This is a genomic window from Bradyrhizobium sp. UFLA05-109 (assembly GCF_054185165.1).
This window is the reverse complement of the sequence record NZ_JBBIAR010000073.1, coordinates 1-45,890: the sequence shown is the minus strand read 5'-3', so window position 1 is coordinate 45,890 and position 45,890 is coordinate 1. Positions and strand designations below refer to the sequence as shown.

General features: G+C 60.9%; 40 protein-coding genes and 1 pseudogene. 7 read left to right on the top strand and 34 right to left on the bottom strand.

All coding sequences use genetic code 11. The features are described 5' to 3' along the window. Together Q3C01_RS36840 and Q3C01_RS36835 are read left to right on the top strand one after the other, a co-directional pair. The coding region (locus tag Q3C01_RS36840; RefSeq protein ID WP_458150191.1) for a helix-turn-helix transcriptional regulator at positions 1–1,947 on the top strand (1,947 nt) is incomplete at its 5' end. A 99-nt stretch (positions 1,948–2,046) separates the two neighbouring features. After that, on the top strand, positions 2,047–3,090 hold the full coding sequence (locus Q3C01_RS36835; RefSeq protein WP_458150190.1) for an alpha/beta hydrolase: 1,044 nt from the start codon (positions 2,047–2,049) through the stop codon (positions 3,088–3,090). Positions 3,091–3,788: 698 nt separating this feature from the next. Here Q3C01_RS36835 and Q3C01_RS36830 read toward each other — a convergent pair. From Q3C01_RS36830 to Q3C01_RS36820, 3 genes are all read right to left on the bottom strand, one after another. Further along, positions 3,789–3,968, bottom strand: a complete 180-nt coding sequence (locus tag Q3C01_RS36830) for a hypothetical protein (protein WP_458150189.1) — start codon at positions 3,966–3,968, stop codon at positions 3,789–3,791. Positions 3,969–4,051: 83 nt separating this feature from the next. Next, complete coding sequence (locus Q3C01_RS36825) at positions 4,052–4,291, bottom strand: hypothetical protein (RefSeq protein WP_458150188.1); 240 nt, start codon at positions 4,289–4,291, stop codon at positions 4,052–4,054. A gap of 183 nt (positions 4,292–4,474) precedes the next feature. Beyond that, the gene (locus tag Q3C01_RS36820; RefSeq protein WP_458150187.1) at positions 4,475–5,011 is read right to left on the bottom strand and encodes a hypothetical protein; all 537 of its coding nucleotides are present in this window, start codon (positions 5,009–5,011) and stop codon (positions 4,475–4,477) included. Positions 5,012–5,951: 940 nt separating this feature from the next. Between Q3C01_RS36820 and Q3C01_RS36815 the strand changes: the two genes are divergently transcribed. Further along, positions 5,952–6,929, top strand: a complete 978-nt coding sequence (locus Q3C01_RS36815; protein ID WP_458150186.1) for a helix-turn-helix transcriptional regulator — start codon at positions 5,952–5,954, stop codon at positions 6,927–6,929. Positions 6,930–7,250: 321 nt separating this feature from the next. On the opposite strand, the gene benD is transcribed toward Q3C01_RS36815, so the two are convergent. The 7 genes from benD to Q3C01_RS36780 are packed head-to-tail and all read right to left on the bottom strand — an operon-like array spanning position 7,251 to position 13,432. Next, entirely contained in the window at positions 7,251–8,027 is a 777-nt protein-coding gene (gene benD / locus Q3C01_RS36810; protein WP_458150185.1) for a benzoate diol dehydrogenase BenD, read from the bottom strand. Then, entirely contained in the window at positions 8,024–9,046 is a 1,023-nt protein-coding gene (gene benC / locus Q3C01_RS36805; protein WP_458150184.1) for a benzoate 1,2-dioxygenase electron transfer component BenC, read from the bottom strand. The genes benD and benC overlap by 4 nt, the downstream gene beginning before the upstream one ends. A gap of 32 nt (positions 9,047–9,078) precedes the next feature. Then, entirely contained in the window at positions 9,079–9,603 is a 525-nt protein-coding gene (benB, locus tag Q3C01_RS36800; RefSeq protein ID WP_458150183.1) for a benzoate 1,2-dioxygenase small subunit, read from the bottom strand. Continuing rightward, complete coding sequence (locus tag Q3C01_RS36795) at positions 9,600–10,973, bottom strand: Rieske 2Fe-2S domain-containing protein (RefSeq protein WP_458150182.1); 1,374 nt, start codon at positions 10,971–10,973, stop codon at positions 9,600–9,602. Before Q3C01_RS36795 ends, benB begins: the two co-directional genes overlap by 4 nt. Positions 10,974–11,024: 51 nt before the next feature. Beyond that, positions 11,025–11,918 carry a dioxygenase family protein gene (locus Q3C01_RS36790; RefSeq protein ID WP_458150181.1) on the bottom strand — a complete coding sequence of 298 codons (894 nt, stop codon included), beginning with the start codon at positions 11,916–11,918 and terminating at the stop codon, positions 11,025–11,027. A gap of 56 nt (positions 11,919–11,974) precedes the next feature. Then, entirely contained in the window at positions 11,975–12,265 is a 291-nt protein-coding gene (catC, locus tag Q3C01_RS36785; protein WP_458150180.1) for a muconolactone Delta-isomerase, read from the bottom strand. Between the two features lie 3 nt (positions 12,266–12,268). Further along, positions 12,269–13,432, bottom strand: coding sequence for a muconate/chloromuconate family cycloisomerase (locus tag Q3C01_RS36780; RefSeq protein WP_458150179.1), 1,164 nt, complete (start codon positions 13,430–13,432; stop codon positions 12,269–12,271). Positions 13,433–14,598: 1,166 nt separating this feature from the next. On the opposite strand from Q3C01_RS36780, the gene Q3C01_RS36775 reads away from it, so the two are divergent. Together Q3C01_RS36775 and Q3C01_RS36770 are read left to right on the top strand one after the other, a co-directional pair. After that, a complete protein-coding gene (locus Q3C01_RS36775) occupies positions 14,599–15,543 on the top strand; it encodes a LysR family transcriptional regulator (protein ID WP_458150178.1) in 945 nt (314 codons plus the stop codon). A 457-nt stretch (positions 15,544–16,000) separates the two neighbouring features. Beyond that, on the top strand, positions 16,001–16,174 hold the full coding sequence (locus tag Q3C01_RS36770; protein WP_458150177.1) for a hypothetical protein: 174 nt from the start codon (positions 16,001–16,003) through the stop codon (positions 16,172–16,174). Between the two features lie 276 nt (positions 16,175–16,450). Here Q3C01_RS36770 and Q3C01_RS36765 read toward each other — a convergent pair whose 3' ends face one another. The 12 genes from Q3C01_RS36765 to Q3C01_RS36710 all read right to left on the bottom strand — a co-directional run bounded on the left by Q3C01_RS36765 (position 16,451) and on the right by Q3C01_RS36710 (position 30,658). Further along, positions 16,451–16,621, bottom strand: coding sequence for a hypothetical protein (locus tag Q3C01_RS36765; RefSeq protein ID WP_458150176.1), 171 nt, complete (start codon positions 16,619–16,621; stop codon positions 16,451–16,453). Between the two features lie 520 nt (positions 16,622–17,141). Continuing rightward, positions 17,142–18,572, bottom strand: coding sequence for an FAD-binding oxidoreductase (locus tag Q3C01_RS36760; protein WP_458150175.1), 1,431 nt, complete (start codon positions 18,570–18,572; stop codon positions 17,142–17,144). Between the two features lie 4 nt (positions 18,573–18,576). Continuing rightward, the gene (locus Q3C01_RS36755) at positions 18,577–19,659 is read right to left on the bottom strand and encodes an ABC transporter ATP-binding protein (RefSeq protein WP_458150174.1); all 1,083 of its coding nucleotides are present in this window, start codon (positions 19,657–19,659) and stop codon (positions 18,577–18,579) included. 29 nt (positions 19,660–19,688) lie between these two features. After that, positions 19,689–20,459: an SDR family NAD(P)-dependent oxidoreductase gene (locus Q3C01_RS36750; protein WP_458150173.1), complete on the bottom strand. Its 771-nt coding sequence runs from the start codon at positions 20,457–20,459 to the stop codon at positions 19,689–19,691. Between the two features lie 13 nt (positions 20,460–20,472). After that, positions 20,473–22,053 carry an AMP-binding protein gene (locus tag Q3C01_RS36745; RefSeq protein WP_458150172.1) on the bottom strand — a complete coding sequence of 527 codons (1,581 nt, stop codon included), beginning with the start codon at positions 22,051–22,053 and terminating at the stop codon, positions 20,473–20,475. A gap of 10 nt (positions 22,054–22,063) precedes the next feature. Further along, positions 22,064–23,137, bottom strand: a complete 1,074-nt coding sequence (locus Q3C01_RS36740; protein ID WP_458150171.1) for a hypothetical protein — start codon at positions 23,135–23,137, stop codon at positions 22,064–22,066. Positions 23,138–23,174: 37 nt separating this feature from the next. Further along, positions 23,175–23,993, bottom strand: coding sequence for an ABC transporter permease (locus Q3C01_RS36735; protein WP_458150170.1), 819 nt, complete (start codon positions 23,991–23,993; stop codon positions 23,175–23,177). Further along, positions 23,993–24,829 (bottom strand): ABC transporter permease, encoded by an 837-nt coding sequence (locus Q3C01_RS36730; protein WP_458150169.1) that lies wholly within the window; start codon positions 24,827–24,829, stop codon positions 23,993–23,995. Before Q3C01_RS36730 ends, Q3C01_RS36735 begins: the two co-directional genes overlap by 1 nt. A gap of 37 nt (positions 24,830–24,866) precedes the next feature. After that, positions 24,867–25,862 (bottom strand): ABC transporter substrate-binding protein, encoded by a 996-nt coding sequence (locus Q3C01_RS36725; RefSeq protein WP_458150168.1) that lies wholly within the window; start codon positions 25,860–25,862, stop codon positions 24,867–24,869. A gap of 121 nt (positions 25,863–25,983) precedes the next feature. Beyond that, positions 25,984–26,913, bottom strand: coding sequence for a 4-hydroxy-tetrahydrodipicolinate synthase (gene dapA, locus Q3C01_RS36720; protein WP_458150167.1), 930 nt, complete (start codon positions 26,911–26,913; stop codon positions 25,984–25,986). Beyond that, positions 26,910–28,646 (bottom strand): hydantoinase B/oxoprolinase family protein, encoded by a 1,737-nt coding sequence (locus Q3C01_RS36715; protein ID WP_458150166.1) that lies wholly within the window; start codon positions 28,644–28,646, stop codon positions 26,910–26,912. The genes dapA and Q3C01_RS36715 overlap by 4 nt, the downstream gene beginning before the upstream one ends. Then, positions 28,643–30,658 (bottom strand): hydantoinase/oxoprolinase family protein, encoded by a 2,016-nt coding sequence (locus tag Q3C01_RS36710; protein ID WP_458150165.1) that lies wholly within the window; start codon positions 30,656–30,658, stop codon positions 28,643–28,645. The genes Q3C01_RS36715 and Q3C01_RS36710 overlap by 4 nt, the downstream gene beginning before the upstream one ends. A 103-nt stretch (positions 30,659–30,761) precedes the next feature. Between Q3C01_RS36710 and Q3C01_RS36705 the strand changes: the two genes are divergently transcribed. Further along, positions 30,762–31,484, top strand: coding sequence for a GntR family transcriptional regulator (locus Q3C01_RS36705; RefSeq protein WP_458150164.1), 723 nt, complete (start codon positions 30,762–30,764; stop codon positions 31,482–31,484). Between the two features lie 41 nt (positions 31,485–31,525). Here Q3C01_RS36705 and purU read toward each other — a convergent pair whose 3' ends face one another. The 5 genes from purU to Q3C01_RS36680 form a co-directional block, all read right to left on the bottom strand. Continuing rightward, positions 31,526–32,389 (bottom strand): formyltetrahydrofolate deformylase, encoded by an 864-nt coding sequence (gene purU / locus Q3C01_RS36700; protein WP_458150163.1) that lies wholly within the window; start codon positions 32,387–32,389, stop codon positions 31,526–31,528. A gap of 77 nt (positions 32,390–32,466) precedes the next feature. Continuing rightward, the gene (locus Q3C01_RS36695; RefSeq protein ID WP_458150162.1) at positions 32,467–33,087 is read right to left on the bottom strand and encodes a sarcosine oxidase subunit gamma; all 621 of its coding nucleotides are present in this window, start codon (positions 33,085–33,087) and stop codon (positions 32,467–32,469) included. Further along, positions 33,080–36,064, bottom strand: a complete 2,985-nt coding sequence (locus Q3C01_RS36690; protein ID WP_458150161.1) for a sarcosine oxidase subunit alpha family protein — start codon at positions 36,062–36,064, stop codon at positions 33,080–33,082. Before Q3C01_RS36690 ends, Q3C01_RS36695 begins: the two co-directional genes overlap by 8 nt. Beyond that, positions 36,061–36,336, bottom strand: a complete 276-nt coding sequence (locus tag Q3C01_RS36685; protein ID WP_458150160.1) for a sarcosine oxidase subunit delta — start codon at positions 36,334–36,336, stop codon at positions 36,061–36,063. The genes Q3C01_RS36690 and Q3C01_RS36685 overlap by 4 nt, the downstream gene beginning before the upstream one ends. A 20-nt stretch (positions 36,337–36,356) precedes the next feature. Further along, entirely contained in the window at positions 36,357–37,607 is a 1,251-nt protein-coding gene (locus Q3C01_RS36680; RefSeq protein WP_458150158.1) for a sarcosine oxidase subunit beta family protein, read from the bottom strand. A 76-nt stretch (positions 37,608–37,683) separates the two neighbouring features. Here Q3C01_RS36680 and Q3C01_RS36675 point away from each other — a divergent pair, with 76 nt between their 5' ends. Next, a complete protein-coding gene (locus Q3C01_RS36675; RefSeq protein ID WP_458150157.1) occupies positions 37,684–38,691 on the top strand; it encodes a GlxA family transcriptional regulator in 1,008 nt (335 codons plus the stop codon). Here the strand turns inward: Q3C01_RS36675 and Q3C01_RS36670 are convergent. The 7 genes and pseudogenes from Q3C01_RS36670 to Q3C01_RS36640 form a co-directional block, all read right to left on the bottom strand. Continuing rightward, positions 38,678–38,941, bottom strand: a pseudogene (locus Q3C01_RS36670) (hypothetical protein); the annotation flags it as partial. The gene Q3C01_RS36675 and the pseudogene Q3C01_RS36670 sit on opposite strands and share 14 nt — an antisense overlap. A gap of 36 nt (positions 38,942–38,977) precedes the next feature. Then, positions 38,978–39,946: a bifunctional Delta(1)-pyrroline-2-carboxylate/Delta(1)-piperideine-2-carboxylate reductase gene (gene lhpI, locus Q3C01_RS36665; RefSeq protein ID WP_458150156.1), complete on the bottom strand. Its 969-nt coding sequence runs from the start codon at positions 39,944–39,946 to the stop codon at positions 38,978–38,980. A 111-nt stretch (positions 39,947–40,057) separates the two neighbouring features. Beyond that, a complete protein-coding gene (leuB, locus tag Q3C01_RS36660; RefSeq protein WP_458150155.1) occupies positions 40,058–41,137 on the bottom strand; it encodes a 3-isopropylmalate dehydrogenase in 1,080 nt (359 codons plus the stop codon). Positions 41,138–41,184: 47 nt separating this feature from the next. Then, positions 41,185–41,769, bottom strand: coding sequence for a 3-isopropylmalate dehydratase small subunit (gene leuD, locus Q3C01_RS36655; RefSeq protein WP_458150154.1), 585 nt, complete (start codon positions 41,767–41,769; stop codon positions 41,185–41,187). 2 nt (positions 41,770–41,771) lie between these two features. Continuing rightward, on the bottom strand, positions 41,772–43,163 hold the full coding sequence (leuC, locus tag Q3C01_RS36650; protein WP_458150192.1) for a 3-isopropylmalate dehydratase large subunit: 1,392 nt from the start codon (positions 43,161–43,163) through the stop codon (positions 41,772–41,774). A gap of 165 nt (positions 43,164–43,328) precedes the next feature. Beyond that, positions 43,329–44,000 (bottom strand): LysR family transcriptional regulator, encoded by a 672-nt coding sequence (locus Q3C01_RS36645; protein ID WP_458150152.1) that lies wholly within the window; start codon positions 43,998–44,000, stop codon positions 43,329–43,331. A 23-nt stretch (positions 44,001–44,023) separates the two neighbouring features. After that, complete coding sequence (locus Q3C01_RS36640) at positions 44,024–45,769, bottom strand: putative 2-aminoethylphosphonate ABC transporter permease subunit (RefSeq protein ID WP_458150151.1); 1,746 nt, start codon at positions 45,767–45,769, stop codon at positions 44,024–44,026. Positions 45,770–45,890 lie beyond the last annotated feature (121 nt).

Below are 45,890 nucleotides of genomic sequence, written 5' to 3'. Positions count from 1 at the left end.
CTATTGTTCGTGGCGGCGGAAAACGATGGAACGTCACTCCACGAAACCCTGCACGCCGGTGAAGCGGTACTGGGTGAGCGGATCGGCGTCGATGCCTTAGCGCCGGCGATCGCCGCCAAGCTGATCGAGATTGACCAAGCGGAAGTGCGGTTTCGGCATCCGCTCGTTCGTTCCGCGGTGCACCAGACCGCCGATCTGGCTCTGCGCCAAAGGATTCACGCGGCGCTTGCGGCTGTTATTCAGGATCAGCTGGACCGCCAGTTGTGGCATCGGGCAGCAGCGACCATCGGACCGGATGAAGAACTCGCGAGCGAACACGATCAAATGGCAACGCGAGCGCTTCGAAAGGGCGCCGTCGCCATGGCGATCGAGGTGCTTGAGAATGCCGCGCGATTGAGCAGCACGGCAAAGACCAGGAGCGAGCGGCTGTTGCGTGCGTCCGAACTTACCGCCGATCTCGGCAAGCCGGACTTGCTGGAACATCTGCTACGTCAGATCGATGTCGACGAAACTGATCAGCTCATGGCTATGCGGATTGGCTGGTGTCGCGAGATTGGCCAGCCGCTGGCCGTCTACGATGCCGCCAAAATCCCCGCTTTGCTTGGTTTCGCCAACAAGGCCAATGCTGCCGGGGCGAAGGGGCTGGCAAGCAATTTCCTGTGGCGTGCCGCCCAACGCTGCTGGTGGACCAATGCAAGTGACGACATCCGTGCCAAGGTTCTGGTTGCGGCAAACAGCCTGGAGTTGGCGGACACCGACCCCCGCCTGATCGCAACACTCGCCTATGTCGAGCCGCTTCGACGCGGACACGACGTGCGCAGCAGGCTCCAGAGTCTTTTTGAACGGGGAAGCGACGATCCCGCCATCGCGAGAATACTCGGAACGACCGCCAATTGCATTGGGGCTTTCGACCTCAATGTAGGCTATCTCGCTGGCGTCAATGCCGCGCTGCGTGCGCAAGGGCGGCTCGGCGATCTCGCGCGCGTTCTTTGCACGCAAGCGCATGCCGAAATGGAGGTCGGCAATTGGACCGGCGCGATGAGAGAGGCCGAGGAAGCCGTCCGCTTTGGCGAAGAGACGAACGAACCTCTCTGGATCGCCGGTGCCACGATTCTGAAAGCCAGGCTTGCCGGAATGCAAGGTCATCTGGAGCAATCGGAAGCATATGCGGCGCAGGCAGAGCGCTTGCTGCTGTCCATCGGCGCCGGTTTCTTGCAGGCATTACTGCAAGTCGCACGAGGCGTGTCCGCCATCGGAGCCGGGCAGCATTGGTTGGCTTACGAACATTTGCGACGCATTTTCGCACCTGGCGATCCAGCTTTTAATTCCGGCATTGAGTTCTATGGGCTCGCGGATTTTGTGGAAGCGGCCGTTTATTCCGGTAACGCCGACACGGCTCGTGGTGCGGTCGATGAGGTGGAGCGCGTCACGGCACCAACGCCGGTGCCGTGGATCGCGACTATGCTGCACTACGGCAGGGCGCTACTTGCCGCACCCGAAGATGCTGAGCAGTTTTTCTTGCGAGGTCTTGGGCCGGCGGCAGAGAAGTGGCCGTTTCTGCGGGGGCGTCTACTCCTCGCTTATGGCGGGTGGCTGCGCCGCCAACGCAGATCAGCCGACGCGAGGACTCCACTCCGTGAGGCCCGTAACATCTTTGATGCGCTCGGTGCTTCGCCCTGGAGCGACCGCGCTCGGGAGGAATTGCGTGCTTCGGGTGAATCCAGCCGCCGACGGACCGAACAGGTCTGGGAAACGCTTACTCCGCAAGAGCTTCACGTCGCACAGCTCGCCGCCGAGGGCCTATCGAACAAGGAGATCGGCGCGAGACTTTATCTGTCTCACAGAACGGTCGGTTACCACCTACACCGGATCTTCTCCAAAACTGGCATCACGTCGCGATCGGGATTGCGACCCATTATCGCCAGCTTCGTCCAACCGGAAAACTGACGACCAATCTGTCATCGGACTGGTCATTTGACAGATGCCCCCGGCCCCGCCGGCGGACTATCTGGGCGGTTGCGTGTAACCCACTCGCAGAGATTGACCATGAAACCCCTCTCCTTACTTGCAACGCTCAGCCTCGGAGCCATCCTGATGACTCAAACAGCCCACGCGGCCCCAGATGCCGCCACCGATCCTCGGATCGATTCACAAGTTCGCTCGTTTCTTACCAAGATTAACAAGGACTCCAGTCCATTCTGGGAGCTGCCCCAGCCAAAGCCGCAACAGATCCTCACCGAGCTGCAGCGCCAGACAGCCATCGATATGTCTGGAGTTACGACGACCGAGCAAACTATTAGTCAGGATGGCCGCCCGGTGAAGCTGTACATCATGAAGCCGGCCCAGATCAGCGGCACGCCGGGCGTGCTACTATTCATCCATGGTGGTGTCTGGATCGTCGGCAATTTCGAGAATCATCAGCGTCTACTGCGCGATCTCGTCGTCGGCTCAGGACAGATCGGCGTATTCGTCGAATATACGTCCCTTCCCGAGGCAAAATTTCCCACTCAACTCGATCAATGCTACACGGCACTGCAATGGGTCGCTCAGCATGCCCAAGAATTCGGTGCCGATGGCAGCCGCATCGCCGTGGCTGGCAATTCTGTCGGCGGTAATATGGCGGCGGCGCTTGCTCTGATGAGCAAGGACCGCGGCGGAGCCAAGATCAGTTATCAGGCTCTCCTGATCCCAGCGACCGACGCCAGTGTTGATACCGGCTCGTATCGCGAGTATGGAACAGGCCGCTTCCTGGCGCGGGCCTTCATGAAATATGGTTGGGATCTCTATGCTCCCGACGCCAAGACCCGCGATAATCCCTATGTGTCGCCACTGCGCGCCAGTATCGACCAGCTCAAGGGCCTGCCGCCAGCACTGGTCATCACTGCGGAAAACGATCCTCTCCGAGACGAAGGCGAGGCTTACGCAAGGAAGTTGAAGGATGCAGGCGTGAGCGTCACCGCTGTTCGCTACAACGGGACGATTCATGATTTCGTGCTGCTGAATGCGATCCGTAAGGTACCCTCGACCGAGGCGGCTATCGGCCAGATTAACGACGACTTGCGCCGGCATCTCGAACCGGCAACGCACTAACAATACGAATTAGGGGCGGGCGCCAGCACCGCCCCTAATTCCAAATGTTCGCGCGACGTTGTGATGCGGTTCTATCCCAAGTCGCCGCGGCCGAGCTACGCGGATCAAAAGTGCAAGACCGAAGCCTGTGCCCTAGTCCCCATCTGACGGGGCGAACCACGCGATGCACAGTTTGCTGAGGGAGGCCCTGTCGCAAGCCTGCGGCATGAGCATTGCTATTTCAAAATCAACTGGGATTTCCGGGCCCAGTTTTGAGACAGATCGCAGCGGACATCGGGTGCCGCTACAGGCAAAGGGATTCAGCGATGTGGCCGCAGCTCTCGTTAAGGTCGGCTCAGTGGCGCATAGCGGCCTAGACTTGCTCAGGTTGAGTTCTTCGCCTGCTTACCCAGAGCCGACTTCGCTCCCTCTCCGGCCGCTGTACACCCGTAAATAAATAACTGTAGGATAACTCAGCCGGTCGGCGCGTTCGCGATCGACCGCCGCGCGACGAGAATATTGTCAATACACTGTTGCCGGCTACCTACGGCCAAGCCAAGCGAGCGGCGAACGCCGGAAGCCGACCTAGGGCACGTTAACGGGTGGCATGAATGCGGTCGGGCGCGGCACGAAATCTGTTTGATGTTGGCCGCGTGCGGCCAACATGAGCGAAAACGCAACAAAGAGAATGAGAAGCCCTCGCATCATTCGCCATCAAATTATGGCATAGCTAACATACTGGCGAGCGCAACCTCGCCGTTTCCCGGACCGCCCGACGCAAAATAGATCGCAGCAAGCGCGACTAACCCTAGGATGCCATAACCAGCAGCGATCCATCCGTCGTAGTCTCGTGTCGCCTGAATTGGTGGCGCGGAATGAGCATATTCTGTGGTTGCCATGACCTAACTCCTTCGAGTTTGGCGTGCGATGCGCGCGCCGAGATGACGGCGAATACAGCCTCACTTGCAAAATGCATCAGGCCTTACTGGTTGGATCGAATGTCTTCGTGCAAGGTGGCATGCTGTTCTATGCCGCCTGACGTGCGTATGCCCTTGTGGACGCCAACCACGGTCGCGCCAACCAGGAACAAACAGGCATAGAAGACCAGCACGGCCTTCACCCAACGCTTCTGAGTGATCCTGTCTTCGTGGCTGCTCGCAGCTGGTTCGTTCAGCAAAAAGCCATTGGTAACGTGTGCGGAGTCCTCACTGAAATAATCCATAGGAAAAGCTCCTTGGAATTTGTTCGGAGGTCTACTTCCAAAAGACGTCTTGCTCCAAATTTCTGGCACTCGGAAACGCAATTTCACCTGCAGGACTTCTGCTTCACGCAAATTTCCGTGCTCAGACTAGCCCCGGCTCCGGAAGCACTATGTGAAGCTGTGCACTGTAGGGCATTGCAAACCCTACAAAGGTTCATCGGATGCCCTGTATTTCTGGCGCAGTCGCGCTGCGGCTGCCTTGAGCGAATCGGCTCCATCAGGCCGCACGAATAGAAAATGGGACGCCGCCCAGATCTGTGTATTAGCGCGGCCATCTTGGCCGATGAGGATGAGTCCTGCCCCGCCATTGGCTACCGTTAGAATGACAGGCTCGCCCTTCCATGTCTTGATTGGCTCCATTCCGATGATGAGAAATTCACCAATCGGCTGATCAAAATATTGAAGCCTTAGTTGTGGCGCGATCTCTGCGACCGCGAGTCCAAAACCCACCTGTTGAGCGCGGGCATAAATTTCGGCAAGCGGTACAGTATCGGTCCGAAAGCCGAGATCAGCCGCCGATATTGCAACGAGATTCACATTTCTTTTAGTGTCGCTGAGAGCAAAAGCTGGTCGGGCAAGAATTTCGCCGGCCGCTTCTCCGATCCCACAACCGGCTGCATGCAACGCGCTAGTGAGGGCTACGGTATCCGCGAAGGTACCTACCTTGATTGTCTTCCACACCGAGGCATCGGCGGCAGATCTGATTGGACTTTTTGGCGTACTCGCTAATGGAGTCTCGGACCTCAGTCGGTTCGATAGGACGTCCCGCGCCGAGCATTGCGCGCGAGCTTCGCCTGCAAACCAAACTATCCACGCGATGAAGAGCGTCGCAATAATGACAGCGCTACGGCGCCATCCTATCGAACAATGCGCCAGGGCATATTTGCACGGTGTGTTCGGCCTCATGGCAATCTAACCTCTCGAAAGGTTAAATTGAAAACAAGACGTGCAGTCACGCTGCGGCCACACGGCCTCACCAGATGTGAAGCCGCTCACATCCGCCGTCGCTTACCGGCCCTTAGCGAACCTGCACAACAACAGTTCTGACTAGAAAGAAGACCCGCCTCCGAGTCATTGGAAAGAACGGAGGGTAGTGCGTCAACTCAATCATGCCCGCTGTAATTTGGATGTATCCGTGGGCGGGGCACTGGCGCTCGAGCATTCCAATTCCAGTATTCCAATCTTCAAATCAACGGGCGGAAGTCCGTAAGCCCACTATCCGTTCACGTCGGATCCCCAACGGGATCTAACGCAGCTCTACTCTAGCATCATTAAAACCAAAGCACCAGAGATCGGGAAAAAGTGGTAAAGAGATCTGGCACGTGCGATAAGCGGTGTGAGTTCGATCGAGAGATAGAGCCATCACGACCGTCTTCTCCTGAAGGAGATTTTGCATCACGACTTTCGCAGTCACTATAGGCGTAATTTTCCGGCCACCGCGTGAACCCGTTCGCATCAGCATCGATCACAGGTGAATGAGACTAGCAGGTCAATAGTGCAACTTCTTGGACTAATGCGCACGGCCCAAGAGCATGTCAGTGCGCGATCTGCAAATCACAGATACCGACAGTAATTTGTCGCAGCATTTGATCCCAACGTCTTATCAGGGCTGGAGGTCCCCATGTCCACGGATGCAGCCGAATTCGCATCGCATCGATTCTCGACGCGCGAGATTCCGGAACGGATGAGAGTCCCTATTTGGCGAGAGAGCTTTGGGCGAGGCATAGTCCACGTCGATATCGAGCCATTGTCGGACGTTCCGTTTCAGGCCGACGCAACGCTGCAAGCGGTCCGGGGGTTGCGCCGCCTCGCATTGAAAGGCTCCTCCATGCGGTTCAAGCGCTTGCAAGCGAGCATCGCTGATAGTGACGACTCGATTGGAATCATCGTTTGCGCTCCCGGCAGAAGTCTGCTGTCGCAGCGCTGCCAGGAAGTTGAGCTTCGCGCCGGCGACGCAGCCGCAATTCTGCATTCGGAGCCCGCCAACGTCACCTATGTCGACGGATTGCTATTCGGTCTGGCCGTGCCCCGCCACGCACTTGCACAGCGCGTGGCGAATGTCGAAAGCCTCGCCATGCGGCCGATTTCACACCGAACTGAAGCGCTCCGGCTCCTCATGGCTTATCTAAAGTCGGCATTCAAGGATCGGGCCCTGGCCGCCCCCAGGCTGCGTGATGCGGTCCTGGCTCACATCTATGATCTCGTGGCGCTCGCGATCGGCGAATGCACTCCCTTAGGGGAGAGCAACGTGAACGCGGTCGTGGCTGCGCGCTGCAGCGCCACCCTCGATTACATCGCCGCGCACTTTCAGCAGCCAGAGCTTAGCGTCGAGATGGTAGCGCGCTGCCAAGGCATCTCACCTCGCTATCTGCAGCGACTGATCGCGTCATCAGGATCATCGTTCACCCGGCACGTGAATGAGTTGCGTCTCCAGCGGGCGCTCGAACTGCTAACTGAGTCTCACGCAAGCACGCAGCGAATTTCCGACATCGCGTTAGAAGCCGGCTTCTCGGACGTTTCGCATTTCAATCGATTGTTCCGGGCGCGCTTCGGCGAGTCGCCACGTGGCCTGCGTTGCGCCGGAGGCAGCACCAGGTGACCTCGAATCCCTGCGCCGCGTGAGTAGTAACGAATAGTCCGTGATGGGAAATTTGCAGGGCAATGATGGCCAAAGGTCTGCTGTTGATGGCCCTATGCTGAACGGCGCTCAAGCCATTGTCATGGCGGCTGTCGGCGGCAAGCCGGACGCTGGGGTGTGCGTGCCCGGATCGCCGCTTGTGACCCGACGCGGACATCGGAGACCTCTGCCTTGGCGGTCACAAGGCCGGTAGCTGCCAACGGGCGATCGAGATCCCAGCACGCTCGGCGACCTCGCTCAAGGTCCAACCTTGGACCTTGCGCGCGGAACGACGTCGCAGAGTTACCCGAGGTCGCCACCGGCGACGGGCAAGATACTGCCTGTGACATAACTTGCTTCATCCGACGCCAAGAACAGGATTGGTGCGACCTGCTCGTCGATTGAGCCGTACCGCCCAAGGAAGCTAGATTCCTTAACCTGCTTGACGACCTTGTTCATCCATCCCTTTTCTTCAGCCGTGTCGCCATCGGCGTTGCGCGGCACTCGCCTCGGCGGCGCCTCTGTGCCACCGGGAGCCGTCGCGACGACGCGTATGTTGCCCGACGCGTACTCCATCGCCAAGCTTTGAGTGATCGCGTTGATTCCCCCTTTTGCCGCCGAGTATGGCACCCGGTGAATGCCGCGCGTCGCGTTCGATGAGACGTTCACGATCGTACCCCTGCCCCGCTGGGTGAGGTGCGGAATCACGGCGTGGCAACACCACAAGGTGGGCATTAACGAGCGCCGAATCTCTGCCTCGATCTGCTGCGGCTCGAACCGGTGGTAAGGTCGCATCCGGATTGCGCCGCCGACGTTGTTAATAAGGATATCGATGGCACCGAAGTGTCTGATGGCCTCGGCCATGGCGGCTTCAGCACCCTCGTGGGTTTCGAGATCGCATTCGAAGCCGCGGCCTCTGACACCCGCTTCCGAGGCGACATCACCGACGAAGTCCGCACGATCGACGAACAGGACGTTGCCGCCCTCAGCCGCGGCCCGCAGTGCCACGGCACGTCCGATGCCTTGAGCGGCACCGGTCACGACCAGCGTCTTTCCGGCAAAGCGGCCTTCAAAGATCATGCTGCCAGCGCTTCGGTCGCAGAGAACTTCTCGTAGAAGAAATGCGAGGGACTCACCCTCTTTTCTGTGAAGAACATCCGCACCGCCTCCACCATCGGCGGCGGACCACACAGATAGACGTCGCAGTCGCCGTCGTTGAGATACTCGTCCGCAAGATGCGCCGTGACATAGCCCTTCAGCGGATGGGTGGTATCCGGGTTGGCGACGCAGGTCGCCCAGGTGAGCGTCGGCAGTCGCTTGGCAAGCGCTACGATCCGCTCGATCTCGACCAAATCACCATCATTGGTGACGCCGTAGATCAGATGCACCGGCTGGTCGGTGCCTTGGTCGGCGAGGACTTCGAGCATCGACAGGATCGGCGCGAGGCCCGTACCGCCGGCGAGCATCACGACCGGGCGGTCGACCGCGCGTAGGAAGAAGCTTCCTTGTGGTCCGACAAACGTCATCCTGGTGCCGGCCTTGGCCTCGCTCGCGAGCCAGCCGCTCATCAGACCGCCCGGCACGTTGCGGATCAGGAAGCTGGCCTCACTCGCCCCCACCTTCGAACTGAACGAGTAGGAACGAAGCTGGCTCGTCCCGGGCACCGTGAGGTTCACGTACTGGCCAGGCAGGAATCCCAACGCGTCCGGTCTGTCGAGCTTGAGCCTCAGGATGATCGTGCTGTCCGAGACAAGTTCGACCGAGCTCACCTCGGCGCCATGTTCAGCGGGCTTAACCTTGCAGGCGGTGGACGGAACCGGCACGGCGATGACGCAATCCGAGGACGGCACCATTTGGCAGGTCAGCACCAGTCCCTCCTCGGACTCGGCTCGACTCAAGGCGTCGTCGAGATATTCGTCGCCGAGATCGTATTCACCCTGCTCGCAGCGGCATTTGCAGGTGCCGCAAACGCCATCCGAACAGTCCATCGGCAGGTTGATCTTGTTGCGATAGGCCGCGTCCAGGACCTTCTCGCCCTGGTTGCAATCGATGAAACGGGTGGCCCCGTCCTCGAAATTGAGTGCTACGCGATAAGTCATGTCTTGCTCTCCGGCGATCCCAACGAGCGGCGTCAGATGTGATAGATGTCGATGACCTGGTGGATGTAGTCGCTCTTGAGCACGACCTTCTTGGTCAGGATCCGCAGTTCCTCACCGCGCGTATCCAGCGTGTAGAAGGCGGCACCGAAGAAGCTGTCGGTCTTCTTGTAGCGGTGGCTGAGCGTGTGCCAGTTGAAGCGCAGGTCGAGCTCGCCGTCGCGCTTCTCCAAGATTTCGACATTCGAGACATTGTGGCTGGTACGCGGCTCCGGCGTGCTCGCGCCGGACCGCTCGGTCTTGATGCGGAAGACGCGATCTTCCAGTCCCTCCCGGTTGGGATAGTAGATCAGCGAGATATGCTGCTGCGGGTCCTCGACGAGGAGGTCGTCGTCGTCCCACGCCGGCATCCAGAAACTGGCCTTGGGCGAATAGAGCTTGATCCATTCGTCCCACTGCCGGTCATCCAGCAGCCGCGCCTCGCGAAAGAGGAAGGACCGGACCTGTTCGAGATCGAAATTGCTGATGGGCACGAGCGTGCTGGCGGTTGCGATGCTCATGCTGCCTCTCCCCGCAACGCAACGACGTCGCCTGCCGCTTCGCCGCCATGTCGCAGGACCGCCTGGCGCAACGACTTGGCCCAGAACTCATGCTGGCGCACGAACAGGCCTTCGTCCTCGCTGCGTTCGCCGCTCAGCAGCGGCTCGAGGCCGATCGCCCTGGCGTTCTCATCCGGGCCGTCGATCCAATGGACGGCGCCCCGACTGAGGTCGTTCCAGAGTTCGCCGGCGCCGACATAGGCGGTCTGACAAGCACGGAATTCTTCCAGATCGTCCGGCGTGCCCATGCCGGAGACGTTGAAGAAGTCCTCGTATTGCCGGATGCGGGTCGCGCGTTCCTTCGCGTCCTCTCCTTTGGGCGCGAAGCAGTAGATGGTCACCTCGGTCTCGTCGACGCTGATCGGCCGCACCACACGGATCTGCGTCGAGAACTGGTCCATGAGGTAGACATTCGGATAGATTCCGAGATTGCGGGTCTGACCGATGATGAAGCCGGCGCGATCCTTGCCGAGACGCGCTTCGAGCTCGTCCTTGTGATTGAAGACGGGCCGGACTTCGGGATTTAGCAGATTGGTCCAGAGCAGGATGTGTCCGTTCTCGAAGCCGTAGACCCCGCCCACGCTCCTGGACCAGCCGTTGGCGTCGACCGTCTTGGTGCCCTCGTTCTCATAGTTGCGATGGCCCATGGTCGCCGAGTAGTTCCAATGCACGGAGCTCACGTGATATCCATCGGCGCCGTTCTCCATCTGGAGCTTCCAATTGCCGTCGTAGATGTAGGAGGAATTACCGCGCAGCACCTCGATGCCGCCAGGCGCCCCGTCGACGATCTGGTCGATCACGGCCTTCGCGCCGCCCAGATGCTCCTCGAGGGAAGCGACGTTCGGATTGAGGCTGCCGAACAGAAAGCCGCGATAGCTCTCGAAGCGCGGAACCTTCGCCAGGTCGTGCGAGCCGTGGGTGTTGAACGAGGCCGGGTAGTCGCCAGTCTTGCCGTCCTTAACCTTGAGGAGCTTGCCCGAATTGCTGAAGGTCCAACCGTGGAATGGACAGGTAAAGCTGCCCTTGTTGCCGTGCTTTCGCCGGCATAGCATTGCGCCGCGATGGGCGCAGGCATTAATCATCGCATGGAGCTCGCCTGCCTTATCGCGGGTGATCATGATCGGTTTGCGGCCGATCCAGGCGCTGAAATAGTCGTTGTTTTCAGGTATCTGGCTCTCGTGCGCCAGGAACACCCAGTTGCCCTCGAAGATGTGCTTCATCTCCAGCTCGAACATCTCAGCATCGGTGAAGATGTCGCGCCGGCACCGGAAGAGCCCGCGCTCCTTGTCTTCGACCACCGCGCCGTCGATGCGCTCCAGCAGTGTCGTCATAGTTTCCTCTCCTCTTCGTATTTGTTGCCGTGTCGCAGCGCTACCCGGGGCTTAGGCAGCCTCGGCACGCGGGCGGCTGGAAAGGTGCTCGTCGGAACCGTCGCCGGCGCGCTGGAGCTGGAAGTCAAAGTTGATGTAGGCGCTGTCGCCCTGGCGCTGCGGGACCGGCAGCAGACCGTCGCGGGTGGCGAACGCGAAGTCGTCAGCGGCATGCGGATCGTCGCCGAAGTTGATCTGCGTCGTCAGCTTCCGGTAACCGGGCGCTTCGATGAAGAAGTGGACGTGTGCCGGGCGATGACCGTGGCGGCCGATCGCCTTCATCAGCGTGTCGGTGGCGCCGCCGGGCGGCACGGAATAGCCGTTCGGCATCTTGGAGTGGAAAGAGTATTTTCCGTCGGCGCCGAGCTTGATGCGCGCGCGGTTGTTGAACGGCGTCTGTTCACGGGTCGGGTCGAAGTGCGAGTACCAGCCCTGTGAGTTGGCGTGCCAGACGTGCAGGATCGCGTCCGTGACCGGTTCGCCATCCGGACCGGTAACGCGCCCCCTCATGTACAGGCTGCCAGTCTCGTCCGGATCCTTTGTCAGATTGACATCGCCTTCCTCAAGCGGCGCGCCGGAGACGTAAAGGGGCCCCTCGATGGTGCGCGGCGTACCGCCAGTGCGGCCCGCTTCCGCGTCCTTCGCATCCATAAATAGATCCAGGAAGTGCTCGAGGCCCGTACCTGGCACCAGCAGACCGAACTCCGGCGCGCCCTTCTGCAGGAAATTGATGGCGCCCCAGAAGTCGTCCTCGCTGATGTCGTGCCGGACGATGATCTCGGCGCCGGCCTCGACGATGTCGCGGACGATGGCCTTCAGGCGCGCATCCCCGCCGGGCTGATTGAGGCCCGCCGCCTTGTCGATCAATGCCTGGACGTTCGCAGTCTTCACGAAGCTCGTATCCATGTCGTCTCTCCCTTGGTTATAAGTCCGGCATACGGACGTTCGTCGTTCGAAACGTTTCAGCGCTCGTCGTCGTAGATTGAGGAAGGGTGCCGGCATAGCGGCGTGACCTTCATTTCCATGAACGGATAGAGCGGAAGGCTCATCAGGATGTCGTGAAGCTCGGCGTTGCTCTCGACATCAAAGATGCTGACGTTCGCGTAGTGGCCGACGACGCGCCAGATGTGGCGCCACTTGCCGGCACGCTGGAGCTCCTGAAACCGATCTTTCTCGCGAGCCTTGAGGCGTGCGGCTTCATCCTTGTTAAAGTCCATCGGGACACGGACGTTCATCTCAACCATCGTGAGCATGCGTCACGCTCCCTTCGCTGCGACGACATGCAAGGTTGGCGCGGTGCGGTCCCGACGAAACCGGGCGATCTTGTCCTCGTCGAGCGCGATCCCGAGACCAGGCCCCGTCGGCACCCCCAGCGAGAAGTCGGCGTAGTCCAGCGGCTCGGCCAAAATCTCCTCCGTGAGCAGGAGCGGGCCGAACAGCTCGGTACCCCAGGCGAGCTTGGGAAACGTCGCGAAGAGATGGGCGGAAGCTGCGGTGCCGACACCCGCCTCGAGCATGGTGCCGCCGTAGAGACCAATCCCTGAGGCATCGGCGATGGCCGCGACGTCGCGACCGGCATGCAGTCCGCCCGACTGGGCGATCTTCACGGCGAACACGCGGGCGGCGGCGCTGGCGGCAACACGGAACGCGTCGCGGGGACCATGTAGCGCCTCGTCGGCCATCAGCGGGATGCCGTGCCGCGCGGACAGACGCGCCATGGTGGCAAGCGCGTCGCGGGCGACCGGCTGTTCGACCAGGTCGCAGCCGGCGTCTTCCAGCATCTTCATGCCAGCGTCGGCCTGTGCCTCGTCCCAGCCTTGGTTGACGTCGACGCGGACGCTGCCCCGGTTTCCAATAGCTTTCTTGATCGCCGCAACATGCGCGACATCGTCGGCCACGCTGCGCTTGCCGATCTTCAGCTTGAAGATCGAATGTCGCCTGGCATCGATCATCGCCTCGGCTTCCTCGATGTCGCGCGCCGTATTTCCACTCGCGAGCGTCCAGGCCACCGCCAGGCGGTCGCGTACGCGTCCCCCGCCGATCAGTTCGGAGACGGGCACGCCGAGACGCTTGCCGGCGGCATCAAGCAGCGCGGTCTCGATCGCGCACTTGGCGATATGGTTGCCGACGACGCTGCGACCGATCTTCGACATTGTCTCGGCGACACGGGACACTTCACAGGTCTTCAGGACCGGCGCGATATAGGTATCGATTGCAAGCTTGATGCCTTCCGGGCTTTCTTCGCCGTAGCTCAGACCACCGATCGTGGTGCCCTCGCCGATCCCGATGACACCGTCTGAGCAGGTGATCCGGACCAGAACGACGGCTTGGCTGCGCATCGTGGCCATCGCCAGGACGTGAGGCCTTATCGTGGGCACATCGACTATAAAGGTATCGATCTGGGCAGCTTTGCTCGTCACCGGCGCATCCTCGAATTCGCATTTCTTGGCTGAAAACTAGATATTTGCGGCATCGATGGCAAAGACCGATTGGGTCCAATATTATACCCGTGAGGTATACGGCTTCAGATGGGACAATGGTCACCTCTGCTTTTCCGTACGTTCGACAACGAGTATCGGTGTGTCGTCCGCCGCCAGGGACCTTCGATAGCCGCCCCGATCGGTCACCCTCTCGAAAAGCAAGGCGACCCGCCTCGCTGGAGCCAATGGCTGACGGTCGTCTCTTTCTCTACGTCAAGGTGTCCCATGAGCACTCGGTTTACCCGGCCGGCGATTGCTAGCCCGTTGAGACATGCTAAACATTGTTGTGATTGTCGGCCTTGGAGCCGACGTGCATCGGGATAGCGCTTCGATCTTCAGGTCAGAGGCGGCTCGCAGAGTTCAAGCCGCATCGAATTCACTGCGCGCAGCCCTGCGGTTAAGCACTTGGATCGGTGATCGACTTTCAGCCCTTCACGCCGATCTAGGGATTTTAGGCGCTGGCCGCTCCAATTGCGGTTCGATCCACAGGCGCGAAGCTTCGGATTTCCTTGAGGATGGTGCAGGCGCAGTGGCCACACTTTGCCGTGCAGCCGAGCAAGGCGTACACGCGACTGACCCGCGGGCACGGTGCGACGCTTGCGATCGCAGATCTAATCTCGAGCTCGCTGAGGACGTTGCAACTGCAAACGATCACGGCGCATTCCTGGCTGGAGAAGCTGCTAGGATCGCAACGGGAGGCAGTCCTGGCGAGACTGCCGCCGCCACGATGGTGGATGAAGCGAGACCACCCTAGGGCGTAACATCCGATCGAAACAGGACCGCCTCAGTCTATATTCATACCTGCGGGGTATGGTGCCCGCCCAATTCCCCTCCTCATCGGAGGGACACGTCGGGTACTATGTCGCTCGACGGTCAAGCACAGCCCGCGTCGCGGCCTACATCCATGTTTCGGCGTTGTCGGATGAGCCGATGCTTGCCGATCCCAATGTTGTCCTCCCAGCCGGTCCGCACCGCGTCGGCGCTCCGTTGAATGACGCGTCGCGTTTCCGCGAGCGGGAGGGGTTGCCGGATCAGCTTGAAGCGAAGGATCGATTGTGTCTATCTCAATACTCGAGAGGTATGGACGCGATTGGAGGGCTGTTCCCATGGAGCTCCGTCATCTGCGCTACTTCACCACCGTGGCTGCGGAGGGCTCCTTCAGTCGCGCCGCCGAGAAACTCCACATTGCGCAACCACCGTTAAGCCGCCAAGTACAGCAGCTCGAGGACGAACTGGGCGTGCGTCTGCTCGATCGTGGGCGACCGCTTACGTTGACAGAGCCCGGACGATATCTGTTCGAACAGGGACGCCAGATCCTGCAGCGCATTGATGAGATGCGCGCGATGACCAAGCGGATCGCCAAAGGGACGGTATTACAGTTCAACATTGGCTTTGTCGCATCCACCCTCTATGACGCTCTTCCGGAACTTATCCGCCGCTTCCGCATCATCATGCCCGGCGCAGAGGTCAATCTTCTGGAGATGACGACGCTCGAGCAGGTCGCAGCACTAAAGGACGGTCGTATCGATGTAGGTTTCGGCCGACTGAGATTCGACGATGAGGCGATCGTCCGTAGCGTCATCCGTGAAGAACGCGTCTGCCTTGTGGTACCACGCCGGCACAAATTGGCGGCCAAGAAGGTAAAGTTGCGGCTGCGCGCAACCGCTGACGAACCTCTTATTGTCTATCCCAAGTCGCCGCGGCCGAGCTACGCGGATCAAGTTCTTTCATTCTATCGCGATGCAGGCATTGAGCCGCGGGTCGCGATGGAGGCGAAGGAGTTGCAGACCGCGCTCGGTCTTGTCGCCTCTGGTGGCGGGGTCTGCATCGTGCCTGCCTCCGTGAGGCGCTTCGGGCGCGACGACGTATGCTTCATCGACCTCGATGAGCCGAAGATGATTTCGCCGATCATCATGAGCTATCGCAAGAATGACGCGTCAATGCTGCTCACGCAACTGATCAAGCTGGTTCGCGAATTCGACAAATGGGATACATCTACCGGCCACCCAGCCCCCAGCTCGTCTATGGTCCGTGGCAATTCCGTGCCATAGCAACGTCTCACGGCGGAACTGACGCGCAGGCCGCGGTAGCCGGCCCTTACGACAGGTTCCGTGCTGCCAATTGCCGATTCTCGACAGGCAAACTAGCGATCTATGAATTGGTCAAGCGCATAAGGGGCAGCGACGCACGTCTCCCAAACCTGTCGCGGCTCAACGAGGTCCGGTTAGGATTTCGCGCTGGGAAGGGACAATAAGGTTCACGCTTTTCGACTCCTGAACCTCAAACCGGTCGGATTCGACTCATTTTTGCTAGGAGCGTCCTTCCCCGTGCGCTCAGCCCAAGGACCGCCGGCCTACACCGCCGATCAGACAAAACCGGGGCCGGCGGGTCCGACGGTGAAACTGACACGGAGCGCCTAACCCGAAACGGCTAGTCTGGTTATACGACTGGAACCAAATGCACCATTAGTTGATTAAAAGGCATCAATCGCTCAACGGAGTGCGATTCATGCGTGACGAAGAGCTAGCTGCCAAAGCCCTTGGGGATGCGCAGCGTATTCTGGAAGAATACCTCAAGCCCCAACCACGCACCAACGAGCGCGTAATCCTTGATCAATTGGTTGAAGTGCTCGAACGTCCCGATCTTCTTGTTGCAATCAGTCGGATGAAGCACAGTCGCTAGCGTCGTCGCGGTCCTGCTGGGCAAGCTTTGACCATTCGTCGGCTAGTGCGAGCCAAGCCTGTTCGTCTGCAGGATTGCGCGCGTTCGCTGCCCGATCCCGGCATTCCTCTGCAAATTTTAGGTACCTTGCCACTTCGTTAGACATGACGAAGCTTGCTCAGTGTTTGGCAGCAGCCAGAAACGCGCTGCACGCGTCCGCTTCTGGCGGGCCAACCAACAACCATGTGCCGACAGCAATCAGGAGCGAGCAGCCGAGAGTCCACCCTGCCAGCCGCATTAGGGCATTACATCCATCAGGGAAAGAGCAGCGGCATTGAAGCTTGGTCCGCCCGCCGCGAAGTAGATCGCGACGAGCGCGATAGCTGAAAAGACCACGTAACCAAGAATTATCAAGCCGTCGTAGCTACGAACTAGGGACGGCATTGCTGAGTATTGTGCAATAGCCATGGCCAAATGTCCTAATCGAGCAGCGCGTCATTGCGCGCCACGATTTTAGAACCGGTCCGAAAAATCAGTGTGAAGCAGTTCACGTCGGCAGAAAAAAAGAAACCCGCCCCGGCGATGACGAGATGACCGCTATGGCGCAGATTCCGAAATTTCTTCGTCCGCCTCGTTCGTCTGAGTCGCCCGATCAACGGCCAGCTTGTCCCAACGCCAGACCCCGTCACTCTTCGCCTGCTTCGTCATCTCCCAAGCAGCAACCATCCTATCAAACACCTGTGGCGTCCCCCGATAAGCCAGCTCGAATGGCTCAATGCCCGTTCAACCCGACCGCATCGTTTCGCTGCCGTGCAACGATCGCGTGGCTTTGTTTCGTCGATCCTGCTAGAAGCACCGCGCAACAGCATAGACGGAATTTCTAATGGCCGGCTTAACGCTAGTCGCCAAATGCCGCTCTCCCAGTGTAAGGGGCGTGAATCGTCTCGCAACGTAACAGCTGCGGTGTATCTATCATCGTTTCCGGATTTCAGCCGATCTTGGAGGCCGGCAAGACCCTGCCGGGATTCATGATGCCGGCTGGATCGAACATGGACTTTACTCTCTTCATCAGTTCCATCTCCACAGGTGACTTGTAACGTGCCATCTCCTTTAGGTGAATTGAGCCAATGCCGTGCTCAGCACTGAAGGTGCCGCCAAGATCGGAAGCTATATCATACAAGAGATGGCCGACGCCGTGCGTACAGGCCGATTTGTCTCCCTTGGCAGCCCACTCGGCGTGGCTGAACATGGCGATGTAGTGCAGATTACCATCTCCCAAATGTCCAACGACAATCGGAACAGCTTGGGGAAACGCCGACGCCAGGGCCGCCTCGGCGCGTCGAACAAACTCGGGAATCTTTGCAGGGGGCACCGCAATATCATGGGTCAGGCCCATGCCTGCCTTGACATTCGCTTCGGTGACATGGTGCCGGATGTGCCAGAGCTGATGCCGCTGGCGCTCGCTGGTGGCAATAGTCGCGTCGGCAACAGCTCCCGAGTTCACCGACGCTTCCAAAGTTGACATTAGCCGATCCGACATCACATCCTCGGGTTCGGCGCCGGCCAACTCGACGAGGACATACCAAGGCGCACCCTTAGACAACGGATGTGCCGTACCCTGAATGTGCGTGACGACCAGCTCGAATTCGCTCGCCGATATCAGCTCGACGGCAGAAACCGTGCCCGGGAATTGGGTTTGAACGTCAAGGGCCAGTTGCGATGCGTCCTCGATCGAATTGGTCGCAACCAGCGCGGTGATCGTATGACGCGGCAAAGGCAACAGCTTTAGCGCCGCAGCGGTGACGATCCCTATCGTTCCTTCCGAACCGATGAACAGGTTTTTCAGATCATAGCCACTGTTGTTCTTACGCAGGGTCCGCAAGCCATTCCAGATCGTTCCGTCCGGCAGTACCGCCTCGATACCGAGAACCAGATCGCGCATATTTCCATAGCGGACGACCGCGGTTCCTCCAGCGTTGGTCGCGATATTTCCACCAATCTGGCACGACCCCTCTGCTCCGAGGCTCATCGGAAACAGACGGTTCGCTGCGCGCGCGACATCCTGTACGTTCGCCAGCACACAGCCCGCCTCAACCAGCAATGAATTATCCTTGGGATCGACGGATAAGATCCGGTTCATTCGCCGCAGATTCAGGACTATGCCATTGCCCAGCATGTCCGGCACCGATCCGCCACAAACACTCGTATTTCCACCTTGCGGATAGATCGGGACGCGGCGATCGGCGCAGAGTTTGACGATCTCGGAAACAGCTTTGGTCGACCCCGGGAGCGCGACAGCCAACGCGGATCCTTCGTGACGTTTCCGCCAATCGACGAGATGCGGCCGCATCTCCACGGGCTCCTCGATCAGGAGCGTATCCGCGATTGCACGAAGCGCGATCAGAAATGCATCGGACATCGGGTCAGCCGTTCAGCAGGATTACATCGCCGTCATCCCATGCTACGTGGAGCCTGTCTCCGGGTCGCACGCGAAGGGCGGCTCGCTCTGAAATGCTCTTGGCGACAAAGGTGCCTCCGTTGGCCCTGCGCACAGTCACACGCGTCATGCCCCCGACGAATGAGACGTGGTCGACCTCCCCTGAAAGCGCGTTCACGCCGCCAGCCGGAAGATTGCCTTCGGAGATGATCCGCAGCTTCTCGGGCCGCACCAGCACCCTCTTCCCGATGCTTGCCGATTGAGCCGGACGAAAGGTTATGCCATCCGACGATCTGAGAAGACCGTCGCCAGTAGAGACAACGTCGAAGAGATTGGATTCGCCGATGAACTCTGCCGCAAATGTATTGAGCGGAGAGAAATAGAGTTCCTCGGGGGGACCGATCTGCGCGACACGACCGCTCTCCATCAGGCACACGGTATCAGACAGGTTCAGCGCCTCCTCCTGATCATGCGTAACGTAGACGATCGTCGTACCAAGCTCCATGTGAAGACGCTTGATCTCTTCCTGCATCTGGTCGCGCATGTTCTTGTCAAGCGCGCCGAGAGGTTCATCCATCAGAATGATCTTGGGAGAATACACGATGCACCTGGCGATGCCGACACGCTGCTGCTGGCCGCCGGAGAGCTGGCGCGGCTTGCGAGCCTCGAATCCCGTAAGCCCGACGCGAGCGAGCACATCGGACACCTTGTCCGCGATTTCGGCTTTCGTCAGCCCCCTGATCTTCAGGGGATAGGCGACGTTGTCGAAGACGCTCATATGCGGCATCAGCGCATAATTCTGGAAGACCATGCCGATTCCACGCTCGCGCGGCGGCACCTCTGTCACGTCGCGTCCATCGATGAAGATGCGGCCGGAGGTCACGCCGACGGCACCAGAGATCAAGTTGAGGATAGTGGTTTTTCCAGAGCCACTCGGCCCCAGAAGCGTGAGGAACTCACCCCTGCGGACCGAGATGTCGGTGCGATGCAGCGCTGTAAATTCACCATAGGTCTTGCCGATGCCATCAAGCCTGATCATCGGCGCAGACGCACCTTCGATGGCTGTCATGGCGAGCACCTCCGTCCGCTTCTGAGGGATCATGCCGGCACCGGTACTGTGTAGGCAAGCGGAAGCCTTCCGCCGTCCGCGTAGATGGTCTGGCCGGTCATATAGCTCGACGCATCGCTCGCCAGGAAAATGGCGATCTTCGCGATCTCTTCGGGTTGACCGAGACGACCCATGGGCGTGCGCGACAGGATGTTCTTGAAAGCAGCCGGATCGGTGTTGACGATCTGTGCAAGCAGCTCCGTTTCAATGCTCCCCGGACCGATGCCGTTGACACGGATACCGTGCTTGGCAAGGCCGAGAGCCATAACCGCAGTCAGCTGGTTCAATCCACCCTTGCTGACCGCGTAGGGCACGATGTGAGGGCTACAAACTACTGCGTTGATCGAGCTCATGTTGATGATCACGCCCCTGCGACCCAGTTCGACCATCTTGCGTGCGCTGGCCTGCCCAACCAAAAAGCCGCCCTTGAGATTGACGCGCAGGACCCGATCGAAATCGGCCTCGGTGATCTCCAGGATCTCGGCATTCTGATTAATGCCTGCATTGCTGACCGCAATATCGATACCGCCGAACCAGTCGCAGGTCTTCTCGACCAAGCGCGTGACATGCTCGGCGTTGCCGACGTCGCAATGACTGTAGCGGCAGCGATCGCCGAGCTCGGCGGCGAGTTGCGCGCCACGTTGATCTTGGACGTCGGCGATGACGACGTTGGCACCTTCCGTGATGAATTCGCGTGCAATTGCGGCACCGATGCCCTGCGCGGCACCAGTGACGATCGCTGTTTTACCTTCGAGCTGCATCTTTTCCTCTGTTTTAGGTATTCGCAGTGCTCACCCGCTCCCGGTCAAAGCAACCATCGTCGATCGCTTTTGAGAGAAACTGCTTCTGGATGCGTTGGGTCGGCGTCTTACAAAAATCGTCGACGAAAGCGACGAAGCGCGGGATCTGGAACGCCGCGAGACGAGGCTCGCACCACCCTAGGAGTTCAGCGGCCCCCAGATCCTGCCCCAGCTTGAGCTTGACAAAGAGCTTCAGGTCTTCGTCGGCCAGCTCGTTCGGCACGCCGATGAGAGCGCTCTCTTCGACTGCCGGATGATCATTGATCACCCGCTCCACCTCCCATGCGGAAATGTTCTCGCCGCGACGCCGGAGACTGTCCTTCTTGCGCCCGAGAAAGAAGATGAAGCCGTCTTCGTCTCGATAGGCGAGATCGCCGGTATAGAGCCAGCCGTCACGGATCGTCTTGGCTGTCGTCTCCGGATCCTTATGGTAATGCGCGACCATGACGCCGCGCTCCCTCTCGGCAACTCGGATTTCTCCGACTTCACGAGGCGCGGTCGAACCACCGCTTTCATTCACAATTTCGACTTCAAAATAGTCGACCGCCTTGCCAATGGAGCCCAGCCTGCCTTCAGTGTTGACGACACTGAAACTCGAGGTTTCGGTCATCCCGTATCCTTCGCGGATCTCGACGCCAAATCGCTCCTCGAATTCGCGCCAGACGCCGATCGGGCAGCCGCCACCCCACGCAATTGTGGCCCCGTGCTTGCGATCCTGCTCTGTTGGGGGTTGCTTCAACAGGAGTTGGAGCACGCCGCCGACGAAGTGGACATGAGTGGCCCCGTATTCCCGCACCTCGTCCCAGAATCGCGAGGCGCTAAAGCGCGCGACGAGGGCAAGCGTGACCGGCACCATCAGCGAGAGCACAAGCACCTCGCTGCCGAACACGTGGTAGATCGGATCCCAGAAATGAAGCACGCTTCCCGGCTGGATATTCCCGATCCAGATCGACCCCAACGCCGCTGCGCGCAGCATACGATCCGTCATCTCCACGCCTTTGGCGGGCCCCGTGGTTCCGGACGTGTAGAGGATAGTGCGGAGGTCATCATCGCGCACATCCACGCCAGGATTGGCATCGTTTGGATGCGACAGGATGGTATCGATCGAGGCGACGGCTCGCCGGTCGGCCGGAGCCCCGTCTCGCCACAGCTGCCGGATGTTGGGTCGCTCGACCAAGATGGGATCCAGATTCTGAGCATAGTCGCCGTCGGCGACGAGAAACTCGGGCGCCGCATGATCGACGATATAGGCGAGACCCGCCCCCTTGAGATTCACATTGATCGGCACTTGCACGGCACCGAGCTTCATCAGTGCGAAGAAAATCGTGATGTGATCGAGATGATGCCCGAGCATCACCGCGACATGAGTACCCTTGCCGACGCCGAGCTCCGCAAAACCATGGGCCGCCCGGTTGACGCCGCTGTTCATGGCGGCACACGTGGTGAAGACGTCACCTTGCCGACAAAAAACATGATCTGGCCGTTCTCGCGCGCAGCGCTCGAGAAGAAGCGGCACGCTCTCGTCGTCGGAAAACCAGGCGGTCTGTTTGCGCATCCCGGCCTCGCTACCAGAGCCAGCGCTTTTCGTCCGTGAGCGTCCAGCTCTCAACCTGGCCGACAGCGTCGAAGGTTCTGGCAACCGCAACGTGACCGTTGCGGAGACGCGTCATCATCGCGAAGAGCGCAAACACCGCCTGACGAAGTCCCTCATCGGCCTCGTATGCGAAAGGCATGAATCCGCGAATGCGAAGCACGGCGCTGTCGGCTGACGTCGATTCGATACTGCATTCATTTCGGAACGAACGCAGCATCGCGGCAAAGCTCGTTGCAATTGCCACGGGCGAGGCCCCCTCCTCGCCGCTTGCCTTGGCAAGATCCGGACCGAATTGCACCGCGAGCAACCGCATCCCAGTCGCAACCAAGTCGCGCGCCGCCGGAGCCCCAAAAAGGCGGTGCATGATCTGAATGACATGCTGCACATAATCGACACCGTAGCTGTAGCTGCCCTTCAGCCAACGCGCCTCAGGCCATATCGCCGGATCGAGCTTCGGCGCCCTTTCAGGGTTGAATTCCGGCGTCCGCTCGACGTGTTCCACACGAAAGCGTTCCTCAGGTGCCAGGTCGTGATCATATTCCTGGAAGTAGCCCTCATCGTAGGGGTGTCCTTCGGCCACAAACTTGGTCGCCACCCAACCGAGCCGCGGACAGCCAAGGAGGCTGCCATTGCGCGGATGCCAGGTCGAAAGAATTGTCCGGCGCACTGAGGTCGGTACCGCAAGCGCGGAGATGCCTGGATAGGTGCCCCACGGCGAGAGATAGCGGATCCAAACCTTCTTCGGACTCTCTTCGATGAGCTGCATGTTCAGGCCGCCAATCGAATTGCTGAAGTAGTGGTATTTCGCGGCAGCGAGCGCCGGCGGATCGTTGTGAATGCCGAGCTTGACCAAAGCCGACTGAAAACGGGCCTTCTGTTCCGAGGACAGCAATGCAGCCCAGATGTCGTTCAGCGCTTTCTCACCTCGCTCGCGAAAGCAAACCGCCGTGAGGCCGGAGACCACAGTCCAGGCAAATTTGTTCGCGAGCACAACGCGTGCGCGCAGCGCAGCAATATCTTCTTCATCGTGGCTTGAACTGTGCATGGGCCTCAATCCTTCAGAAAAGTGTGAATTCCGGCCGTCATTGTCCCGGCGTACCCGGACGCTGAAGCGCCGCGGTCAGCATGCAGATGACGAAGGAAAGGACGGTCAGCATCGTTGAGACGGCCGCGATCACGGGCGATATCTCCCATTGGATGCTCGAATACATTTTTACCGGCAGTGTAGTGGTCGTCGCCGAAGCGAGGAACCAGGAGATCACGACCTCGTCGAACGAGATCAGGAAGGCAAACAGACCGCCCGCGAGGATCGAGGGTACGAGTTGTGGCAGCACGACCGTGGTAAACATGCGATAGCGGCCGGCGCCCATCAGAGTCGCGCCGAACTCGAGGTTCGGGTCAAGCTTCTGGACACCAGCAGCGATCATGACGATGACGAACGGCGTGACGTAGATCGTGTGGCCGAGCACGAGCGCCAGGGTCGAGCCGGAGAGACGCACATAGGAGAAGTACAGATACAATCCGAGCGCCATGACGATGGCCGGGATGACGAGCGGACTCATCATCAGTAGTGTGATTGCTCGCTTGCCGCGAAATTCGTAGCGGACGATGCCATAGGCGGCCGGAACCGCAGTCAGCAGTGCGAGGCACGTCGCAATGAGCGCGATCTTCAGGCTTTGCAACAGTGGGCCGGTCCAGGCGGGCGTAGAAAAGAATATCTGATAGAGCTCGATCGAGAACTCGCGCGGCGGGAAACGGATCTCATTCTTTGTCCCGAAGGAAACCGGAACCACGATCAGACTCGGCACCAGGAGAAAGGCGTAGACCAGACCAGCGAGCAGCGAACCAAAACGGCGATAGCGGCGTTTGAGCGAGTCGCGCTGGTCAGAGGTGACCGACATCACGTCCTCCTGACAAGGCGATTGCGGCGGATCCACAGCGCCGGCGCCGAGAGCAGGATGACCATGACGAGCAACAACACCCCGATCGCAGCGGCCATGTTCCAGTCGAGCGTCTCACGCGTGTAGAAATCGACAAGATTGGCGAGCATGACGTCCTGCCGCCCGCCGAGCAGTGCGGGGATGATGAAGAAGCCGAGAGACATCACCATCACGCTGGAAACGCCAGCCATGACGCCCGGCAGGCTGAGCGGCAGCGTTATCGTGAAGAAGATCCGGGTAGGCCGCGCGCTCATGATATCGGCAGCCCGATACAGCGCGGGATCGATCGCGAGCAGGCTCGCCAGCACCGGGAAGACGATGAACGGCGTCAGGTAGTTCGTCATGCCGACCATCACGCCGAAGCGATTGAGAATCATCGGCAATGCAATGTGCGAGCCCGACACCCAGCTCAGCAAAGAGTTGATCACGCCTTCCCGGCCGAGGATGACTGTGAAGGCGTAGCTCTTGACCAGGATGCTGGTCCAGAATGGCAGCAGCACCAGCACCATATAGAGGGCGCGGCGCCGCGGCGACTGACGCGCCAGATGCAACGCGACCGCATAACCGAGCACGAGACTGATCAGTGAAGCCGAGACACTGATCTCGATAGTCGTATAGAGGGAGCGCCGGAACAGCGTGCTCGAGAGAAGGTTCTCGAACGCCTCAGGTGAGAGCGCTCGTCCGTCCACGCTGGTGACGAGAATGAATAGCAGAGGCACTGCCGCGATCGCCAGCGACAGAATTGCCGCTGGCGAGACGTAGGCCGCCGCTGCCCGTGAGTTCTCGACACCGCTCACGGTCAGAGTCCGATCACGATCTTCGTCGCCGGAGCACTCACGTGAGCACCCACTCCTTGAAGCGGCGGCTAAGTTTCTCGAAATTGTCCGACCACCACATTTCGTCCATGATCAGGTTCTGACCGGAACTCATGTCGGGCAGCCATTTCCGCGTGTCAGCCGAGAGCATCGGCAATGCTTTCTTGCTGACCGGGGTGTTGCCGAGCAGTTCCATGACCGCTGCCTGCCTTGCCGGCTGCATGGCATAGGAGACGAACTTCAGGGCATTGTCCTTGTTCGGCGCGTTCTTGAGCACCGCAAGGTATTCCAGCCCGTTCAGTGTCTGGGCGAAGGAAAAGGCCATGCCGGCGCCTGTCGCACCCGTTGTCCTCACGCGCGAGGCGTACGAATAGCTGAAATCGACCTCATTCGTCTGGAGCAAGGTGATGGTCTGCGGGGTCGAATCGACCCATTTGGCTACGCTCGGCTTGATCCGATCGAGTGCTTTGAAAGCTCGATCGACGTCGAGCGGATAGATCTTGGAAGGAGGAACACCATCCGCCAGGAGCGCGGCCTCGAGTGTTTCGCTCGGGCGGTTACGGAAGGTGCGGCGACCCGGAAAAGCTTTGGCGTCGAAATATTCGGCGAAGTTCTTGGGATACTTGCCTTCGGCATAGCGCTTGGGATCATAGGCGATGCCACCGGCGAAGGTGTAGAAGGGCACCAGATCCGTCGTTGCCGCTATCGACAAGTCCGAAGCATCGAATAATGAGGAGCTCAGCGGCTCCCAGTATCCCGCCTTCGAACCGGCCGTGCCCATCGCACCTGGCGCATCGAAGACGTCCCATTCAACGTTACCGGTTGTAACTTGCGCCTTCACCTTGGCAAGGTCCGGCGTATCGATCACCGTCACATTGATGCCCGTCTCGGCCATGAAGGGCTTGATCAGTCCCTCCTCGACCGAACTGCGGTAGGTGCCACCCCAGGTCACAAAGACCAGGTTCTTGGAAGCGGCCTCGGCGCGGCCGTGCCGTAGCACAAACGGCGCGGCCATGCTCAGTGCGGCGCCTCCACCGATACTCCTGAGCAAGTGACGCCGCGACAGCCGAATTACACTTGACCTCCCATTGCACTCAGACATGAGATCCTCCTCTAAATTCCCATCGTGAAAAGCTTCAGGCGGCAGTGGACTTGAAATTCGGCAAGCCTCTTTCTCGCTCCAAGGTAACTGGAAGCGCCTTCGCCAATAATTGTCGTGTTTCCTCGCTCACCGGCAGAAGCGGCGTGAGCGTCTCTCCTGAGGGGAAACCGGACATGGCCAGTGCGGCCTTGAGCGGTCCTGGATTGTGTTCCCGATAGAGCAGGTTGACGGTTGGCATGAGCTCCGCATGCAAGGTCTTCGCCTGATCGAACTTTCCCGCGGAAGCGAGGCGATACAATTCGGCCCAAATCCGCGGAAACAGGCACGAGGTTGCCAGCAGACCGCCGCGTGCGCCCATGGCGATGTGAAGCGGGAAGACATTTTCCTCGCCGGTGAGAATGGACATCTCAGCGCCAGCGAGCTCCATCGCTCGCAGCTGGACCGAGAGATCCTGGTTGCAGGCCTTCATGGCGACGACGCGAGTTTGCCGTGCCAACGCGTCCACTGTCTCAGGCGTCAATGAAATGCCCGTTCGGTACGGGATCTCATAGAGCATCAGGTCAGCATCGACGGCGTCCGACAGCTTCTTGAAGTAGTCGACGATTCCGTTCTGCGTGGGCCGCGCATAGTAGGGTGTCACCACGAGCAAGGCGCTAGCGCCGGCCTCGACAAATTCGCGGCAGGTGATCAGCGTCTCGCCAAAGCCCGGTGACAACACGCCCGGAATCACCGGCACGCGACCGCCGACCGCTTCGAGCGTCGCATCCACCATCTGTCGTCGCTGTTTGGGGGTGAGCGACACATATTCGCCTGTCCCCCCAACGGGAGCGAGGCCATCGGCGCCTTCCGAGACAAGATGCTCGGCAAGTTTACGAACCGCCGGGTTGTCGATATCTCCCGACGCCGCCACGGGCGTCGGAGTCGCGGTGATAATCCCTTGGTAGGCGGTTGTTGCCGTCTTCACGCCGTGGTCTCCACAGTTGGGACAAAGCGTTGCGAGTCGCCCACTTGATCACTCTTACTGGCGCTCTGATAGTGACGCTCGATGAACGACACGGAGTACTTTCCAGCGGCGGCATCCTCGGCAATCGACGTCGGCGAGCGATCGCTTGCAGGGCCATAGCCGCCTGCGCCCGGCGTCTCGACGGAGACCGCCGTCTCGGGCGTGAGCTTCATGCCTGTGAGCTTGGGCGGAAGCGCTTCGACGCGACCATCAGTCCGATGCAGTTGGAACCGGCCGGGTCGACCAGGCTCGCCTCCGAAGATCCCCCCTGGTGCGTGGCGGAAACGTTCACCTACGCCCGAAAACTCGCAGGTATGACCGACCGGCCGAACGACCCGACGCAGGCCGAGACCGCCACGGTAGGTCCCAGCACCGCCGGAGTCGACGACAAGACCATATTCTTCGACGCGCAACGGATATTCCATCTCGATTGCCTCGACCGGCAGGTTCGAGGTGTTTGTGATGTGGACTTGCACGCCATCCTTGCCGTCCCGATCGTTCCGCGCGCCCATGCCGCCGCCGAGCGTTTCAAGATAGACGTAAGGCTGTCCGGTCTGCGGGTCCGTGCCGGCGAAAACCATGCTGGTATTCGCGCCATTGGCGCATCCAATCACGCGCTCCGGCAATACGGAGGCAAGTGCACCAAGCACGACGTCAATCACGCGCTGACAAGTATTGGCACGCAAGGCGACCGCGGCGGGCGCAACACAGTTCACGATGGTGCCCTGGGGCGCCACGATTTCGAAAGACTGCACAACACCCTCGTTGTTGGGCATCGAAGGGTCGAGCAACGCCTTCAGGGCGTAGCAGACAGAAGATCGCACGGCGTTGAGGGTAAGATTGATGTTGCCGGCGACCTGCCGAGCCGACCCCGTGAAATCGAAGACAGCCTCCGTCCCGCGCTTGCGGACCGTCAGGGCGATGACGACGTCGGATTGACCGGCACCGTCGTCATCCATCATGTCCGCGCTCGACCACTCGCCGTCGGGCAGCGCCCCAATTGCAGAGCGCATCCGAGCGCGGCTGCGCTCGATGATTTCGTCGAACGCGGTCTCCATCTTTCCGAGCCCGTAGCGACCATAGAGATCGTGAAGACGCTCGACGCCCAGCCGGCACGCCGCGATCTGCGCATTGAGATCGCCCTTTCGCTCCGTCGGCAGGCGCATGTTCAGAAGAAGGAGATCGAAGATATCGCGAACCAGCTCTCCCGCGCTACAGAGCCGAACGACCGGAATGCGGAGACCTTCCTGATAGATCTCGGTCAGGCCACCGGACATCGACCCTCGCGCTGCACCACCTACGTCGGCGTGATGCGCGATGTTGCAGACGAAGGCGACAAGCTTATCGTCCACAAAGACCGGCGCGGCGAGATTGATGTCGGGCAGATGCGTGCCACCGGCAACATGTGGGTCATTTCCGACGAAAATGTCACCAGGCCGAATATCTCCGACGAACCGCGCCTGGAGGATCTCGACGAGACCGCTCATCGAGGCAAGGTGGATCGGCAATGCGTTTTCCGCCTGCACGATAAGGCGACCATCTGCATCAAGGATCGCCACCGAATGATCGTGACGCTCCTTGATGTTGGTTGAGAATGCAGACCGCTGGATGGTCAGGAAGCACTCATCCGTTGTCGAACGCAGCCCGTTCCACAAGATCTCCAGGGTGATCGGATCGAGATTGGTCTCGGTCACGGATGAAACTCCATGATAATATTGCGCGCGTCGTCCACACGGGCGGACCAGCGCGGCGGCACGACGGTCGTGGAGTCGAACTGGGTAACGATTGCCGGTCCCTGCAGCACCTCGCCAGGATCCAATTTGGATCGATGCACCACGGTGGTTTCGACCGGTCCTGACTTGTCAAACCAGGCAGTGACCGACGTCCGCCCAGCGTCCGCCACCGCCTGACGTAGCCGGGGATCACCTTCGCGTTCCTGCACGACGCGCGCCTTCAAACGAACATTGACGAGCTCGATGGCCGCTGCCGGATCGCTGTGGCCGTATTTTGATTGATGGGTGGCCAAAAAGCGCTCTCGCAACTTGCCAACCTCCGGCAGACGGTCACTTTCGTCGAGTTGCACCGAGAGTTCATAGTTCTGGCCAACATGACGCATGTCGAGAGACGTATTGAGAACAAGCCCCTTCGCGCCATTGCTCCACGTCTTAGCCTGGTCGGTCAGGCGTTTGATGACTTCGACAATGGGAGACAAATCACCGTCCAGATTGACGCGACATGTCGCAACGAAGCTCTCCTGCACGTCGGACATTGCTACGCCCTCCGCACAAAGGATGCCCGGTGAGAGCGGCACGAGGATTTTCCGGATCGATAGTTCCTCAGCCACGTCAGCGGCGTGCAGCCCTCCAGCTCCGCCGAACGGCATCAACGTGAAGTCGCGGGGATCGTAGCCGCGCTCGACTGAGATCGCGCGGATGGCACGGACCATATTCGAGACGCAGATTCGGACGATGCCGAGCGCCGTCTCCGGCAGGGCGAGCCCGAGCTGCGCCGCCAGCGGAGCAATCGCCCGCTCCGCTGCGACACGATCAAGGGTCATGCCGCCGCCGACCAAAGCAGTCGGAAGGCGTCCCAAATAGACGTTTGCATCCGACACCGTCGGTAGCGCGCCACCACGGCCATAGCAGGCAGGTCCGGGGACTGCGCCGGCACTTTCGGGGCCAACTTTGAGCAACCCGTCCGCGCCGACATGTGCAATGGAGCCGCCACCGGCACCGACAGTGTTGATGTCGATGGAAGGCAACCGAACTGGAAACTCGGCGATATCGCGGCCATAGGTCATGGCTGCAGCGCCGTTTTCGATCAGGCATACGTCGGTGCTTGTTCCTCCGATATCGAGGGTGATCAGGTCGCTCTCGCCCGAACGCCCCGCAACCGCAACTGCACCGACTACGCCCGCAGCAGGTCCTGATAGCGCCGTACGAATTGGCAACTGCCCCGCCCTATCGATCGCCATCAAGCCGCCCGCGGACTGGCTGATGCCGATCGCGGCACCGGCTGCACGGCTTTCGAGAGCCGCGGCCAAGCGCGCCATGTAACGAGTGACCTTTGGCTGGAGATAGGCGTTGAGCACCGTTGTAGAAAACCGCTCATATTCGCGGAACTCGGGCTGCACCTCGCACGACAACGACACGTGCAGCTCCGGCAACCGTCTGCGCAAGGCTGCGCCGATGCGCTGCTCGTGCGCAGGGTTCAGAAACGAGAACAATAGACAGACTGCACAGCATTCCGCGCCGCTGGCAGCGACTCGCTCGACCGCAGCATCGATCTCAGCATCGGAGAGCTCCGTCACGACCTCCCCGAGCGGACCTATTCGCTCCGTGATCTCAAAACGATTCTGTCTCGGCACAACGGGCGACGGAGCGTCGGCCTTGAGGTCGTAGATCTTCGGACGAACCTGCCGCCCGATCTCCAGCAAATCGCGAAAACCCTTGGTGGTGATCACCGCGACGTTGCCGCCGCTGCGCTCGATCAACGCATTCGTCGCGACCGTTGTGCCATGCGCAAATCGCGAGGCGGCGCCGAGACCGCAAGCTTCCGCCAGTTCGGCGAGGCCAGAGAGGATGGCGCGGGATGGATCATCAGGAGTGGATGGGCGCTTGTGGACCAAGACGTCCCCGGTCGATGAGTTCAGCACGTAAAAGTCGGTGAAGGTTCCGCCGACATCCACTCCGACAGTCCAGCTCATGCCGCCTCCTCATTTGGATACATTAAATATCCAAGTTGGACACATTGTCAATCCAGTGTAGCTTCGAGCATCCGGCGAGGATTCGAAGCAGCAGGAGGTTTTGATGGGTCTGGCGGTTGGATCCGACGCTGCGGTCCGTGATGGTGACCGAGTTTACGAAGATCTGCGTCAGCGGATCCTGTCTCTAGAACTGATTCCGGGTTCGATTTTTGATGAAGCGCGGATCGTCAGCGAGCTCGGTGTTTCGCGCACGCCGGTCCGAGAAGCGGTCATCAGGCTCGTCTCGGAGGGGCTGCTGCGCCGCGACGGCCGGCAAATTCGGGTCTCCTCCTTTGAGGTCGGTCAACTGCGCCCGTTCTTCGAGGCAAACCGTCTGCTTTCGCGATCCCTGCACCGCCTTGCGGCGATCCGACGAACTCCTGCCCAGCTCGAGAAGATCCGAACCGAGATGCTCGCGTTTGAAAAGAGTGTTCGCGAAGGCACGGATGTGATCATGAACGAAGCCAACTTTCGCTTTCATAGAGAGATCGCGCGGGCCGCCGATTCCGCGTTCCTGGAGCGAACGTATTCGGACATCCTGCTCGAGGCGATGAGGCTTTCACGCCAGTGCTTCGAGGCGGGAGACAACACGATCGACCAGCTCGAAGCACATATCTCACGGATCGTCGTGGATCATCGCGATCTTTTTGCAGCCATCGAACAGCGGAAGCCCGATGAGGCAGACAACGTTGCTGCCAGGCACTCGGACCTATTCAAGGATCGTGTAGCGCGCCAGCTTCTCGGTCCGTCGAACATACAGGGCACCGTCGATCTGGCAGACCTTTGAGAGCGGACCAAGGCGCGAACAACTTGCCGAGCCGACCCTGGTCAGCCTGTAAAGACAACCGACTTCTTGCCGTTTAGCATCACACGATCCTCGAGGTGGTGCCGCACGGCTCGGGCGAGCACCCGCCGTTCGATATCGCGTCCCTTACGAACGAGATCGTCCGGCGCGTCGCGATGCGAGATCCGTTCGACATCCTGCTCGATGATTGGTCCCTCGTCGAGGTCGGAGGTGACATAGTGCGCCGTCGCACCGATCAGCTTGACGCCTCGCTCATGCGCCTGGTGGTAAGGCTTGGCGCCCTTGAAACCCGGCAGGAAAGAGTGATGAATGTTGATGCAGCGCCCTATCAGTTTGGCCGAAAACCCGTCAGATAGAATCTGCATGTAGCGTGCAAGCACAACGAGATCCGTATTGGTTTTCTGCACAAGATCCCAGATCTGCGCCTCCTGCTCCATCTTGGTCTGTTTCGTGACGGGCAGATGATGGAACGGCAGGCCATCGAGATCGTTCGAAGCAAGATGCTCTCGGCCATGATTGGAGACGATCGCGGTGACCTCCATCGGCAGCTCACCAATGCGCCAGCGATAGAGCAGATCCGCCAGACAATGATCGAACTTGGAAACCAGCAGCATCACCCGCTTCCTTGCGGAACGCTCCCGCAGGCGGAATGTCATGGCAAAGCGCTTGGCGAGGTCATCGATCGAGGCGGCGATCTCAGTCTGCGACTTCGCCTCGTCGAGGCGATCGAAGACGACTCGCATGAAGAATTGCTTGGTCTCGGTATCGTCGAATTGCTGGGCGTCAAGGACGTTGCACCCCGCCTCGAACAGAATTGTCGAGACCGCCGAGACGATACCCGGACGGTCGGGACAGGATAAAACGAGAATCATGGAACGATCAGGCATATCGGTTACCGCCGGCGGCGGCCCTCTCATCGACAGTTCTGAAGGGAGATCGTGCGAAGAGCGGCGGACGGACTGGATCAACCTCCGCCGATCACGACTTGGCAGCCGAACTCGGCGGCCGAAGCGGTGAACCAAGACCAGAAGCTGCCGGCCATGCTGCGTGCAACAAGGATCTCGAAGACGGCACCTTCCGGTCCATCGTCGCCTCGCCACAACTGCACACCGACATGCGCAACGCTCGTCAGAGCAGTCGCGCCGACAGGGAAAACGGAAGGGTGAAGGTCGACCATTGAACCCTTCGCGAGCACCTCACGGGCTCGCCCGCCGGAGACGCGCAGCACCGCACGGGCGTGACTTTGGTCCATCACCACCGCATCCACTGAAAGCGAAGCAAGAAGATCAGGAAAACCCTGTCGATGTCGCGCCACTAGCAACCATTGACCCGGCCCTGCCCAGATCAATCCATGAGTGCTCGACCACACCGCGGAAGGCGTTCGTGGCAGAGCGAGACCGATCAGCCCCTTGGTCGCGCGCGCCAGGTCGGCTGGACCAGGCACAGCGATCAAGGTCGCAAAGCCCATGTTGGCCAAGGCCAATGCGGTCACGCCAGGCTTTTCGGTTGCACCGATCTGGCCGGCCTCGGCAATGCCGGACCAGGCGTCACGAGGGCGCCAGGTGGATGTCGCTGGCTCAGCCATGGAGACGGTCTCCTTCGGGATCGAGAAAGACGGGTGAGCAAATCTCAACCTCAATATCGCCGCTGCGAACCGGATCGACGGCGCGGATGCGCTCGCCGACGCGAGCCGGGCCGTTCTTGAGGAAGCCAAGACCGATCCAATGCTTCAGGTTCGGCGAATAGGCGACGGAGGTCATGTAGCCCTCATCGTTCTCCGTGTTCGCCGAACGTCCGATGCCGATGAAGTGCGCCCCGGCCCGCAGCCGCTGGCTGGAATCGACCGGGCGGAAGCCGACCAGGCTCGGGCGATCGGCCTCTACGAGTGCCTCCCGCTTTGCCATAAGCCGGCCGATAAAGTCCTTCTTGGACGACATCATCTTTCCGAGGCCCAGATCGCGCGCCGTGGTTTGACCATTGAGCTCGTTACCGGCAACGTGCCCCTTTTCAACGCGCATGACACCAAGCGCTTCGGTACCATACGGCGTTACAGCATGCGGCCCGCCCACTGCCATCAGCGCGCGCATCATCGCGTCACCGTAGTCAGCCGGCATCGCAAGCTCATAGGCCAACTCGCCCGAGAATGAGATCCGGAAGAGCCGCGCTGGCACGCCGCCGCCAACCGTAACCACACGGGCTGCGAGATAGGGGAAGGCCTCGTTCGAGATGTCGTACTCCGGATCGACCACACCGCGCAGGACTTCGCGCGATTTCGGTCCAGCGATCGCCACCTGTGCCCATTGCTCGGAGACCGAGACCATCCGCACGTCGAGCCCCGGCCAGAGCACCTGATGGCAGAATTCGAGATGCTGCATCACCTTTCCAGCATTGGCGGTCGTGGTTGTCATCAGGAAGTGATTCTCCCCGAGGCGGGAGGTGGTGCCGTCGTCCATGACGAAGCCATCCTCACGCAGCATCAGCCCGTAGCGCGCCTTGCCGACGGGAAGCGCTTTCCATGTATTGATATAGATCCGTTCGAGGAATTCGGCGGCATCCACGCCTTGAATATCGATCTTGCCGAGCGTCGAGACATCGCAGATGCCAACACCGTGGCGCACGGCGAGCACTTCGCGATTCACCGTAGTCAGCCAATCCTTCTCGTCCGCCTTCGGATAGAATTGTGCGCGCAGCCACTGGCCGGTTTCGACGAAGACAGCCCCCTGCTCGCGCGACCATTCATGGGTCGGCGCCAGGCGCGTCGGCCGGAAGTCCTTGCCGCGATGGTGGCCGGCAAGCGCGCCGATTGCGACCGGCGTGTAGGGCGGGCGGAATGTCGTCGTGCCGGTTTGATGGATCGCCCTGCCCGTCTGCTCGGCCATGATTGCAAGGCCGACGAGATTTGATGTCTTGCCCTGGTCGGTCGCCATGCCGAGCGTGGTGTAGCGCTTGAGATGTTCGACCGAGCGGAAGCCCTCGCGGGCTGCGATCTCGACGTCCTGGTCGGTGACGTCGTTCTGTAAATCGACGAAGGCCTTGCCCTTGCCGCCCGTCACGCGCCAGATGGGCTTCAGACCATTCATCTCCGGATCAGTGACGAGAGCCGCAGCTGCTGCTGCCGGCGCGAAGCCGATCTCTGCCACTGCCTCCCGGCCAAGCCGTGCCCCATCCCCAAGGGCTTCAGCGAGCGTAAAACGACCGGCGGCGCTGCCGGCGACAGTGAGTCCCGGCGGCAAGGCTCCAGGCACGAAGGCCTGGGCTGCCTCGTTCCAGACTGGTCTGCCGTTCTGGTGCGAGGTGAGGTGAAGCGTCGGGTTCCAACCATTGGAGACCGCAAGCAGGTCGCAGGCCAACGAGGTCCGTTTGCCGGAGGCGTCGCGGATGGCGACGCCACGCAGCTCGCGACCACCTAGCGTCGCCTCGACAGCGCCGCCCGCAAATAGGGGCGCACCAAAACGCTGGGCGAGTTCTTTGAGCGCCGGATCGGTCTCGCTGCGGGAATCGACGATCGCGGCGAGGCGAGCGCCGGCCGCGGCAAGATCGCGCACCGTGGCCCAGCCTTCGTCGCCGGCAGTGAAAACGACCGCCTCTCGGCCGGGCAATACGCCGAAGCGATTGATGTAGGCGCGTACGGCACCGGCGAGCATAATGCCCGGCCGGTCGTTGTCGGGAAAGACGATCGGTCGTTCGAGCGCACCGGAGGCCAGGATCGCGCGTTTCGCGTAGATTCGCCAACTGCGCTGACGCGGCTGATGCGCTGGCGGCACGGCGACGTGGTCGTTGACACGTTCGACAGCGCCGTAGATGCCATGGTCATAGAGCCCGAACACACCGGTGCGCGGCATGATGCGCACTTCAGGCAGGCTGGAGAGCTCGGCCAGCGTAGCGGCGAGCCATTCGGCAGCCGGACGTCCGCCGATCTCGCGCCGTTCGGCGAGCAAGCGGCCGCCAAGCCGAAAGTCTTCATCACAGAGGATGACGCGCGCGCCACTGCGGCCGGCCGCGAGGGCCGCGGTTAGGCCTGCCGGCCCACCACCGATCACCAGAACGTCGCAGAAAGCGAAGGCTTTCTCATAGTGATCGGGGTCATCCACTCCAGCTGCGCGCCCAAGTCCTGCCGCGCGGCGGATCAACGGCTCGTAGAGCTTCTCCCAGAACGCCGCCGGCCACATGAAGGTCTTGTAGTAGAAGCCGGCAACGAAAGCTGGCGAGGCCAGGCTGTTGACCGACAGCAAATCAAAGGCGAGCGAGGGCCAGCGGTTCTGGCTCATCGCCTCAAGATCGTCGAACAGCTCAACCGTCGTCGCCCTGGTATTTGGCTCGCGGCGCGTGCCGGTGCGCAGCTCGACCAGCGCGTTCGGCTCCTCGGGGCCCGCCGAAAGGATACCGCGAGGCCGATGATATTTGAAAGAACGGCCGACGAGGCGCACGCCGTTGGCGAGCAGTGCCGAGGCCAGTGTGTCGCCGACATGCCCCTCGTAGCGTTTGCCATCGAACCGAAAGGAGATTGACCTGTTGCGATCGACGAGGCTCTCGCCGGTGAGGCGGAAGAGCTGCTTGCTCATGCTTCCACTCCGGTCTTGCGGCCTTTGGCCGGCAGCACCGAGGCGATAGCATGGGTATACGTGTCACGGCGCACGACGAGCCAAGCGTGGCAGCCGCCGCCGTGATACCAGAGCTCCTCATGGAGGCCGCGCGGGTTGTCACGCAGGTAGACGTAGTCGAACATCGCGGCGTCCGTAGCGGCCAGGCCATCAGGGCGCTGCGGACCGGCATCGCCCTGATAGGTAAATTCCTGGACGTCGCGCGCGCCACAATGGGGGCAGGAAATGCGCATCGGGTATCCTTCAAAATCCGTCAGTGCAGGTTCGGCTGCGCGCCGGCGCCCTTTTCGTCGATCAGGCGACCGGTGGCGAAACGATCGAGCCTGTAAGCCGCAGCGACGGGGTGCGGCTCGTCCTTCGCGATGAGATGGGCGAAGCAGAAGCCGGAGGCCGGTGTCGCCTTGAAGCCGCCGTAGCACCAGCCGGCATTGAGGTAGAGCCCCTGAACCGGCGTCTGATCGATGATCGGGGAGCCGTCCATCGACATGTCCATGATGCCGCCCCAGTGGCGCAACAGCCGCACCCGACCCAAGCCCGGCCAAAGGCCCATGGCGGCTTCCATCACATCCTCGATCACCGGGAGATTGCCGCGCTGGGCGTAGGAATTGTAACCATCGATATCGCCGCCGAAGACGAGACCGCCCTTATCCGACTGGCTGATGTAGAGATGGCCGGCGCCGAAGGTCACCACACAGTCGATCAACGGCTTGAGCCCCTCGGAGACGAAGGCTTGCAGCACGTGGCTTTCGATCGGCAGCCGCATCCCCGCCATTGCGGCCAAGCGGGAAGAATTGCCTGCCACAGAGAGCGCGACCTTCTTGGCCTTGATCGGACCGCGCGTTGTCTCAGCACCGAGAATGCGGCCATCCGAGATGGTCAAACCGGTCACCTCGCAATTCTGCACGATGTCGACGCCACGGTTGTCAGCAGCGCGCGCGTAGCCCCAGGCAACCGCATCGTGGCGTGCAGTACCTCCACGCCTCTGCAACAGCCCGCCTCGGATAGGAAAGCGGCCTGTTTCGTAGTCGAGGAAGGGCACCATTGCGCGCACCTGTGCGCGATCAAGGAGCTCGGCGTCGACCCCAGCGAGGCGCATCGCGTTGCCACGGCGAGCGAAGGCGTCACGCTGAGCGTCCGAATGAAAGAGATTGAGAACGCCGCGCTGGCTGACCATCGCGTTGTAGTTCAGGTCCTGCTCAAGCCCCTCCCAGAGCTTCATCGACAATTCGTAAAAAGGAGTGTTTCCAGGCAGGAGATAGTTCGAGCGGATAATTGTCGTATTGCGACCGACGTTGCCCGAGCCAATATATCCCTTCTCGACCACCGCTACATTGCTGATGCCGTATCGGCTGGCGAGATAATGCGCAGTTGCGAGACCATGGCCACCTCCGCCGACAATCAACACGTCGTATTCGGGTTTCGGCGCAGCGTCGCGCCAGGTCGGCTGCCAGCCGCTATGGCCCTTGAAGGTCTGGGCGATGAGAGAGAAGACGGAATAGCGCATCGGCGGGTCCGAAATGGTGGCGGCAAGCGGAAGTCCCGCTTGTCCGATACAGATTGAACGACATAGTCTCGGCGGCATGACCGCCAGCGACTCACGATTGCCTGAAAGCGACACCCGTCAGCAGCCGACGGCTCATGTCGGCTTCCTGCTCATCCCCGAATTCGCCATGTTGCCCTATGTGTCAGTCATTGAACCGCTGCGTGCGGCAAATCGCCTGTCGGGCCGCCCGCTCTATCGCTGGAGCCATATCTCAATCGACGGTGAACCGGCGGCAGCCTCGAATGGCGTGCGGATCCACACGGAATATCGCGTCGGGACGAACGAGCATTTCGACCACGTCTTCGTCTGCGCTGGCGGCAACCCAGCTCTGTTCCGACATGCCCCGACCTTCGCTTGGCTGAGGCAGCTCGCCCGGCGCGGCGTCACGATAGGTGGGGTATCAGGCGGGCCCTACATTCTCGCACGAGCTAAGGTACTGACCGGCTACCGCTTCACCATTCATTGGGAGCATGCACCCGCGTTCGTCGAAGACTATCCAGAACTCGATCTGCGACGCTCACTCTACGAGATCGACCGTGATCGCTTGACGTCAAGCGGAGGCACCGCGCCACTCGATATGATGCATGCAGTCATTGCTCGCGAGCACGGGAGTGAATTGGCGGTGGCGGTTAGCGAATGGTTCCTGCAGACGCATGTTCGCGAAGGGACCGGCCCTCAGCGAATGCCATTGCGAGAACGCCTTGGCATCGCGCACGCGCCGCTGCTGCGCGTGATCGGCCGGATGGAGCAAACCATCGAAAATCCGGTGCAGCGACAGGAATTAGCACGCCTTGCCGACGTATCGCTTCGACACCTCGAACGACTTTTCCGCCAGCATCTTGGTTGCTCGCTAGGCGAGCACTATCTTGCCTTAAGGCTCGATCGCGCTCGCGATCTGGTCCGGCAAACCAGTCTTTCTGTACTTGAGATCGCAATGGCCTGCGGCTTTACCAGCGCGAGTCATTTTTCTCGCACTTATCGTGCGCGCTTCGGCCAAGCACCACGCACTGAGCGGCTGCGCGAAGAACCCGTCAGGCGCCGGTGACGCGCAAATCGCACTCCAGATCCGCCTGCAACATCTTGCGCTCAAGGCCGACCTTCGGCGAGGACCGGTCCTGGTAACCGTCGGGGTTCACAGCCAGCGACAATCCTCGACGAGAAACTGCTGCAGCAATCGTGTTCGCGAGCAAGTAGGCGACGGTCATCGGGCCAACGCCGCCTGGCACGGGCGTTATGTGGCTGGCACGTTTGCTGGCTTCGGCGAACGCAACGTCCCCGACAAGTTTGGAAGTGCCGGTCGAATGAAGCGAGGCGTGCGAGCTCGGCTTCGATCAGCACCAGAGGCGCTGCGGCGGATCATCAGGGGGGATACCAACAAGGAGCGATGCGGCCGCAAGGTCTTCGATCGCCGTCCCGACCGACTTGAAGAGTGTGATCTCTTCCTTGTCGATACGGCCAGGCCGGGCCCCACGAGTTAGCTCGTGAAGGTCGCCACAGACCTGATGAGCTTGCCAGCAGCCGGCCGAGATGGGCTGGAGGAGATCACCAGCCTCGGCCAGTGCGCCGCCACAGGTGTCGACAAAAACGCGGCTACGGCAGACGGCCTCATCATCAGTCTCGCGCATTTTTGGCGTAAATGAACCGACGAGGTCGAGATGAGTTCCGCCCTTCAGATCTTGGCCCATGACCAGTGGCTGGGTCGATGTCGTGGCGCAGCTAACGATATCCGCCTGGGCTACCGCCCCCGACAGATCGGCGACACCCTGCGCCTCGAATCCTTGACGGGAGAATTCTGCTGCAAGTGTCGAAGCTCGCTCCGGGTTTCGACCCCAGACAAGCACCCGCCTGATCGGCCGCACGACCCGATGCGCAGCCGGCAGGCACGCGGCAACGCGGCCAGTCCCAACAACCAGCAGCGTATCGGCGTCTTCGCGAGAGAGATGTCGCGATGCGAGCGCGGATGCAGCCGCCGTACGACGATTGGTCAACGTCTCGCCGTCTATCATCGCGCACGGCTGACCGGTCACTCCATCGAGCAGAATATAGAGAGAGGACACCGCACCGAGGCCACGCGAAGCATTCCCGGGAAAGACCGTCACGAGTTTAACGCCCAGCACCTTTCCGCGCTGCCAGGCTGGCATCAGAAGCAGATGGCCAGGGGCGCCGGCCGCTCCGACCTCATGGCTTTGCCGGACCGGCATCGCCTCGCCGCCGCGTCGAAAGGTTTCGGACAGTGCATCGATCAGTCGCGGATAGTCGAGACCGGCCTCGACCTCGGCAGCGGAGAAAAAACGCAGCAAGATTCCCTCGTATTTCAATTCTGCGGTCGGGCAAGCCGTCCGACGGAAGCCGGGCCGATGGATACCGCGCCGGCCGCTGCCGCTATTTCAATCAGGCGCGGTCCGGGTCAGCTACGAACCAACAGAAAAAGCGCGCAGCACTCTGTCACCCATCTCCTCCGTACCAATTGCGGCTTCGCCGGATGAGGCAATGTCGAATGTGCGGTAGCCCTCTGCCAAGGTCTTGCGCACTGCGCTTTCTACGGCAGCAGCGGCATTCTCGTGGCCAAAGCTCAGCCTCAACATCATCGCGACTGAAAGGATGGCCGCCAGCGGGTTCGCGATGTCCTTACCAGCGATGTCAGGAGCGCAACCATGTACGGGCTCGAACAAGCCCTTGCCGGACGCGTTGAGAGAGGCCGAGGGCAGCATACCGATGGACCCGACGAGCATCGACGCCTCGTCGGAGAGAATGTCACCAAACAGATTGGCGGTGACAATGACGTCGAACGCCTTGGGCGTGCGCACCAGCGCCATCGCCGCTGCATCAATATAGAGGTGGCTCAGTTCAACGTCCGGATACTCGCTGCCAACATCGGTCACGATTTCCCGCCAGAGCTCCATCGTCTCAAGCACATTGGCCTTGTCCACTGAACAGAGCTTCCCGTGGCGAGCCCGAGCTGCGCGGAAGCCGGCATGAGCGATCCGGCGAATCTCGGCTTCCGTATAGCTCATCGTGTTGACGCCACGGCGCGAACCGCCGGGCAAAATCTCGATACCGCGGGGCTCACCAAAATAGAGATCACTAGTCAGCTCGCGCAGGATCGTCAGATCTACACCGTCGACGACCTCCGGTTTGAATGTCGTGGCGTCGGCGAGTTCTGGCCACGTGACGACTGGTCGGAAATTGGCGAAGAGATCGAGTTCGCGGCGCAGCGTCAGCAATGCGTCGCCAGGACGCAGGCCGCGCGGCAGCGTCTCGTACTGGAAGCCGCCCTCGGCGCCGAACAGGATGGCATCAGCTTCCCGCGCAAGCGTGAGCGTGTCTGCCGGCAGTGGGTGACCGTGCGCTTCATAAGCGCACCCTCCGATCAGTGCTTCTTTCAGTTCGATAGCGAGGCCATAATGTTCCGCGACGGCTCGCAGGACCTTGACGCCTTGACGCGTTACTTCGGGCCCAACGCCGTCGCCGGGCAGGACTGCAACCTTCATGGATATCTCCGATGTGCCAGTGAAAAGGACGGGAGCGGACTGCGCCGTCACTCCCGTTCGATCTCGAAATCGCTGACCCGGCCCAGCAATGTCAGCGTGTAGTCGATCTCGTCGAGCCCGGCGAGGAGACAGGTCCTGCCGAATGGATCGACCGAGAACGGGTGCGCGGTGCCGTCGACCTCGATCACCAGCTCGGCTTCAAGATCGACCGTAAGCGAGCGGCCGGGAGAGGCCGCGAGGCTAGCGCGCAGCGCCCACACCGCCTCCTCCGGCAGCTTGATGGGCAGAAGGCCGTTCTTGAGGCAGTTGGTCTGGAAGATGTCACCGAAACTGACGGCAATGACGCTGCGGATACCGAAATCGGCAAGCGTGTGGACGGCCTGCTCGCGCGATGAGCCGCAGCCGAAATTGCGGTCTCCCACGAGAATCGCCGGTTGCCGGAAGCCGGGTTGGTTGAGCACGAACTCGGTGCGCGGCTTTCCAGTGGAGTCGAAGCGCTGGTCGTGAAAGCAGTACTGTCCGTAGTCGACGCGACGTTTGTGCATGAAGCGGGCCGGGAGGATCTGGTCCGTGTCAATATCGGTTCCCTCAATGGGAGCGGCCACGGCCGTGATGCGGGTAAAGGGCTCCATGCTCATGCTCCGCCCAGTTCGCGGACATCGACGATGCGACCGGCGACGGCGGCGGCAGCAGCCATCGGCGGGCTCATGAGATGCGTACGGGAGCCCCGCCCCTGCCGTCCGACAAAGTTGCGATTGGTGGTGGAAGCGCAACGCTCGCCTTCAGCGAGCATGTCGCCGTTGATGGCGAGACACATCGAGCAGCCAGCATGGCGCCACTCGCAGCCGGCGTCGAGGAAGATGCGGTCCAGCCCTTCAGCTTCGGCCTGCGCCTTCACCTGCCCGGATCCGGGCACGACCAGCGTCGGCACCGCCGTGCGTCGCCCTTGCAGCACGGAAGCGGCCATGCGCAGGTCCTCGATGCGGCCATTGGTGCAGGAGCCGATAAAGACGCGGTCGACTGGCAGCCCTTCCAGAGCCGTGCCGGCGTCTAGTCCCATATAGGCGAGGCCCTTCTCGATCCGGGCTCGCTTCTGAGGATCGACGATACCGCGAGGATCCGGCACCCGGCCGGTGATCGGCCCCGCATCTTCGGGGCTCGTGCCCCAGGAGACCATCGGCGCGAACTCGGCGGCCTCGAGCGCGACCTCGTGATCGAAGACCGCGTCCGCCTCGCTTGCCAGCGCTGTCCAGCGAGCGACCATATTCTCCCATTGCGCTCCCTTCGGCACGAAGGGGCGGCTCTTGAGATAGGCGAAGGTCGCAGCGTCGGGCGCCACCATCCCGGCCCGCGCGCCGGCCTCAATCGACATGTTGCACAGGGTCATGCGGCCTTCCATTGTGAGGCCGCGAATGGTGTTGCCGGCATATTCGATGACATGGCCGGCCGCGCCCGCAACGCCGATATGGGCGATGATGCCCATGACGACATCCTTGGCGACCACGCCCGGCCCGGGCGAACCGCTCACCGTCACGCGCATGGTGCGCGGCTTGCGCTGCCAGAGCGTCTGCGTGGCGAAGACATGGCTGACCTCGGCGGCGCCAATGCCGAAGCCGAGCGCGCCGAGCGCGCCATGGGTCGACGTGTGGCTATCCCCGCAGACGATCGTCATGCCCGGCTGGCTCAGCCCCTGCTCTGGCCCAACGACATGGATGATGCCCTGCCTGGGATCGTCGAGTGAAAAAAGAAAGATCCCGTTCTCCGCCGTGAAGCGGACGAGTTCCTCGATCAGTTCGCGGCGCTCGGCATCGACCGTATCGGCAAGGCTGCGGCCGCGGGTCGAAACATAGTGATCCGGCATGGCGAAGGTCAGATCGGGCCTGCGAACCTTGAGCCCCTTGCGCCGCAAGGTCTCGAAGGCCTCGAGCGGCAGATCGTCGCCAACATAGTGCCGATCGATATAGAGCAGCGTCTGCCCGTCCGGCCGCTCGTAGACCGTATGGCGGTCCCAGATCTTCTCGAACATCGTCCCGGACACGACGCACGCTCCCAGTCAAGCGAAGCCTGAAGCGGCTTCGTCCTTGGGATAGAAAGCCGGAACGGCGGGCGGAAGTCGTCGTTCGCCAAGCGAGCGGCGTGCCTCACGATGCTTGAGCGGCCTCGAGCAGATGGCGAAGCAGCAGGCGAGTCGCTACCGGGATCTCGGCATCGTTGCGCACGCAAATCTTGTGCTCGCGAACCGCCCAGTACTTAACTCGGCGAAACCAACACCATCCCGTTTTGCCAGAGTGTGTCCGGCCGGCACAACTACGACGAGCCTGTCTTTGAAACAGGAATGAACCACGAGTTCGCCGGTGGGCAGATCACCGGAGAAGATGCCGATGTCGGCGCTGTTGTCCATGACTGCCTGGATATTCATCGGGCTGAGATTGGACTGCAGTTCGACACGCACCTGCGGATAGCGCTCCGCGAATCCCGCGAGTTGCTCTGGGATGAAACCGAATAGCGTCGATTCATTTGCCCAGATCCGAACCTGCCCGCGTGTGCCTGCCGAGAAATCAACGAGCTCGGCCTCCAGCTCCGCCAGATTGCGCATGATGAGCCGCGCATGCTGGAAGAGCGCCTGACCGGCGGCTGTCGGCTCGATGCCCTGGCGATGGCGGAGCAGCAGCTCCGTGCGCAGAGCCTGCTCGAGATCCCCGATGCGCTTGCTGACGGCGGAGGCGGCAATACCCTCGCGATCTGCAGCGCGCGCAATGCTGCGCTCCTCGACGATTGCGACGAAGAGCCTCAGCGTCAGAAGGTCGATGCGGGAGCTGACATTGATCCGGATCGGCTCCGGAGCTCCCGTGTATTGCCGCATCGCGGGTCCCGGGGTTCGCACTGTCAAGCCACCGATGAAGCATGTCCAACGTCGTCGATCAAGTCTCCCTCGCCGCGCTGGCGCCAGGCCTGGGTCCGAGCGACGATCACCGAGGTCAGGAACAACTGGATGAGCTTTACCGCCGCTGCCGTCAGCAGGATCATCAAAGCCATAGCGGCAGCAGCGGCCGTATCGCCTGTGTCGTCCATCTCGACCACCGCGACGGAGGCCAGCTTGGTTGCGGGGGCATAGAGGAAGACGACCGCGCCGATCGTGGTCATGGCGTTGAGGAAGAAATAGGTCGCGATGTCGATGACCGTCGACGTGCAGATCGGCAGCGTGACCCGCGCGAAGGTTCGCCAGAAGGCAACGCCAAGGGCCGCCGCCGCCTCCTCGATCTCATTGTCGATCTGATTCAGCGCCGTCACTGCCATCAGATGCGGCACGGTATAATAATGCGCAACCGACGCCATCACGAGGATCGACAGGCCGCCATAGACGCCATTCAGCGGGTTCGCCGCGCTGTTGAAGAAGAAGATGTAGCCGAGGCCTAGCACGAGTCCCGGAACGGCGAGCGGCAGCATCGCAAGGCCGCGGTAAAGCGCGCGTGGCAGCGCGTGCCCCGGACCCTTCTCGACCAGATAGGCACCACCGAAGGCGCAGACCGTGCCGATCAGCGCAGTCAGCGCCGCCATCTTCAGACTGTTGGCATAGGACGACCAGCCGGCGGCGTCATAGGATGCGAAATCGTAGTTCTTCAACGTAAGGCTGAGATCGTAGGGCCAGAAGGACACGAAGGAAGCGAACGAGGCGGTACCGACGAGCAAAAGGATGAACGCCGCGATCACGCTCGCAGCGGCCAGCATGGCGAGGTCGAAGGCGCGGCGAGGTGTAGGTACCAGGACGACGGCACGCGCCCCCAGCATCGATGTTTGCCGGCGGCGGACGTAGAGGTCGACACCGAAGGACAGAACCGCCGGCAACAGCAGCAGCACGCCGACAACGGCGCCCATGCGGAAGTTCTGCTGGCCGATGACCTGCTTGTAGATGTCGATCGAAAGGACGTTGAACTGCCCGCCGATCACCTTTGCCACGCCGAAATCGGTGACGGCAATGGTGAAGACGACGAAGACGGCGCTGATCAACCCGAAACGTGCGCCCGGCAGCGTGATCGTGTGGAACATGCGAGAGCGCGATGCGCCGAGCGTCTCGGCCGCCTCGTAGAGGCGCGCATCCGAGAGAGCGAGCGCTGTGACAAGGATCATCAGCGCGTGCGGGAAACAGTAAAATACCTGCGCCGAGACGATACCAGACAGCCCATAAATCGAGCCGCCGCCGAGGAGACCCTTGAGAAGGCCCTGGTTGCCAAAAAGATAGGTGAGCGCGATCGCCGGCAGCAGCGAGGGCGAGAGGATCGGCAGAAGCCCGATACCGCGAAACAACGGCTTCAAGGGCATGCAGCTACGCGAGAGCGCATAAGCGTAGAGAAAAGCCAGCGACGCCGTAATCGCCGTCGTCAGCAGGCCGAGCAGCAGGCTGTTGCCGATCGAGCGCGTGAGCGAGGGATTGGCGAGGTAGTCCCGGAAATTGGCGAGGCCGACAAAGGCGCCGTTCTGATCCTCGAGACTTTTGCCGAGGATGGCGCCAACAGGCAACAGCACCAACACGACCAACACCAAGAGCAAGATAGCTGTCAGGATAAGCCGCAGCACGGACTCGGAAAGCAGGGGCGGCCGACGCCGACGGTCTCCCGCGATGGCGTCACGCATCGGCGGCGACCGGTAGCACTTGCAGGCACGCGGGATCGAGCGCCACCGACACTGCGGCTCCCGGCCCGATCGCGAGTTCACGCATCTGGCGGGCAGCAACCTCCGCCGTGAGTTCCACGCC

Bases quoted from the DNA above. Each gene is read 5' to 3' on its own strand.
- Q3C01_RS36695 (WP_458150162.1), bottom strand. From the start codon at position 33,087: ATGGCTGAGCCAGCGACATCCACCTGGCGCCCTCGTGACGCCTGGTCC.
- Q3C01_RS36765 (WP_458150176.1), bottom strand. From the start codon at position 16,621: ATGGCTATTGCACAATACTCAGCAATGCCGTCCCTAGTTCGTAGCTAC.
- benC (WP_458150184.1), bottom strand. From the start codon at position 9,046: ATGACTTATCGCGTAGCACTCAATTTCGAGGACGGGGCCACCCGTTTC.
- leuB (WP_458150155.1), bottom strand. From the start codon at position 41,137: ATGAAGGTTGCAGTCCTGCCCGGCGACGGCGTTGGGCCCGAAGTAACG.
- Q3C01_RS36705 (WP_458150164.1), top strand. From the start codon at position 30,762: ATGGGTCTGGCGGTTGGATCCGACGCTGCGGTCCGTGATGGTGACCGA.
- Q3C01_RS36725 (WP_458150168.1), bottom strand. From the start codon at position 25,862: ATGGCCGCGCCGTTTGTGCTACGGCACGGCCGCGCCGAGGCCGCTTCC.
- Q3C01_RS36680 (WP_458150158.1), bottom strand. From the start codon at position 37,607: ATGCGCTATTCCGTCTTCTCTCTCATCGCCCAGACCTTCAAGGGCCAT.
- Q3C01_RS36775 (WP_458150178.1), top strand. From the start codon at position 14,599: ATGGAGCTCCGTCATCTGCGCTACTTCACCACCGTGGCTGCGGAGGGC.
- leuD (WP_458150154.1), bottom strand. From the start codon at position 41,769: ATGGAGCCCTTTACCCGCATCACGGCCGTGGCCGCTCCCATTGAGGGA.
- Q3C01_RS36740 (WP_458150171.1), bottom strand. From the start codon at position 23,137: ATGCACAGTTCAAGCCACGATGAAGAAGATATTGCTGCGCTGCGCGCA.
- Q3C01_RS36675 (WP_458150157.1), top strand. From the start codon at position 37,684: ATGACCGCCAGCGACTCACGATTGCCTGAAAGCGACACCCGTCAGCAG.
- Q3C01_RS36830 (WP_458150189.1), bottom strand. From the start codon at position 3,968: ATGGCAACCACAGAATATGCTCATTCCGCGCCACCAATTCAGGCGACA.
- Q3C01_RS36640 (WP_458150151.1), bottom strand. From the start codon at position 45,769: ATGCGTGACGCCATCGCGGGAGACCGTCGGCGTCGGCCGCCCCTGCTT.
- Q3C01_RS36690 (WP_458150161.1), bottom strand. From the start codon at position 36,064: ATGAGCAAGCAGCTCTTCCGCCTCACCGGCGAGAGCCTCGTCGATCGC.
- purU (WP_458150163.1), bottom strand. From the start codon at position 32,389: ATGCCTGATCGTTCCATGATTCTCGTTTTATCCTGTCCCGACCGTCCG.
- leuC (WP_458150192.1), bottom strand. From the start codon at position 43,163: ATGTTCGAGAAGATCTGGGACCGCCATACGGTCTACGAGCGGCCGGAC.
- catC (WP_458150180.1), bottom strand. From the start codon at position 12,265: ATGCTCACGATGGTTGAGATGAACGTCCGTGTCCCGATGGACTTTAAC.
- Q3C01_RS36790 (WP_458150181.1), bottom strand. From the start codon at position 11,918: ATGGATACGAGCTTCGTGAAGACTGCGAACGTCCAGGCATTGATCGAC.
- Q3C01_RS36685 (WP_458150160.1), bottom strand. From the start codon at position 36,336: ATGCGCATTTCCTGCCCCCATTGTGGCGCGCGCGACGTCCAGGAATTT.
- Q3C01_RS36795 (WP_458150182.1), bottom strand. From the start codon at position 10,973: ATGACGACACTGCTGGAGCGCATCGACGGCGCGGTGGTCGAAGACAAG.
- Q3C01_RS36710 (WP_458150165.1), bottom strand. From the start codon at position 30,658: ATGAGCTGGACTGTCGGAGTGGATGTCGGCGGAACCTTCACCGACTTT.
- Q3C01_RS36835 (WP_458150190.1), top strand. From the start codon at position 2,047: ATGAAACCCCTCTCCTTACTTGCAACGCTCAGCCTCGGAGCCATCCTG.
- Q3C01_RS36735 (WP_458150170.1), bottom strand. From the start codon at position 23,993: ATGTCGGTCACCTCTGACCAGCGCGACTCGCTCAAACGCCGCTATCGC.
- benD (WP_458150185.1), bottom strand. From the start codon at position 8,027: ATGATCTTTGAAGGCCGCTTTGCCGGAAAGACGCTGGTCGTGACCGGT.
- benB (WP_458150183.1), bottom strand. From the start codon at position 9,603: ATGAGCATCGCAACCGCCAGCACGCTCGTGCCCATCAGCAATTTCGAT.
- Q3C01_RS36770 (WP_458150177.1), top strand. From the start codon at position 16,001: ATGCGTGACGAAGAGCTAGCTGCCAAAGCCCTTGGGGATGCGCAGCGT.
- Q3C01_RS36760 (WP_458150175.1), bottom strand. From the start codon at position 18,572: ATGTCCGATGCATTTCTGATCGCGCTTCGTGCAATCGCGGATACGCTC.
- Q3C01_RS36745 (WP_458150172.1), bottom strand. From the start codon at position 22,053: ATGCGCAAACAGACCGCCTGGTTTTCCGACGACGAGAGCGTGCCGCTT.
- Q3C01_RS36750 (WP_458150173.1), bottom strand. From the start codon at position 20,459: ATGCAGCTCGAAGGTAAAACAGCGATCGTCACTGGTGCCGCGCAGGGC.
- Q3C01_RS36815 (WP_458150186.1), top strand. From the start codon at position 5,952: ATGTCCACGGATGCAGCCGAATTCGCATCGCATCGATTCTCGACGCGC.
- Q3C01_RS36825 (WP_458150188.1), bottom strand. From the start codon at position 4,291: ATGGATTATTTCAGTGAGGACTCCGCACACGTTACCAATGGCTTTTTG.
- Q3C01_RS36645 (WP_458150152.1), bottom strand. From the start codon at position 44,000: ATGCGGCAATACACGGGAGCTCCGGAGCCGATCCGGATCAATGTCAGC.
- Q3C01_RS36755 (WP_458150174.1), bottom strand. From the start codon at position 19,659: ATGACAGCCATCGAAGGTGCGTCTGCGCCGATGATCAGGCTTGATGGC.